Here is a 48,150-nt window from a genome sequence, read left to right as displayed (position 1 = left end):
AGCCCCCCTCAAGATGAGATTTCCCAATTAGTAAGACCCCTTGAAGACGACGAGGTAGATAGGTTGGAGGTGGAAGCACAGCAATGTGTGGAGCTGACCAATACTAATCGGTCGAGGGCTTGACCTATAGGTCTTTACGAGAGTAGAGGCCGTCATCGGAAGCATCGCTTAGGCGGGTGCACCACAAGATCTTTGGATGGATCTTTTACATCTTTCGCTGCTAGTTTTCAGGGTACAACCCTGATCGAAGTGGTATGTCCGCAAGGAGATGCTGCGATTTTCGAAGTCTCTAACACTTCGGAACATCCTGTTTGGTGACGATGGCGGAAGGGAACCACGCGTACCCATCCCGAACACGACCGTTAAGCCTTCCAGCGCCGATGGTACTTGGACCGCAGGGTCCTGGGAGAGTAGGACGTTGCCAAGCAAATCAAAGAACATTCCGTTACTAGCGGAATGTTCTTTTTTATCCATAAATGGATATTGGAATTGGGATTGTATTTCATCCTAGCGGGAAAATTAGCATACAGGACAATAATCCCATCCTACATCAAAAGCAGTGGCACAAAAAAATCGATTTGATTATTATAGAATGAACATATTTTAATGATTAATGAAATAAATTTCATTTAGTGCTAAACTAAATAGAGAAGTGATTCTTTCCTGGTCGCTCAATTTACTTACGCGAGGAGACACAACTAATGGAGAATACCAGCAAAGTCGCAATTGTTACAGGCGGGGGCAGCGGGATCGGTAGAGCCAGTTCCCTGAAGTTAGCGGAAGATGGAGCCAAAGTTGTTGTTGTTGATTTTAATCAGGCAACAGGCGAAGAAACAGTAGATCTGATTAAAGAACAAGGCGGAGAAGCCATTTTTGTACAAGCTAACGTAACGGATAGTAAAGATGTTCAAAACTATGTAAATAAAGCGGTTGAAACATATGGCAGAATTGATATCTTTTTTAACAATGCAGGCGTTATTCAGAAATTTGCCAAGCTTGCGGATGTACCGGAAGAAGAATTTGACCGTACGATGAACGTTAACGTGAAAGGTGTTTTTCTGGGTCTGAAATATGTTCTTCAAGTAATGGAGAAACAGGGCAGCGGCTCTATTATTAATACCGCTTCGACAGCCGGCATCAGAAGTGAGCACAGTGCAAGTGCCTATTCCGCAAGCAAGCATGCTGTAATTGGTCTGACTAAAGCAGCCGCACTCGAGTATGTCAGACAGGGGATCCGCGTTAATGCGATTTGTCCGGGCGGTGTTGAAACTGCACTGACAGCCGGAGTTACGGAGAGTTTTAAAGAAGGAGGCTATGTGCCTGAAGAGGTCTCGACTATGCGCATCGGCCGCTTCTCACAGCCTCAAGAAATTGCAGAAGCCGTGGTATTCTTAGCCTCCGATAAATCCAGTTATATGACAGGTTCGGTGATGGTGGTTGACGGAGGATTGACTCTGTAGATTCTACAAGAAACGCGGGCAAGCCCCGTGGTATTAATTAAAGGGAAGAACAGGAGATCTGTTCTTCCCTTTATTGTATATAGGGGTGGAATAAGTGACCCTGGATAGCCGCATCAACAGGACACTTCTGTCCTTCTCTCCTTCTGTTCGGTACGGTGAAGATTATCGGTCTGAAAGACAAAAAGGAACGAAATCAAATGAAGTAGAGGTAGCACCGGGTTCAGAAGATGAAATGAAACGTGGAAATGTGCTGGCAGCGGATAGTTTTCTGACGGGACGATTTATTTAACTAGATAGAACTGCAAGGTCCTGGGAGAGTAGGACGTTGCCAAGCGAGATAGCTTCATCGTGGTTTATCAGGGAGTTTCTCCCAATGTTTAACACCCTTCCAGGCCGGGTAATAATAAGTGTCCAATTGTTGATCAAAATTTGAATATTTTTTGAACAAAACTTTTGTTTTGTGCTATAATAGACACAAATAGCCCCTTACAAGCCTGAAAGGGAAGTGATTCCATTGACAACGAATTCCGTAACTGTAAAACAAACCGCTAACAAAGAAAAAGAAGTTCGCCGCTTATTTAATTTTATGAACATCATGGCGTGGAGCGCGCTCGTGATAGGTGTTGTATTGAGCCTGTGGAACGTCACCCACTTTAGTGACAAGAACTTAACACTTATGGTCGGCATTGGATTCTTGGTAGGCAGCGTCTTTATCTATACGATTGGCACCGCGATTCACCTGGTTCATAAGCGTAAGTATGAACAGCAGGAGAACGAAGAAAGAAACGCCTAGAATCCTGGTTTAATGTAAGGAAACTGCTCAAGCGAAACCTCTCTTTTACCTATTATAGGTGAAGAGAGGTTTTTTGCGTTTTCGTTTTTAAGAATCCCTTAGTTAGGGTAAGGAAGATTATGCCCTGGGAATTGACAAGATTAGACAGGTTTCACGCATGCGAGTATTGCTGATAACATTCCAAAAACATTCCAGAAACATGCAAAATGCAGATTATATCCGCGAAAATGCCTAATGGTTACAGAAAAGCGTCTAAACGTTGAACATTGTATTACGGAATTTCAACGGATCGTTGACACATTTGTTAACAGGGCAGATGTTCGATTACGTTTCTGTTATGTTTATCACATAAATGTATGAACGAACGATTTTCGCAGGTTTTATTTAGCGGGGTCGTCAGTCAGGAGATGAGGAGAATTGAAGAAGGCAAAGTTATTCCGGCGTTTCACAGCATCAGCTATGCTGGTCTTGATGGCGGTTCTTTCTGCCGGTTGTGACCTTATCGTGCTCGATCCGAAAGGGCCGATCGGTCAGCAGCAGTTAGATCTGATCATTATTTCCACCATTCTTTGCCTGGTCATTATTGCGCCAGTTCTGATTATTACTTTCGTAATCGTATGGCGTTATCGTGATAAGCCGGGACGTAAAGCGAAATACGAACCTAATTGGGAGCATAGCACTAAGCTCGAAACCATCTGGTGGGGTATTCCGATTATTATTATTTTGGCGCTAGCCGTGGTAACGGTAAAGTATACGTATGCGCTTGAGCCTTCTAAGCCGATTGAAGCAGAGGCTAAGCCGATCACGATTCAAGTGACATCGCTCGACTGGAAATGGCTCTTTAAGTATCCGGAGCAGGGCATTGCTACCGTGAACTACGTACAGTTTCCGGAAGACGTGCCGGTTCGCTTTGAACTGACCGCTGACTCTCCGATGAACTCATTCTGGATTCCTCAGCTTGGCGGGCAGGTATACACCATGTCAGGTATGGCGATGAAGCTGCATCTGATGGCCGATGAGCCGGGCGAATATATGGGATCCGGGGCTAACTTCACGGGCAGAGACTTTGGCAGCATGAGATTCGTAGCTAAAGCGACTTCCCAGCAAGAGTTTGACGAGTGGGTGAAGAAAACGAAAGCGGAATCGCCTGCCTTAACTATGGATGGCTATAAAGCTTTGGCCGTGCAAGGTGTATCTGAAGTGAAGTCGTACTCTTCGTTCCCTAACGGGTTGTTTGAGCAGATTGTAACGAAATACGGCGCTCACAATAATCATGGTGCAACAGGGGAGAACAGCAAGCCTGCTGAAGGCGCAGCTGATAAATCTTCTACCGATGGAAACACCAGCTCCGATGGAGCTGCCAAAAAAGATGAGCATTCCGGCCATAGCGGCCATTAATAGAGAGGAAGGGAGGGTCATCTATGTTGGAGAGTATAAAACAATTCGCTTCTGAATTTTTCGTTACTGGCGATCCGCTTATTTACGGCGCTGACGTCAGTATCGCTTTGGCTACCATTGCCATTATCTTCGTACTGACCTATTTTAAAAAGTGGCAGTGGCTGTGGCGTGAATGGCTGACAACCGTCGATCATAAAAAAGTCGGCATTATGTATATCATTGCTTCCATTCTGATGCTGTTCCGCGGGGGCGTGGATGCGCTCCTGATGCGTACGCAGCTGGCCATGCCGGGTATGGAGTTCCTGGAACCGGAACACTATAATCAGATTTTTACAACTCACGGCGTCATTATGATTTTGTTTATGGCGATGCCTCTGATGTTTGGTTTGTTCAACATTGCAGTACCGCTTCAGATCGGTGCGCGTGACGTCGCGTTCCCGTTCCTGAATGCACTGAGCTTCTGGCTCTTCTTCTTCGGTGCCATGCTGTTCAATATGTCCTTCGTTATCGGAGGTTCACCGGATGCAGGCTGGCTTGCGTATCCTCCTCTATCGGAGCTCTCGCATAGTCCGGGGGTCGGGCAGAACTTCTATATATGGGGGATTCAGATTTCAGGTATCGGTTCCTTGATGACAGGAATTAACTTCATCGTTACGATCCTGAAAATGCGTGCCCCGGGCATGAAACTGATGAAAATGCCTATGTTCAGCTGGTCCGTTCTTTCCAGTTGTATTACGATCATTTTCGCATTCCCGATTCTGACGGTTACACTCTTCCTGCTCTTCTTAGACCGTTTTGCAGGAGCGCATTTCTTTACCCTCGACGGCGGGGGCAACCCGATGATGTACATCAACTTGATCTGGATGTGGGGTCACCCTGAGGTATACATCGTAATTCTGCCGGCTTTCGGTATTTTCTCTGAGATTGTTTCAACCTTCTCGAAGAAAAAGATTTTCGGTTACAAATCCATGGTCTTCGCCATGATGATTATTAGCGTCCTGTCGTTCTTTACATGGGCGCATCACTTCTTCACGATGGGATCGGGGGCGAATGTCAATGCCTTCTTTGCCATAACGACCATGATCATTGCCATACCGACCGGTGTGAAAGTGTTTAACTGGCTCTTCACCATGTTCCGAGGGAAGATCAGGTTCGACACTCCGATGCTGTGGACGATCGGTTTCATACCGTGCTTTATTGTCGGTGGTATGACCGGGGTCTTGTTATCGGTAGCACCGGCTGACTTCCAGTTCCACAACAGTTATTTCCTGATCGCTCACTTTCACCAAGTTCTTATCGGCGGCGTAGCCTTCGGTTACTTCGCAGGTCTGTACTACTGGTGGCCTAAGATGTTCGGCTTCAAGCTGAATGAGAAACTCGGCAAATGGGCATTCTGGTTCTGGAATATCGGTTTCTATGTCTGCTTCATGCCGCAGTATCTGCTGGGTCTCGACGGAATGACTCGTCGTATCAGTACCTATGGCTGGGATACCGGATGGTATGCGCTCAACCTGACTTCTACGATCGGCGGATTCCTGATGGGTGTAGGTTTCCTTTTCCAGGTATGGCAGATCGCACACAGCATCAAATTTATGGAGAAAGACACAACTGGCGATCCTTGGGACGGACGTACTCTCGAATGGTCGATTCCTTCTCCGGCGCCACTGTATAACTTTGCAACTATTCCTTACGCTCCTGAACAGGATCCGTATTGGGAAGAGAAGCAGCGGATCGCTCAAGGGCAGAAGCCTGCGCCGAAACCGCCGCTTGAACCGATTCATATGCCGAAGAACTCGGCTATTCCATTCATTAAATCGGTTTGCTGGTTTATTGCCGGCTTCGGATTTGTCTTCAATTGGATGTTCTTCGCTATTCCGGGTCTCATTGGTGTAGCGGCCTGCATGATCTATCATTCCTTTAATTACGATACAGATTATTATATTCCGGTGGATGAAGTTAAACGCACGGAAGCCGCAGCAAGGGGGTCGGTCTAATTGGCACATGTTAAAAATCACGCGCACTCGCAAGCTCAAGGTCACGATGATCATCATGACGGCCATGTCGACCAGGAGTCGCTGCGGAGGTTTGGTTTCTGGATCTTCCTGATTACCGACGTTATTCTGTTTGCGACACTGTTCGCTACTTATATTGTTCTGAGAAATAACACCAATGGCGGCCCAACCGGTGCGGAATTGATCGAAATGCCCGGTATTATCGCCTCCACGTTTATCTTGCTGACATCCAGTTTTACAAGCGGTCTGGCTGTCTTGTCGATGAACAAAGGCAACCTCAAAGGCCTCATCGGCTGGCTGGCCGTAACCGTATTGCTCGGTGCCTCCTTTATCGCGCTGGAAGTGAACGAGTTTGTTCATCTGGTGCATGAAGGAGCTACAATCTCAACGAGTGCATTCTGGTCCGGGTTCTTCACACTTGTCGGTACGCACGGGCTTCACGTATCGATCGGTCTCGTGTGGATGATCGGGCTGATGATTCAGCTTAAGCGTCATGGCATCAACAACATTACGAAGCGTAAAGTGGATGTTATCAGCTTGTACTGGCACTTCCTGGATGTCGTTTGGATCTTCGTCTTTACGTTCGTTTATTTAATGGGGGTGATGTAAGATGGCACAACATACGTCCCATTCAAATGGAGCAGGCGGGAATCACGGGCATTCGGAGGAGTCGCACGGTCACGGTTCCCTGAAGTCTTACGTCATCGGTTTTGTTCTGTCGATCATCTTGACGATCATTCCTCTGGTTGTCATTATGAATGACATGCTGCAGGGTAAAGCGGCACTGATAGTCTTGCTGGGTACCGCCATTCTTCAGTTCCTGGTGCAGCTGCTGTTCTTCATGCACTTGAATGAAGAGAACAAACCGCGCTACAACCTGATGACGCTGCTTATGGGGATTCTGATCGCGGGAACGATTGTTGCCGGTTCGATCTGGATCATGACTTACAACGCAGTAGCAACCTAATTATTTATTAGGAACAAAGCCTTCCCGATTCCGGGAGGGCTTTTTTTACTTGACATCATTCTTGTCATCCTGTATAACTATTTTTAATATTCAGTTGATTGCGATAATTAAACATTGTTGAACGGGAAAGTATATTCAGCGCGGAGAGTCACAGCGAGCCGGAAGAGTGGGAACCGGTACAGATGCGTGAATAGAAACGGGCCCGGGAAATGGTCTTCTGAACCTCCAGTAAGAAGATCCGGCGAGTATGCCGTTATCCGTATGAGCGGCCGCTTCCGTTTAACTGAAGCCGGCACATAGAGTGGTACCGCGGGAAGCTATGAGCTCTCGTCTCTTATTAGAGACGAGGGCTCTTTTTGTTTGTATAGTTTCACACAGAAACCAGTCACTAAAGACTTCAGAGGAGGAAGAAAGATGATCCGTACACAGCTCCAGAAATCCATTGAAGAAGTAGTAAACGGTATGCTAGTTGAATCGGGAGCGGAATGGCCGCAGAATCTTCAGGTGAAAATTGAGCACCCTGCCCACCCGGAGCACGGAGACTACAGCACGAACATTGCCATGCTGCTCGCGAAGCAGTTGAGAAGATCACCTCTGCAAATCGCTGCCCTTCTGCAAGAAAGGCTGAAAACGCTAAAGATTGCCGGAGGGTTGTTTACTGAAATAAAGATCGCAGCGCCGGGCTTTTTGAACTTTTATATCGACTGGCAGGTGTGGGCGAATGAATATGCAGCAAGGGACAGGGATAGAAGCAGGATTAACAGGGAGTCGTCCAAAATCGTGATCGAACATACCTCGATAAATCCGAACAAATCCGCCCATATCGGCCATCTCAGAAATTCCTGTATCGGGGACACGCTGGCCAGAATGTTACAAGACGAAGGACATCAGGTGGAGGTTCATAATTATATTGATGATTTGGGCAATCAGCTTGCGGATACGGTAGCAGGTATTCTTCATTCCGAATCAAGCGGTGATTACAGCCGGTTCGGAGATTACTGCTGGGAAGTCTATGCGGAAGTAAACCGCTCTTATCGGAGGAATCCGGAGCTGCAGGAGAGAAGAACAGAGGTGCTTCACGCGCTGGAAGAAGGAAAGGGAAAGCTCGCCTGGCTCGGGAATCTCACTGCGGAGAAGATTGTCCGGGAACAGCTGGAGGAAATGAGGCTGTTCGACATCGGATACGATGTGCTGGTATGGGAAAGCGGTATAGTGAGAGAAGGATTCTGGGAAGAGGCTTTTACACTGCTGAAACAGACAGGAGCCTTCTATAAGGTCAGAGAGGGTAAGCTTGCAGGGTGCTGGGTGCTGAAGCATCGCGAGGAAGAGCAGGCGGATGCTGCAGGCGAAGCAGACGAAGAATATCAGAATGATAAGATTCTAGTCCGCTCAAACGGCATTCTGACTTATACGGCTAAGGACATCGCCTACCATTTGTGGAAGTTCGGACTGCTTGTCACTGACTTCCGCTATAAAGAATTTATGCCAGGCGTATGGACGACCCAACCCCAAGGTGAGGGCCGGCCCATAGGGCAGGCGGACACTGTGATTAATGTAATCGATCACAGACAGGAGTATCCGCAGGCTATGGTGAAACAGGCGCTGGAGGTGCTTGGCTATGAAGAGCAGGCGGCCCGGCTGAAGCATGTAAGCTACGGGGTCGTCTCTCTGAGCCCTGAGACCGCTGCGGGCCTCGGTGTGGATATATCTGAGGGCAGAAGCTCGTACCCCATGTCAGGCCGTCAAGGCGTCGGAATCAAGGTGGCAGAGCTGCTGGACCGCATGGAGCATGTGATTGACGAGAAGAGGTCCAGGACGGCCGGACTGTCCAGCCGGGACATTGCTGCGGCTTCCATCCGGTACTACCTGCTTAAATACCATCTGCAGACCGAGGTTGTCTTCGATTTACAGCAGGCTACGGAAGTATCCGGCAACTCAGGGGTCTATCTGCTGTACGCCCATGCAAGGGCGTGCAGTGTACTGCAGAAGGCCAAGGAAGAGAAGGGAGATGGGTTCCTCCTTCATGAGTCAGTAATCGTTGATGGAGAAGCGCTCCAGCCGCAAGAGCTGAGTCTGCTCCGTCATCTGGCTTATGGGCCCGAAATCAGGAGAGCCGCAGCCCGGCAGCAGGCGCCGAATATTCTATGCGGCTATGCGTATGAGCTTGCCCTGCTGTTCTCCAATTTCTACAGCGCTTGTCCGATTCTGAAGGGAGCGGAGCCGCGGCAGAGCTTTCGTCTGTGGCTGACGTCAGTCTTTAAAGATACGCTTAAAGAATCGTTAAACCTGCTGGGACTCCCTGCGCCAGAGAATATGTAGGCAGACGCTTGCAGGAGCAGCAGAACTTGCCGGGCCGCTCTTAGAGCACAGGCAGATGCTAAGCTTTAAAACCATAACGGAGAAGCTTCTGGGAATCCGTCCAGATACCCGAGCGCGTTGATTTAAGGACAACGGCGATCAGATTACGTCCATCACGGCTGGCGGAGGATACGAGACAATAGCCGGCTTCGTCCGTAAACCCGGTCTTTACTCCATTCACTCCCTGGAAATAGAACTCGCCGCCTTCCAGGAGCAGTTGATTCCGGTTCTCAAAGGAAAGGCCCTTTGCGGAGGAATCGGATGTATACCGCGGTTCATCGACAATATTGCGGAATGTTTCGTTCTTCATCGCGATCTGAGTGATTAGCGCGATATCGTGCGCAGTGCTGTAATGGTCATCATGATGCAGGCCGTGCGGATTCATGAAATGAGAATCCTTAGCGCCGATTTTGCGCGCTTTGGTATTCATCAGCGAGGCGAAGTAACGGATGCTCTGCTGAGTGGTTAGCTCCTGCCCGCTATCTTTGCGTGCGATGTAGCACGCTACAGTGCGGGCTGCATCATTGCCCGATGGCAGCATCATGGCGGCAATCAGGTCCTTCAGCGTCAAACGCTGGCCTTCCCTGAGTCCTGCGCTGCTTTCACCGGGATCAGACTCGCGGATTTCATCCCCTACGGTGATCTGCTCGTCGAGGTTTCCCTTCTCCAGCGCGATTAAGGTAGTCAGGATCTTAGTCGTGCTGGCCGGGTATAGTCTGAGGTTTTCGTTCTTGTCATACAGGACGGAGCCGTTATCTGCATCCAGCAGAAGGGCTGCTGCTCCGTCAAGATCACCAGGCAGGATAACATTGCCGATTACTTTCGTACGGAGTGAATTCCATGCAAAAGCCGCGTGCGGCTTAATCGTGTTCCAAGGTTCGGCAAGAAGAGAGACAAGGACAAGCACGGCAAGGGAACCGGTGAGAAATGCGGCGATTCGTAATTTCATCTGGGTCAATTCCTTTCGGATAATCTCCTTCTATTGTGAAGGACAAGAATAAACAATCCGATAAGAAAACCTAACGAAAAGATTAAGATTGCAGCGGGAGGCTGTATTTGCGAAAACGCTGTTCCGTCCGTAATAAAGAAGAGGCGCACCTGCCAGGGATGCACCTCTTCTTTATTTGACGGACAGCCTACTTAACCGCTCCAGACTCCAATGCTTTCAGCCGCACGGTAAATACCGTCTGTTCCGGATCGCTGTACGCTTCAATCGAGCCGCCGTGCAGGTCCATGATTTGTTTGGCGATGGCAAGGCCTATTCCGGAACCGCCGTAATGGGTAGCCCGTGATTTTTCAACCCGGAAAAACCGGTCGAAAATACGCGGCAAATCGGCCTCGGGAATCTCTTCCCCATAGTTAATGATTTGCAGAACGACTTCATCCCCGTCAAGACGCCCGTGGATGTCCAGATAAGTACCGTCGTGACCGTATTTGATGGCGTTGGTCATCAGGTTATCGAATACCCTGCGCAGCTTATTGCCGTCTGCCCGAACGTACAGGCGGGGCTGCTCGAATTCCATCCGGATCTCCATCTTGTTTTCCAACAATCGGAGCTGAAACTGCTCCGTGATCTGCCGGAACATTTCGACGATATCAATCTGGACCCGGTGGAGCTTCATTTCGTTGTTGCGAAGCCTCGTATACTCAAAGAGATCGTGCACGAGCTGATTCAGACGCAGAGATTCCTCATAAGCCATCCCGATGTAATGACGCAGCTCGACTTCATCCCGGTACTTATCCTGATCCACAAGCCCCAAATACCCCGTAATGGAGGTAAGAGGGGTTCTCAGGTCATGAGAAACGTTAGTGATCAGTTCATTCTTGGCCTGCTCCGCTTTGCGTTCTTCTTCGAGAGCTGTTCTCAGCTTCTGAACGAGCCGGTTGATGTTGTCCGTAAGCTGCGCCAACTCGTCCGAATCCGCCGTTTCCGGAATCTTGTGGTTGAAATCGCTGTCCATGATTTTCTGGACGTGCTGGTTGATCTGCTGAAGATGCGCCTGGTGGCGTCTGCGCTGTTCTCTTTTATAAAAAAATATAAAAAACAAAAGAAACAGCAGAGCGGCGGCAATGAAATAAGCGTCCGGATAGCCCACTTCATCGTTGATCCAGATCAGCAATTCAGGCAGATTGATCCGCCGCGAATAGCCGGAGTAGAACACGATCCGGAAGATCTGATAGATAAAGAAAAAGGCGAGTAACGACGAAGCGATACTCCAGAGCAGCGCAATTCCCCATTTAGATTTCAATCTTGTAGCCGACCCCCCATACGGTATGAATCAGTTTTTCTCCGTCCATTGCCTTCTCCAGCTTATCCCTCAGACGGCTCATATGAACCGTAACGGAATTCGTTGATTCGAAGTACTTTTCTTTCCAGATACGTTCGAAAATTTCTTCCGAGTTGAACACCCTGCCAGGGTGACTTGCGAGCAGGGAAAGGATGCCGAATTCCAGAGGCGTTAATTTGACCGGGGAAGAACCGGCCGTTACGGTATGAGTCTGTTTGTCGATCCGCAGAGATGCGATGGAGATGACATGCTTATCGGCCGTGTCCGCAGCGGGATCCGGCGGCGGAGCCTGGTAATATGCCCTTCTAAGCAGGGATTTGACGCGGGCGATAAGCTCCAGCGGGTTAAAAGGTTTCACCAGATAATCATCGGCTCCCGTCAGCAGCCCCGTGATTTTATCGACATCGCTGTCTTTGGCGCTGATCATCAGAATAGGCGTCATCCGTTGTTCGCGGATTTTCATGCAGACTTCCAGCCCGTCCATCCCCGGCATCATAATGTCAAGAATAACGAGATGAATCGTCTGGGCGGCTATGAGTTCGAGCGCTGCCTGTCCGTTCTCGGTTTTGTACACCGTGTAGCCTTCATTATGTAAATAAATTTCAATTAATCCTGCTATTTTACGATCATCGTCAACGATGAGAATGTTCTTGTTCATGGTGACACATCCTTCTTCCGCTTTGTGCGCTTGCAGCTTCTATTGTAGCATTCGCCCCTGCCGAACCTTTTACGAAAACATTAAGAATACCTTACAATTCCGTGTTCGGGCAAATATTCGCAAGACAGCGGCAGATGCAAGGAGGATTCCAGAGGAGTTATTAACGTAAGAAAAAAGACAGGGATCCTGAACCAGGATGAACCCTGTCTGCCTTATTCGGTGCTGTAGGTTTAAGAGGCTATTTCGTAAACAGCCTGGAATAATATTCGTATCCTTCCTCTTCCAGTTTATCTTTGGGGATGAACCGGAGTGCGGCGGAGTTGATGCAGTATCTCAGGCGGCTAGGTCCGGGGCCGTCTTCAAAAACATGCCCGAGGTGGGAATCCGCTTCGCTGCTGCGCACTTCCGTACGGATCATATTGTGCGTCATGTCCACATGTTCGGTCACTTGGCTTTCTTCGACGGGTTTCGTAAAGGAAGGCCAGCCGCAGGAAGAATCGAATTTGTCCAGGGAACTAAAGAGCGGCTCGCCGGAAACGATATCTACGTAGAGTCCCTCTTCTTTGTGATCCCAGAATTCATTGCGGAATGGGGGCTCCGTCCCGCTGTTTTGAGTCACTTCGTATTGGATAGGTGTCAGGCGCTTCTTCAGATCCTGGTCTTTGCCGTGGTCTTTCCACTGTTTTTTCAAAAAAGCCGCCCTCCCGGAACCGATGGAATACGCTTGATAGCGGATCGGATTTTTCTTGTAATAGCCTTGATGATAGTCTTCGGCCGGATAAAAAGGTTTCGCAGGCAAGATCTCCGTTACAAGGGGACGCTGGAATCTTCCGCTGGCGCCAAGCTCCTGCTTGGACCGCTCCGCAGCAAGCTTCTGCTCTTCGCTGTGATAGAAAATCGCCGTGCTGTAGGAGTGTCCGCGGTCTGCAAACTGTCCGCCCTCATCGGTCGGATCGATTTGCTGCCAGAACACCTGCAAAAGGCGCTCGTACGGGAATACGGCAGGATCAAAAGTGATCTGCACAGCCTCATAATGCCCGGTAGTGTCGGAGCATACTTGCTCGTAGGTCGGATTGGGCAGGTCACCGCCGGTATAGCCGGAGAGTACCTTCAGAATGCCGGGCTGCTCGTCAAATGGCTTGACCATACACCAGAAGCAGCCGCCCGCAAAAGTGGCCAGCTCGGTTTGTTGTGGGTTCTGATCCATCGTCTTCAACTCCTTCAAGAAAAGTATAGGTATCCGGATCATCCGCATGCCTGAGGAGAAGATCCGTTCTGTGTTAAGTTAGGCTGACACGGAAGCGGAACCCGGCATGACCCGTGAGTTTGTCCGTGATTTTCTTATTATACCATTTCTGTCCGTAAAAAAAGAGCGTACATCCGGATAAGAGGATTAAGCGTGCAGGATACTCCGCTGACGACTTGACCGCTCCTATCAAAAGCGTATAATGATCGCTGACATGAAAACAAGCTGCGGAAGCGGCAATCCATAAAGGAACAAGGTGAGGCAGTGGTGGGAGCAAATTATTGTATGTCGTGCGGAGAGGCACTGATCAGCCGCGATATCAACGGAACGGTGCGCAGGGCTTGTCCGTCCTGCAGTTTCGTTCACTGGGGAAGCTACAGCACCGGGGTGGGAGCGCTCGTTATACGCGAGGACAAGATCCTGCTGGTACGCAGAGCCCAGGAGCCGGGGAGAGGGCGGTGGACGAATCCGGGCGGTTTCATCGAGCAGCATGAGCTGATTCATGAGACGATCTGCCGGGAAGTTCTGGAAGAGACGGGAATAGAAGCGGCTGTGCACAGCGTTGTGGCGGTCCGGGACCAGCCTAGAGATATTCACAACCTCTATATAGCCTTTGCCATGGAGTATAGGGGAGGAGAACCGGTTCCCGACGGCATAGAGGTGGACGGAGCGGGTTTCTTCAGTCTCGGGGAAATGGAGAAGATGAACGTTGCACCGTTTACCCGCTGGCTGGTGGATGTTGCCTTGAACGGCAAAGGGGAGGGTCTGCTGCCAGACGAGAAGCCTGTTGTGCCTCTGGAAGGGTACGGATTGTTTCGCGTGTGAGGTTCTCATTATTTATACAAACAGACGGGTAATGTGGGATGCCTGTCTGTTTTTGGTTGCGGGGAAAAAAGAAAAGATGGAGATTGCAAATATTAAGTTTTTGTAAGCGCTTGCTAAAAAGGAAATCTCTATTCTATAATATTTATAAATCAAATTGATTTATTAAGTAAGCAATCATTTGATTCACGGAGGATCCCATGGGAGGTGACAAAAATCTTTGCCGAGTCCAACCAATAAGACGGGAGACGATGACAAATGAAACCCAGCACCAGCAAGCGGTTCCAGCTTCTATTGAAAATCGGCCTAGCCGCCGGTTTGTTAATGCCTGCGTATGGTTTGAATACATGGACGCCTGTGCAGGCGCAAACGGAAAGCATCCAGTGGCAGACCGTGGAGGAGAGGCAATTTACCGTATCACCGGGGGTTCAGCATACAAGCCGGACAATTACCGGGGGCGGACTGCGCGAGTCGGTACACATGCTGGAAGTAGATCCCGCTAACCCGTATGTAGGGATAGAGGCCGTATCTTCACGAGGGGAAGTATCGCGGCATGAGACGGTCGGGAACATGCTAAACGAACTGAAAGCCCAGGGCAAACGCCCGGTAGGCGGAGTAAACGGCGATTTCTTCTCTACGGTAGGTGTTCCCTCCGGTCTAATGGTCGCAAACGGAGAGCTGGTCAGTTCTCCTTCTTCAAGCAAAGTGGCCATGGCGATCCTGCCGGATAAAACGATTAAAATCGATGAGACCGTCGGTACTTCTATGAAAATCAGCACGGAACAGGGAGAGTCCCTGGTGCTGAGTATGATCAACAGAACTCGTGTAGCCTCACATACCAATCATGCCTTCGCTTATAACTGGAGATTCGGCAGTTCCACCCGGACGCCGGCTGGCGGTGTCGAAGTAGTGGTCAAAGCCGATGATCCGAATGTGTTGTTCAAAGCGGGCCAGCCGCTCCAAGGCCGCATCCAATCTATACAAGAAGCGTCGGACACACCGATCGGACCGGGTACCTACGTGTTGTCCGCAACAGGGTCCAAAGCGGATTGGATCCGCCAGAAGCTGTCCGCAGGAATGAACATCCGGCTCGACATTGCGATCAGCAAAGGGTTCCAGGATGCGGAGCAAGTGATTTCAGGAAACTCCACCCTGGGCTACGTGCTGCTCAAAGACGGGGTAGTTTCTCCGAAGCTGCTGGATCCAACAGATCCCAATACGAGCGCACGGCATCCGAGGACGATGATCGGGTCTAAAGAGGGCAAGCTGTACTTGGTCACAGTGGACGGCCGGCAGCCGGGTCATTCGGACGGTCTGACTATGGCGGAGGGAGCCTACTATCTGCAAAGTCTCGGCATGGTCAATGCCATTAATGTGGATGGCGGAGGCTCTACCACTTACTACACGCGCCAGCCCGGAGACGAGCAGCCTGCTCTGCTCAATAAGCCTTCGGACGGTTATGAGCGCGCAGTCGGCAACGGGCTTGCCGTGCTGACAACAGCGCCGGTATCTCCGCTGGACAAGCTGGTTGTAACGCCGGCTTCACCCGTTAAGCTGCTGTCGGGCAGCACGCTGTCCTTCGGGGTTAAAGGTCAAGATGCCTACCAGAATGGGATTGTTGTCGAGCCGGATGACCTCCAGTGGTCGGTAGAGGGCGGCATCGGCCAAGTGGATAATGCAGGGAAGCTGACTGCGTCCGCACAGGCTGCGGACGGGAAAGTGATCCTGCGCAGCGGCGCGGTTGCCGCGGAAGTGGAGGTGCAGGTTGTGGACCGTGTACACAAGCTGAGTCTGCGCCCGAACCCGGCGGTAATTGAACCGGGCAACCAGTTGAAATTCGAAGTGTCCGCGGAGGATGAATCGGGCCGCAGCATTGTGCTGTCACCGGACCGGCTGCAATGGTCGGTGAGCGGCGGCATCGGTACCGTTGCCTCAGATGGGACACTCCAGACTGTCACCGGGTCCGCTGAGGGCAAAGTGATCGCCCGAAGCGGCGACGCTGCAGCCGAAGCGGTGGTGCAGGTAGGCAAACCTCCCCTTGTGCTGGAAGAATTCGAAAGAACTGACGCGATGCAGATCAAGGAAACGAATGTGGTTCCGGGATCCGTCGGAATTACAGCCGTCGCGCGTCCTAACCCGGTCCGCTACGGGACCCATTCAGGGAAATTCACGTATAATTTCTCGGGAACCACGGGCGAATCCGGCGCTTACCTTAATCTGCTGAATGCGGCGGGCGAGATCGGGCGCGAGGTGGAGGGACAGCCTTACCGCTTCGGAATCTGGGTCTACGGAGATTCGGGTAAACACGATTTGCGGCTCGGAATCGCAGACGGTCTGGGCACGAACCGGATCTATAAGCTCACAGGCGAGGATGGGGTCAACTGGACAGGCTGGAAATACGTCACGGTGGACGTGCCTGTCAATGTGATTTATCCGCTCAAAGTCCGGTATGTAGGTCTGGTTGAAACGGATGATGCCGATAAAAACAGCGGAACCGTCTTCCTGGATCAGCTCAGGGCGGAATACGTGGACATCGGAGAAGACCTGGAAGGGCCTGTCTTTACGGCCCCTTCACCGGAGCCGGGTTCATTCGTCTCAGCCGCCCGTCCTGCGGTCGGGATACACGTATCCGATTCCGGCAGCGGTGTCGATCCTAGCTCGATTCATGTCACATTGGACGGCGCAGCGGTGCCCCATGCTTATGAAGAAAGCTCAGGAAGGATCGTGGCTGTGCCGGAGAATGATCTGGCCGCAGGCGAGCACGCCGTAAGAGTCGAAGCGGCCGACCGCAGCGGGAATGCGGCAATACCGGTTGCTGCATGGACATTCACCGTGCATACGGAGGACGGTGAATCTCCCCGCTGGGAGCAGAGCGGGGCACCCGAGGTAACCGGCATTACGGAGAGCACCGTGAAGCTGAGCTGGTCTGCGGCTGCCGATAATAGAGGCGTAGACGGCTACCGGATATACCGGGGCGGCGAGCGGGTCGCTAGCATTCCTGCCTCGGAAGCGGCCCGCTATGAATGGGACGGCACAGGCCTGCTGGGAGCGTCCTTCTACCGGTTTGAGGTAGAAGCGTTCGATGCAGCCGGGAATACGGTCCGGTCAGCTCCGCTGGATGTGACGACACTTCCCGATTCTACACCTCCGGGTGCTCCGGCGTCTGTATCGGTCCGGGCTCTGAACGGGCATGAGATTATGGCTGTGTTCACTCCTCCGGCTGATCTGGATTACGCAGGTACCGAGGTGCGTATAATCCGTCACGGACAAGGCGGAAATAAAGAGGAAGCGGAGCAAATTCTGCAGGCGGAGCACGGTCGTACGGAACTAAGGTCTGCCTGGTTAAAGCATGGGAAGTACAAGGTAATTGTGCAAGCCAGGGACACGAGCGGCAACCTGTCTGCTCCGGTCATGAGGGAAGTGAAACTCAACGAGGGCAAGGGAACAGGCGCCGATCGAGACGCAGAGCCCGACTATGGGGAACAGTAACATCAGATCTGCGGGTGGCTGGTATAGTCACCTGCTTTTTTTGAACGTGAAGCGCTCATTCGTTTGAAGAAAAAGTGAAAGGCAGGCAAGCCGCCAAACAGCCGATTTGTGATCGGCTGTTTTTTGTCGGTGCGTGGGATCCGGAGACGGGCTTTCAAGGCTGATTCCCTTAGAAGCAGCTGTGTTTATTGGTTCGAGGGTGTTTAATCATGCTATAATACGGACACCATTTATTTTTTGAATCATGGGAAAGGAGACGGGCGAATGTGAAGTCACGGTTGATTTTGATCCTTCTTTTTTTGCTTCTCTATCTGGGCCTGAACTTCTACATTGGCTTACACGGAATACTGCTGCTTGCGTACTGGCAGGTCGGGATTCCTCCTGTCCTGTATTGGACGCTGTTTACTCTGCTGGCTCTTGCTTACGTTCTCGGGCGGTCTCCTCTTGTTCCGGGAGCACCGGGAAGATTTCTCAAGGTGATCGGTTCCTATTATTTCGCTGTATTTGAATTTGCCGTGATCCTAATTCCGCTCGGAGATCTGTCCATATGGCTGATGAAGACCGCCGGAGTTTCTCCCGATGTATACATACCTGCCGTAAGCACAGCGGTTTTGGCGGTTCTAGTCTTTCTGCTGGCCAAAGGCTACTGGAATGCCTGGACTCCTATTGTCCGGACTTACCGGATCCGGGTAAATAAGAAGGCAGGGGATCTCGGACAGATGCGGGTGGCCGTCGCTTCTGATATCCATATGGGGAACATCGTGGGCAAACGGCACCTCCGGCGTCTGGTGACCCGTGTGAATGCCATGAAGCCGGATCTTATCCTGCTGCCGGGTGACCTCATTGACGATGACATTGAGCCGTATATACGCAATGGCATGTCCGAGGTGCTGGAGCAGCTGCAATCGCGGCTGGGCATTTATGCTGTTCTCGGCAACCATGAATACTACGGCGGTCACGTGGAAGAGCATGTGAAACAGATGGAGCGCATCGGAATCCGGGTGCTCAGAGACGAGGTCGTTCCAATCGGGGAGATGTTCTACGTCGCAGGGCGCAAAGATAAGACCGCCGAAACCTTCGAACCGGCCGGACGGCTCGCTGTAGATGCCCTGCTGTCTGACCTCGATAAGAATAAACCTATTCTGCTCATGGATCACCAGCCCTATCATTTCAGCAAAGCTGCTGCGGCAGGGGCGGATGTACTTTTGTGCGGCCATACCCACAGGGGGCAGTTCGCTCCTAACCACTGGATTACAGGCAGGCTGTTTGAGCTCGATTGGGGCTATCTGCTTAAAGATAACTTGCATGTGGTCGTTTCCTCGGGCTATGGAACATGGGGACCTGGTATCCGGATCGCAAGCCGTTCTGAAATTATCGAGCTCGTCATCGATTTTGTGGAATACGAACAGGTCAAGTGAAGTGAATGTCTGGATAAGTGACAATAGGGCCAGAAAATTAATCCATTTGAAGGAGCGGGAAAAGCAATGACGGGAAACAATAACGCACACAGCGCTTATGAAGGCGATTATCAGGGAATGAAGGCAGTTTGGCTCAAATGGGGCCGCTACGAAGCCGCAATGCTGCCCGAATATGGAGGCAATTTGATTGCTTTCCGGGATACCGAGAATGCTTATCAATTTCTTCACGAACCTAAAGAGGATGAGCTTGAATCGTTCAAAAAAAGTCCGGGTATCCATGGTATTCCCGTGCTTTATCCGCCGAATCGTTATGAAGACGGGAAAATCCCTTGGAACGGCAAGGAATTCCAGCTTCCGGTCAACGAGCCAGGCTCCGGCAACCACCTCCATGGTTACCTTCATACATCCGCCTGGAAAGTAGAGGACTACGGCCAGACCGGCTGCGAAAGCTATGTCGTCGTATCCAGCACGGTGGATGAACAGCATGCCATGTACCAGTATTTGCCTTTCCGGTTTACGGTAAGACTGCGATATGCCCTTGGCGAAGATGGGCTGTCCCAGCAGCTCTTCTTCCGTAATGACGGCAGTGAAGCTATCCCGTGTCTGCTGGCTTTCCACACGGCAATTAACGCCCCGTTTGCTCCGGATTCATCCGCAGATGATTACCGGGTGAAGCTAACCATCGGTGAGCGCTGGGAGATGAACGACCGCTTGCTGCCGACCGGTAAGTTCCAGCCGCTGACGCAGGAAGAAATTCAGCTGCGCGATGAAGGGATCAGCCCTTATTTCGCTGATCTCAACAACCATTACACCGCCCTGGCGCAGAACGGACGGAACCGTATGGAGCTGACGGATACGAGAAGCGGTGTAACCTTGGTGTACGATGTGGGTACGTCCTACAAGCAGTGGATGATCTGGAATAACTTCGGAACGGAAGGTTTTTTCTGTCCGGAGCCGCAAATAAATCTGGTGAACGCTCCGAAGAGTCCTCTTCCGGCAGAAAGTATCGGTTTATTTGCTCTTGAGCCTGGAGAGATATGGGAAGCGACGGCTCGCTTTTATGTGAAAAGGTAGGTCCGCCGGAGAATTAAAACGATCTGAAAACCTTTACATGAGAGAAAGCTTCCCGTAAAATGACCTCAAGTAAGCAGTTCTGGAACCAAGCACTAAGCTTCCCCAATATCTGCGTAACATGATAAGATGGAAAGCAAGGAGGAGTAAACATGTCGACACCTAATGAAGCCGGCGAACAGCCGATTAAAGATGCAGCCCAGGAGCAGCCTGAGAATCAGGATTCTCTTAACGCGGAATCCGGACAAGCTGTCTCTGGTCAAGAAGAGCAGCCAACCGAGGAACAACTCCGTCAGCAGAATGAAGCTATTTTTGCATGGTACAACCATGTGGAAGCGGTTCTGAAAGAGCAGTTTGCCGATTATGAAGTGGAGGGCCAGGTGGGCCAGCATCCCGGTTTTGGCCCTTTGTTTGCCTATACGCTACGCCTTGATGGAAACAGCTGGTCATGCGGCTTTTTCCTGAATGAACTGGTTCATACGTTCCAGAACAAAGAAAATCCAGTCCAGTGGCTGTCTTCCTTCTTCGTGGATCTAATCCGCAGTCCGGAGAGCCGTCCGCTGCCAGCCGTTCCTCAAACTGAGGAAGACGCTAAGAATTTGATCGACCAGTACATCGTGCCTTATTGCGCCGATACCGTCAGAAGCGAGTTTCCAGAGGAGCAGGTTTATGTGGATCTGGAGCTTCATCCCGAGGCGGGCCCTGTGCTGGAAGTCGGTTTTCCGGCGATTAAGGAAGGCAACAATACCTTTGCGCTTCCGCTGCAATTCCTGCTGACCCTTCACTTGTTGAATCGTGACCCAGCCGACCCTCTGGTTCAGGCTCTGTTCCGTATTCATGAGGAACATAAGCAGCAAGTATAGCATCCGGAGATTGTGTGAAGGACAGAGTCTGACTGAAATCAATTCAAATAAGACTGGCAAGGGCTGACGCGATATCGCGCCAGCCCTTATTTGCATCCAAGGCGTCTGCTGTAACACTCGTACTTAGCATGTGGATGTTCTTCATTCCGCCTAATTGAAGTCCCTAAGGGACCTTTATGCAGGGTCCGAAGCCTTAAACTCCATGATACAAGTCGTTCCTTTGTAAGGCCGGCTTTCATACCGGATCGTGCCGTTCATCATTTTAAGCAGACTGATGACGACCATGATCCCGAGTCCGGTCCCTTTTTGTTTGGTCGTATAGAAAGGTTCACCCAGAGATTTCAACTGTTCGGCTGACATTCCTTCACCTGTATCCTGGATCATGACCAGGATTTGATCTTTGATCCGGTCCGTCGTAATCGTGAGCGTCCCGCCATCAGGCATAGATTCAAGCGAATTTTTGAGAATATTGTGCATACACTGCCTGAATTTCTTCGATTCTCCCCATATGTAGAGGGGCTCTTTGCTGTGATGTTTAACAATAGTTTCAATGCCGGAATGACTAGACAGCATCGTGATCAGAGTAATAATTTCCGACAGAAGATTTTTGATTTCCAGCCGCTCCGGCTTATCCGCACTTGGCTTGGCGTAATTGAGGTAATCCGAAATAATCGTGTCTGCCTGATCGACTTCCGAGATCGCCAAATCCACATAGCGCAGCTCAGCCTCGGAGTGCGGGTTGCGCTTAATCAACTGAAGAACACCCCGGATCGTCGTTAACGGATTACGTATCTCATGCGATATGGATGCGGCCATCTGCCCCACAAGCTGAAACTTTTCTGCAGCGATCAGTTTTTCACGCATCATTTCCTGAGTCTTCACCCAGTCATACATATAATTGATGAACCAGACCGAAATCAGGGTGCCGGCGACCGTTAGGAGCATAAAGGAAGCATTCTGCTGCAACCGGCTATCCAGTATGAGCAGTAGAAGCAAATAAACCAAAGTGAGCCACGTTGCAGTCACATTTTTAAATAGGATGGAATGATGCCTCACTCTGCGGGCCGCAAAAAAACCAAGCAAACTAATCGCAGCTGTTGCGGTAAACACAGGCCAGAACGGATTATGGAGGATAAAGTAGCTTCCGATGTTAAAGGCGGCCACAGTAGCCCCGATAAGGAGAGGCCCTTCGAAGAACAGAACCAGCATCAGGGCAACCGGGATGAAGTGAAGGATATAGATCAAGGGATCTTTGGGCTCGAAGGTCAGGTAAAAGAAGGAGGAAACTCCTAAAATAATTAGAAAAATCCATTCTTTCTTGATCTTTGAATTTTTCTGAAGAGCGAGAATCAAATAAATCATCGCAGCGCTCAGCGTATAAACAACACTGCGTACTTCGTATGTAAGAATCGTGTTAAGCAAGGCAATAGTCCTTTCCAAACGCGCGCGTTATGATTTTATCATAAAGGCTTGTCAGCATAGGGGCAATGTAAATCATTATAAATAGACAAATACGGGAAAGGTTTGCTTGAATATCCTGAAAATGGACGTATTGGAAGGATTAAATACCGAAAAACCGGACATGAGTCCGGCTAAGCGGTGTATAGAAGCCTGCATTCAGCCAATTGCCGCAATGCCTTGTGAATGCCGGTATAATTCTTCATAATAGCCCCGTTTGCCAAGCAGCTGATGATGCGTGCCCTGCTCCACGATCCGGCCCTGTTTCATGACGATGATCCGATCCGCATGCATGATCGTGGACAGCCTGTGCGCAATGACGAGCGTGGTTCGTCCCTCAGACACAACGGCGAGCGCTTGCTGCACCAACTGCTCGGTATGGGAATCCAGATTGGCGGTAGCTTCATCGAGGATAAGGATTCTCGGGCGGAAGACGAGAATCCGTGCAAAGGAAATCAGCTGTCTTTCACCTGCTGATAATCCGCTTCCGCGTTCGGACAACCGTGTATCGTAGCCGTCCTTGAGCCGCTGAATGAGCGGATGTGCCCCAACCGCTTGGCATGCCCGGATTACTTCCTCGCGGCTGAACTCTTCACGGAACAACCGGACGTTGTCCAGAATTGTGCCGGAATAGAGATAAGGTTCCTGCTGAACGAGTCCGATCATACGATGCAGAGTATCCTGCTCTATGCGGCGGATATCTGTGCCATCGATGCAGACGCTGCCTGCGTCCACATCATAGAAGCGGGTCAACAGGGAGATAAGGGAGCTTTTCCCGGCTCCGGTTGTCCCGACGATGCCGACCGTCTCACCCGGCAGGATATGCAGATCCAGCTTTCTCAGTACGCGGCTTCCTTCCACATAGGAGAAGTCCACGTTGTTATAGTCGATCCGGCCAGCCGTACGTTTCCAGTCGACTTCGGCCTTGTCCTTCGGGGAAGGATCTTTGATCTCAGGCTCAGTCGATAAAATTTTCCACAAGCGGTCCATAGAAATAGAAGTGGATTGCAAAGTGTTCCACTGCTGCGTAATCTGGTTGATGGGCTGGAAAAACTGACGGATATAGGTGATGAAAGCATAGAGAACACCGACTTCAACCGTACCTTTAAAAACAGTAACGCCGCCCAGCCAAGCGAGGAAAGCGACCGATACATTGCCGAAAATATCAAACGAACGGTTGAACAAGACGTTGGTCTTGATTTCTTTTAGATTGGCTTTGAGATACTGTTCATTGCGGCCGCTGAAGCGCTCAAACTGTTCGTCCTGCTGATTATAAGCCTGAATAAGACTCATCCCTGCCAAATTCTCCGCCAAGTAGGCGATCAGCCGGGATAGCTGGGTGCGCGTCTGCTGGTACGCTTTGCGTAGTACGCTCCGGAACAGAATGGCGATGAGCGCAATAACAGGCAGTAGAAGCATGCTGTACCAAGCGAGCGTAGCATCGATCTGGAACATGAAGAAAATAATGAGAATGAGTGTCATTCTATCCCGGACCAGACTCAGGAATACCTGCGTGAAAAATTGGCTGATGGTCTCTGTATCACTGGATTCCAGAGTGACGAGACTGCCGATGGGATAGCGGTCAAAAAAGGACATGGACAGTCTGGAAATGTGACGGAACAGTCTTTTACGGATGCTGGCAACGATGCTCTGCCCGGCGAATTGAAGCAGATTGTTCTGAATGTAGGTGAAGATGAGATTGACGGCAGACAAGGCCAGATAAACAAGGCCGATAACGATCAGCGGCCGCATAGCCCCGTCTCCGCCGATCAGATGGTCATCGATTGCGATTTTAACCAGGTAAGGCTGGAACAGCTCCGCAAGAATGGCGAGCAGCGCACATCCGAAGATGCCCAGGAAGGTTAGCCGGTGAGGCTTTGCATAGGATAACAGCGCTTGGAGGGCCGCAGTTTTGGCCGGTTCTTTGCGGTCTTTCTCCGCTGTCTCCGTCTCGTCCGTCCCGCCGCCGGAAGCGGCAGAAGCGTGTGATCCGGCTTCCTTGGCGGAAGACGGATTCCCGCGTCCAGATTCATCTTTAGGCATGCCGGGTTCCCTCCTCCTGTATGGAATAAAGTGACGCGTAGAGTCCCTTCTGCGCGAGCAGCTCCTGATGGGTTCCGCGTCCTACGATGTGCCCTTCATCCAATACGATGATTTCGTCCGCATGTTTAACCGCGCTGATACGGTGCGCAATGATTAAGGTGGTTTTATCCTTGTGCGAAGCCCGGATTTGTCTGACGATGCTGGTTTCGGTAACCGCATCCACCGCGCTGACACTGTCGTCCAGAATCAGAATGGGGGCATGCTTCATGAAGCCCCGTGCCAGACTGGCCCGCTGGCGCTGGCCGCCTGACAGCGTGATCCCGCGTTCCCCGAGCTTCGTATCGAACCCTTGGGGGAGCTCGGTAATGCTGCTGTAGATTTGAGCATCACGCGCCGCCTGCTTCATCTCGTCTTCCATGGCTTCCCGGTTAGAAAAGGCGATATTATCACGGATCGTTGTACTGAACAGGAAGCCGTCCTGGGGAATATAGGCGATCTGGGATCGCAGGCTGCTAAGCGTGACATCGCGTATATCTCTTCCTCCGATTAGAATGGTATGGGCGGGAGGATCATAGACCCGCAGCAGAAGTTTAACCAGTGTGGTCTTGCCGCTGCCGGTCCTGCCTACAATGCCCAGCGTTCTTCCCGGCTTGATGCTCAGGTTGATGTCTTCCAGTGCGCAGCGGTCCGAACCGGGGTAGCAGAAAGACAAATTCCTGATTTGGATATCCGTCCCTCCCGGACCCAGCTCTGCCGCATCAGGCCGTTCACGGATGTCCGGCGCAGCAGCCAGCAGATTGTTCAGCCGCTCGAGCGAGGCACGGGAACGCTGCATCATATTGATCACATTGCCGATTTGCTGCAAAGGTGTCATCATCATACGCAGATAAAAAGTAAGCGATACGAAGCTTCCGAGTGAAATCTGTTTCGTTAGCGTCATATAGCCGCCTATAAGAACGGCAAGAACCATGGAGAGAGAACCCATAAAGGGAAGCAGGGTCTGGAAGAGGGAAGAAATTCTTACCAGAGCGAGCTGATTCTGCCGGATTCGGTCCACACTCGCTCCAAAACGTGCAGAAGCCATTTCTTCGGCTGCAAAAGTCTTGGTTACCCGGATCCCGCCAAACTGTTCTTCGGCGGATTCGGTCATAGAGGCGAGCGATTCCTGGACTTCAAGTGAGCGCTTACGTATGCGTGGCCCCAGAAATACGACGATGACGGGAATGGTTGCCATGGGAAGGAGCGTGCCCGCGATCAGACTAAAAGGAATGGAACTAAGTGACATCATGACAAAGGCGGATAAAATAAAGAAGATGGCGTTAGTAGTCTGATTCACGCCGTTGGAAATCGATTCCCTTACGGCTGTTACGTCATTCATGACATAGCTAAGCAGCCTTCCGACGCCGTGTCTCGAGAAGTAATACTCACTCAAGGAAGCAAAGTGACGGAACAGCTTCTGGCGCGTGACATATTCGAATTTTCTTCCCAGCCTTGCATTGGTATACTGGCCGATACCGAACAGCACGCCATAAGTGACGCCAATCCCAAGCAGGGTAAGGCTGTAGCGGGCAATGGATTCCAGGGTCGCGGTCTTTTGCTGAAGGTCATCGGTAAGATGGCCCAGCACCAGCGGAAAAAAAGATTGGGTAACATTGGATAGAATAATGAAGAAAACACCTGTGGCATACATGCCTAAATTAGCTTTTACATAATCACGCAGTAGTCTTGTACTGCCCAAGTCACAGCACCTCCCGGCTCATTTACTCATCCTTCCATTTTAAAGGGCTGCAGAAGAGAGCGGCAAGGAACGTTTGTGCACCTGTAGGGTGATATCGGGGCATACGGAGCCCACAGTTATATGAAAGCGGTTTTTTTCCAAGGAATTCAAAATATTTGGAGTTTTTATCCTATCGGAACTACTCAAGCCATATTTATGTCAGGGGGAGCAGAATGGAAGAGACGGTCTACAGGGAGCAATTAATCGAGTGGTTTTTGCATAATGAGGAGAGAATGGAGGCTTTGAGGGTCCTGCGGAATCAACGGCTGCCAGAAGCTGTTATCGCGGCCGGATTCGTACGCAATTATGTGTGGGATCAGCTTCATGGCTATAGGACCGCAACTCCGCTCAATGATACGGACGTTGTCTACCTGGATCTTCTGGATGTATCGGAGCAAAGAGACCGGGCAGCCGAGAAAGATTTACAAGAACAATGTCCCAAATGGAACTGGTCTGTCAAAAATCAGGCACGCATGCATCTGCGAAACCAAGTGGAGCCTTATACTTCGCTGGAAGATGCGCTGAGCCGATGGCCGGAAACGGCGACTGCCGTGGGGATCAGATGGACGGAAGAGGACCGGCTCGAAATTGTTGCGCCTCACGGGCTCTCGGATCTGTTTCAACTCCGGGTGAAGAGATGCCCTTCTTTTGAAACGGTTCCTATTACCGCCAAAGAGTGGAGCAAAAGGGCTGGCTGAGTCGATGGCCCAGGCTGCATATGGAAGACTGAATCACAGCGCGGATCTGCCATCTGTCCTTTAACCTTGACCCTGTCAAAAAAGCAGCCTCAAAAAAGATAATCATGGACGATGTTTCCAGGTTAGGATTATAATGCTGACAGAACTGAGCTTAAATAATCCATCTTAATTGCTCGGAGCCAAAGCCGGAAGGGTGAGCCAGGTGTCATCGAATATCCGTAAAATGCTGATGATGAACTTTGTTTCGTCAATCATTTTTATTTACATCGGGATTTTTATTAATTTGTATATTTGGCAGGTTAACAACAGCATTTTTGAAGTTTCCTGGTTTAATTTGGTTATGTTTATAGGCTGGGGCATCTCCTTCATACTGGGGGCGAGGATGCTGTACAGGCAGACAATCCGCCTGCTGCTGGCTTTATCCGCTGTCAGCGGTGCTGCTGCCTTCCTGCTGCTGACTTTCCTTACTCTGGATAACCGGAATTTGTGGATCGCGATTATTGGTTTGCCGGTGGGGCTGATGTGGGGATTCTATACGGTTGCCCAGAATTTAAGCGTGTCTTTCTCTGGAAAAGGCAGCGAAGTCGCTTCTTTTTTTGCCGCTAACAATCTCATCGGGCAGGTCTTATCCATGGTTATTCCGATCGTATCGGCCCAGTTTATCGGATGGTTCGGCTATGAAAGTTCGTTTATTCTCATGTTTGTCTTTGTTATTGTCATGCTCTTGTTCTCTTACACGATGCCTAAAATATCGATGCCGCTTTCCGAAGGGCCTCAGCTGGGGTTCTGGAAAGAACTTGCCGTCAAAAAGGTATTCGGCAGCCGCCAATCGATCTGGCTCGTCTTGTCCATTCTTGCAGGCGGCGTATTCATGCAGTTTCAGAATTTGTTTACACTGGTGTTCACTTTTACCGTTACCCAGGATAAGCTGCTCATTGCCCTGCTGAATGTGCTTTATACGGGCTCCGCTTTTCTGGGTCTGGCGCTGTACCGCAAATTCAAATGGAACGATAATCTCTGCCTGTGGCTGGGAGTTACTCTATTGTCGGCGGGGTTTGTTGTTGCACTTTTCCCGCTGCATCCGCTGCTCATTTTGTCCAACGTGCTGACGGCTTTCGGGATGTTCTTCTTCGCCATGATCTGGAACGCACAGCAGTTCCAATGCATCGAGAATTACCCGCCTGCCCGCAAGGCCGCTTTTCTGATCTGGCGTGAAGGGCTCTTAATCGGCATGCGAATCATTCTGCTTGTCTTTATCATGCAGCTTCAAAGTCTGGACGGCTGGTTGTATGTGGCCCTCATCGGTACTACGCTGATCAGTTTGATTTTAATTCCTGTTTTTCAGGCAAAAGCAGTTAAAGTGATGGTGACGGGCAGGGCGCCTTCTTCCCCGGGAGCTTCTATTTCAGAAGGAACGTGAGGGATATCGAAGATTCGGAAGCAGGACTTTCCTCAGGTGCAGCACTTCCATCAGGTGCAGGACCGGGCTAAACCGGACTTAGGACTAATTTCCTGAGTCCGGTTTCTTTTTGCACCATGAATAGTGCAAAAGGTTTGATCTTCTCAGTTGGAAGCGGTTGCGATATGGTGGATACATCGGGAGCAGTCCCGTGAAGGTCAAGTTTCAGGCACGAAATCGGGAGGAGTCATACAAATGCAGAAAGAATTTTCCGTGCAGAATCCGCTAGGGATCCACTCACGCCCTGCCGGGGCTTTGATGAAGAAAGCAAAGTTATTTCCATGTGATATTACCGTTACCAAAGGGGACAAAACCGTAAACGGCAAAAGCATCGTCGGCTTGCTGTCGCTCGAAATGCGTTACGGAGATAAAGTAACCGTTAACACGTCCGGTGAGCAGGAAGAGGAAGCGCTGAACGAGCTCGGGCAAATGCTCGAATCCGTTCTTGAATAGGTGATAGCATGAATAGACAGGATCAACATGTTAAAATAAAAGGAATTGCAGCGGCTCCAGGCTATGCGATGGGCAGAGCGCAAATCTGGCAGGAAGTGCCTGTCGAGGTCGGCAGACGGATTCTGGCCGAGGAAGAAGTGGCAGCTGAAGTGGTGAGGCTCCAGCTGAAAACCAAGCAAGCGCTTGCAGAACTCCAGTCTCTTAAAGAAGAGACGGCGCAGAAAATGGGAGAGGCTCACGCCGAAATCTTCGAGACCCACATGCTGCTTCTTGAAGATGATGATTTCGTAGGCGCTGCGGCCGCCAGCATCCGCTGTGAGCATATGAACGCGGAGGCAGCGGTGGAAGAGGCTGCACAGGCACTCGTCGCCGTATTCGAGAACATGAATGACGCCTACATGCGCGAACGCGCATCCGACATCCGCGACGTCGCCAACCGTCTGCAGCGTCTGCTGCGCGGTGAAGAAGCCGATGTGCGGGTTGCTGGCGACGAACCGGTCGTTCTGTTCGCCCACGACCTGACGCCATCGGACACGGCCCGGCTGGACCGCAGCCGCGTTACCGGCTTCGCAACCGCAATCGGCGGCCGGACCTCGCATTCCGCGATCATGGCAAGGTCGCTGGAGATTCCCGCGATTGTCGGCATGGGCGATGCCCTCAAGCAGGTGCAAGCCGGCGACTATGTGATCGTCGACGGCAGCGAAGGCGCGGTGTACATCAATCCAGATGCGGAGCTGATCGAGCAGTACCGCTCCAAACAGAGCCGCTATGAAGAACGCCGCAGCCGGCTGCAGACCTATGTCAGCCGCGCTTCGGAGACAGCCGACGGCAAGCACGTCGAGCTGGCGGCGAACATCGGCGGCCCGCAGGATGCCCAGGCGGCCCGCACGGGCGGTGCCGAAGGAATCGGCTTGTACCGCACGGAGTTCCTGTACATGGGCCGCGACACGATGCCGACGGAGGAGGAGCAGTTCCTCGCGTACAAAATCGTCGCCGAAATGTTCCCTTCCCAGCCGGTGGTTATCCGGACTCTCGATATCGGCGGAGACAAGGAACTGCCGTATCTGAGCCTGCCGAAGGAAGCGAATCCGTTCCTGGGCTACCGCGCCATCCGGCTTTGCCTGGACCGCAAGGACCTGTTCCTCACGCAGCTTCGCGCTATCCTTCGCGCCAGTGCCTTCGGCAATGTCAAGATCATGTATCCGATGATCTCGAATATCGAAGAGCTGCGTCAAGCGAATGCCGTTCTCGCGGAAGCCAAAGCAGAGCTCGATGCCGAGGGGATTGCCTACGGTCCTGACGTAGAAGTCGGCATCATGATCGAAGTGCCGGCAGCCGGTATGGCGGCCGATCAACTCGCTTCCGAAGCTGATTTCTTCAGCATCGGGACGAACGATCTCGTGCAGTATATGATGGCTGCTGACCGGATGAACGAAACGATCGCTCATCTCAGCGAACCGTTCAATCCGGGCGTCCTCCGCCTGATCCGGCACGTCATCCAGTCGGCGCATGCCAAAGGCCGCTGGGTCGGCATGTGCGGGGAGATGGCCGGCAATGTGACGGCTATTCCGCTGCTGCTGGGAATGGGCCTGGATGAGTTCAGCATGGGAGCGGGCTCTATCGCCGCTGCCCGGGGGCTTCTGCATAAGCTGGACAGCGAAGAGATGAAGCAGCTGGCCAGTGAAGCGCTCGAGCTGTACACGGCAGAAGAAATCAAGCAGTACGTGATCAGCCGCGTTCCAGCCGTATCGGAATGGCTGTAAGCCTGTAGCGGCCGCTCTTGCCGAATCACGATGAATTCCTTCCATGGAAGAGGATATGAAGTGGTACAATAGACGACAAGGTTGTACTTGCAGGAGGGATTACTGATGACGTTAACTACACGATCTCGTGCATTGCTCAAAAAAATCGTCTATTCACGGAGTCCTCTGAGGATCAAGGAATGTGCGGAAGAATTCCAAGTCAGTGAGCGGACCGTCAAATATGATCTGGAGGCCATAAGAATCTGGCTTCAGCAGGAGAGCATCGAACTTCAGTCCAGACCAAACAAAGGGATCTGGATTGAGTGCGGGGATGCGGAGAGGATTCATCTCCTGGAACGGCTGGATGCGGTAAGCGAGCATGTTTTTCTTAATCAGCAGGACCGCATGAGGTATATGCTCATTGAGCTTTTGCTAAGCGATGGCTATGTGACGATCGGCGAGCTGATGAGCAAACATGAGGTAAGCCGGAATACGGTGCAGGCCGATCTTGCCATTGCGCAGCAGCTGCTCCTCCATTCGAACCTGGAGCTGGTCCGCAGCAGGCACGGAATCAAGGTGGGCGGCCCCCGGATTCGAAAACGCGCAGTACTGGAGAATATTATCCAGGATCTGCTAGACGGTAACGACATGTTCCAGATCGTGCAGGGAGTTGTCCGGGAAAGAAAGCCTAAGCTCCACTTCAGCAAGCTGCTGGAATGGTTCCTGGTGCCGGTCGGGGATCTCGACCGTATTTTCCAACTGGTCGGAAGTCTAGTGAGAAAGACGCGCGAGAGGACGCACATCCTGCTGACGGATAATGCGATCATTGGCGTGTTTATCCGGCTCTGTATCGTCATCCGCGGGAATTTTACAGTAGAAGGTGAGAATGAAGCCGGTCTGATTCAGCAGACGCCGCTCTCACCGCCCCGCGCACTGACCCGGCATCATACGTGCATCACGGAACTGTTCCGTGACCAGCTGACCGGACTATCCGCTGTGCTTGAGCGGGATTTTACCGACGAAAGCATCCGTTACGTCAGTTTGCCTGCAATCGGCATGATACCTCAGATGCTGAAGGATAAAGATGAGACGGGGCAGCTGCTGCCTGACGCTTATCTGGTCACGAAGACGCTTATCGATCTGGTCAGCGAAGCCGTACGCGTCCGGTTCCGGCAGGATCCCGATCTCATGCAGTATCTGCACGCTCACGTCGCCGACAAACTCAACAAATACAGCTACGGAATCGCCGATCCCAATCCCTTGCTGCATGAAATTATGCGTTCTTACCGCCAGATGTTCGATCCTGTCCGGCAAGCCTGCCAGGAAGTATTCGCTCCTTACGGCATAACGCTCTCTGATTCCGACGTAGCCTATATAGTTCTTCACTTCCAGGCTGCTTTTGAACGGCGTCAGGAAACTCAGGTCTATAAAGCGCTGGTTGTATGCGGTACCGGACGGGGAACATCGAAGCTTTTGAAAACGGTTATCGAGAATGAGATCAAAACGCTCCATGTTGCGGCTTTTTGTTCGGTGATGGAGTTTGAGAAACAGATTGTCACCGATTTTGATCTGGTTATCAGTATTTTTCCGATCGAATCGCCTGTGCCTGTCGTTGTGGTCAATCCGATCCCGGATAAGAATGATTTCAAATCGATACGTTTGAGGCTGGATCATCTGGAAGAGACGCGGGCCCCCCATGATCCGCTGGCGCGGGTGAACGATAGTTTGCAAAGGCCCGAGCTGTCTTATTTAGAACAGAAGTTTCAAGATATTATCTGGAAAGGCTTCGAGCTTAGCCGGGCTATCCGGACCCGTTTCGCAGACTACCTGAGCGAAGACAGAATGGAAGGCTTAACGCTTCATTTGCTTTTTATGATGAACCGCATTGCATTTGATACGGCTTATGTTCAGACCGGCATTTCAGCCGTTCCTGAAGGTATCGGAGGGGAAGCGGTGCAGCACTTGAAGGAGCTGCTTTCCGAACATCGGATTCATGCGACAGAAGGCGAAATCATGGCCATTTTAAGGTATTTTGAAAGGAGTTCGTAAAGATGAAAGCGGAATTGCTAATAGTTGGCGGGACGATCGTTGATCCTTCTACGGGTAGATCCGGCGCGGGGGATGTCCTCGTCAGCCAAGGGCGTATTGTTGGAGTAGTGGAGCCGGGAACGGCTGTTGAGGCAGAGAGAACGTTGGATGCTGCCGGTTGTTACGTATCACCGGGCTTTATTGATATTCATACCCACATCTATGAGGGTGTGCAGGAGATGGGCGTTGCTCCGGACCGTGTCGGAATCGACCAGGGCGTTACGACAGTCGTAGATGCAGGCAGCTCCGGCTTTGCGAATTATGAGGATTTTGTTAAAAGAAGCATCGAGCCGAGCAAGAGCCGGGTACTGGCCTGGCTGAATATCTCTGCACCCGGACTTGCCGAGGGTCGCTCTGAGCTGGCTGATCTAGCGAAGCTTGATCCCAAAGCGACGCTTGAGGTCATTGAGCGCCACCGCGACAGTATTATCGGAATCAAGGCTAGAATGAGCGGCTCGGTTGTGAAAACCAGCGGTATCCGCCCGCTTGAGATCGCGAAGGATACGGCGAGAGAAGCAGGCCTGCCGGTGATGGTTCATGTAGGCAATGCGCCGCCGGCACTCGGTGATGTGCTGGATCTGCTTGAAGCGGGAGATGTTGTTACCCACGCTTTCCATGGTAAAGCAGGCGGCATCCTGGACGCGGACGGTTCCTTGATTCCGCAGGCAGCCGCTGCGCTTGAGCGCGGTGTTCTGTTCGACGTCGGACACGGCAGCTCAAGCTTCAGTTTCGATACGATGATCAAAGCCAAAGAGCTGGGAATTCATCCGTACTCGATCTCTACCGATCTTTATCTTGTTAATTTAGTTGAAGGGCCTGTGTACAGCCAGGCGATTACCATGACCAAACTGCTGGCGCTCGGTTACACCCTGGAAGAGGTTATTGCGTGGGCGACTTCCGCGCCCGCCAAAGTACTTGGACTGGAAACAGAAATCGGGACCTTGAAAGAAGGTTCAGAAGCCGACATTACCATCTTCCGGATCGAAGAGGAGCCTGTTCTGCTTAAGGATGCGGAGGGCAAAACCATAGCGTACAACCAGCAGCTTATTCCACAATATACCATAAGAGCTGGAGAGATATACTCATGTTCAACCTAAATGAAGTCATGGAAGAAATTCCGCAGAAAACGGAAGCTTCCGCAGAGAAATTAGAGATTGTTCAAACCCTTCTTACGGATCTTCGGCTCATGTCTGAAGATATTAGTCTAAGCATCCCGCACACGAAAGCCGTTATTATAGGCATACATCTTCTTGCTTTTCTGAGAAGAGTGGACCTGGATGAATATTTGCCGGAAATTGAGCCGGAGATGTTCGAAGAGCTGAGTACGGAGTCTATCGAACTGAGTAAACGTCTGTTCAGCAGCTATCAGTTCCCTCCTACAAGGAAGCTGGATGATGCGGAAGTCTTTTTCCTGGCAGTTCATTTTGAAGCTGCCAAATCTAACTAACAGGAGTGAAAATCCATGGAAAACAAAGTGAAAGTAGTTATTGGCGATCGTTTAGGTAAAGGGCAGAATGTTGCTAAAGGTGTCGAGGCGGCAGGCGGAATCGCGATTGTGATTCCTGGTGTCGGCGCAGACATGAAACTCGGGGACGTTATGAACAAAGAAAACGCGGATTTCGGCATCTCGTTCTGTGGCAGCGGCGGTGCGGGTGCCGTTACAGCTAACACCAAATATAAATATCCGATGGAATTCGGAATGCGTTCGATTGATGCCGGAGTTACAGCCATTCGTGAAGGTAAAAAAGTGCTTGGTTTCGGTTTTATGGACGTCGAAGAGCTTGGACGCCGTTTGACCGATGAATATAAAAAAGTAAACGGGAGGTAAGGCAAACTATGTTTCAGCAAAAACCGTTAACGCTCGTTGTCAGTGGGTCCTCGGAAACGAAGCAGGGCGCATTTCAGCAGGCCCTTACCCGTATGAAAGGTCAAATTTCAAGGGAAACAACCGATGTGCTCATGCAAATTGAGCCGCAGGAAGTGGAGATCGTTTCGGCCAACGTGACACAGTACCGCGAGAAGTTTCTCGGACTGTTCTTTCCGCGAAATCGGACCCGTTATGATGTAACGCTGCGGATAACGGTGAAGCTGAAATATGTGAACCTTGACGAGCTTGAGTTTACTGAAAACGCCGAGAATCTCAGTAAATACCAGCGCATTCTCAAAATGCGTTAAAAGACAGGGCTGAGATGACTAGAGAGATAGAGAGTGGATTTAGGAAGCTGCCTGTATTCTGAAGTTTTGGGGGATTCATATGAGTATTACATTGGCCATCATTTTTAAGTCCATCATTATCGGACTGCTTGTCGGCTTTGGTGTTGGAGCCGGCGCGGCGCGTATGTTCCATGCGCCGAACGTGCAAGGGATGGGCGCTTTCCGCACATTCGGAGAACTGAATGCCTGTGAAGGCGACGCGGTAGCACACTTTTCATTTGGCCTTGGCTTTCTGTTCAATGCCTGGGCATCTGTAGTCGGTGCCGGTGCACTTACACAGGACGTCGATCACCGGATTATTCCGCACTGGTCGGCGGCTGCCCTGTTATCCCGGAACAAGAAGCTCGAAGAGACGCTTCATGATCCGCGCAAAATGGCTTGGGCAGGCGCAATTATCGGTGCGATCGTTGTCGCTCTGCTTAACTCAACTGCGGCAGCTATCCCGGCTTCGCTGCAATCGGTTGCGACCAAGGTCCTGGTGCCCGCCGCTAACTGGCTGATTAACCCGATCATGCCGATCGTATTCTGGACTGCGGCAATGGATGCAGGCAAGCGGACTGGTGTGTGGGCGACTCTGCTCGGCGGCTTCTCTCATCTCGTGATGGGCAACGCAGTTCCGGGTATCGTGCTTGGTATTCTAATCGGCAAGGGCGTTGATGACGGCGGCTGGAACCGCATCACCAAAACGATGCTGGTTGCCATTATTCTGTTGTTCGTATTCAGCGGTTTCTTCCGGGCCTTCGATGTGGCTCTTCTGAAGAGCATGAGCATCGCAATCCCGCAGTGGCTGATTGACCTGCACGCATTCTTTGGATCGGTGGTGAAATAACCATGGAAAACAACTTGCAAAAAGGCTTCTGGTATTCCGAATGGGCATTTGTTTTATTCGTCGCTTGTCTTTCCTCTGGGATTTTTGCCGGAACTCACTTATACTATGTATATCATGTAGGTGCTTTCAACGATATTGCTATCGTAGCTATGCTTGAAGCAGGTATCAAAGGTGGTGCCTACGGCGCCGCAGCGGCATTCGGAGCGAGCTTCTTGTTTGCCCGTATTCTGGAAGCTCCGCTAGTCGGTATTCTGGATATCGGCGGTTCCCTGCAGACGGGTATCGGTATCGGTGTTCCTGCCCTGATGCTTGGAGCAGGCATGACGGCTCCGCTGACCAACTTCCCGCTTTCTTTGCTTACTGGAGCCGTTCTTGGTGTAGCCGTAGGCGGAGTTATCATTCTGATCCGTAAATATACGATCAATGCGTCCAATTCAACCTTTGGTGCCGATGTCATGATGGGAGCGGGTAATGCCTCTGGCCGTTATCTGGGCCCGCTGATTGTAATCTCTGCGGTTATGGCTTCGATTCCCGTCGGAATCGGTGCGACGATCGGTGCAGCTATTTTCTACTACTATAAAAAACCGATTGCCGGTGGCGCGATTATCGGAGCTATGATTCTGGGTGCAATCTTCCCGATCGTGACGAAATAACCTACACGGAATACGGATACAAAATCAGCAGCAAGATGTTCATACCATGGATTCAAATCAAGGATAGAGGAGAGAGACCATGAGTATCTTTGAGCAGTACGGATGCAGACAAGTAATTAATGCAAGCGGTAAAATGACCGCACTCGGCGCCAGTGCCGTCCACGAAGACGTGGCGGCGGCTGTTGCGGAGGCGGCGAAGGATTATGTGGATATCAGTGAACTGATGGTACAGGCCGGCAAAGTGATTGCCGAGGTGACGGGCGCCGAAGACGGCTGTCCGACAACCGGAGCAGCCGGGGGCATCGCGATCTCGGTCGCAGCCGTTATTGCGGGCAAGAGCCTCAGTCTGATTGAACGCATTCCGCTCACGGATGGCCTCCGTAACGAGATCATCATCCAAAAGGGACACTCGGTTCACTTTGGAGCCTCTATTCCACAGATGATCGCAATCGGTGGGGGCAAGGTCATTGAAGTGGGCCAAGCCAACCATGTCGAGAAGGATCATATTGCAGAAGCGGTTACGGATAGAACCGCTGCTCTGCTCTACGTGAAATCTCACCATGCGGTGCAGAAGGGAATGCAGTCCATTGAGACGATGGCTGCCATTGCCAAAGAGAAGGGGATTCCTCTGATCGTAGACGCTGCAGCCGAGGAAGATTTCCGCAAATATGTTGCCATGGGTGTGGAAATCGTGGTATATAGTGGCGGTAAAGCACTGGAAGGCCCGACATCCGGCTTCATTTGCGGACGTGCGGATCTGATGGAAGCGTGCCGCGCCCAGTACAAGGGAGTCGGACGCCCGATGAAGATCGGCAAAGAGGGCATCGTCGGATTGCTGACGGCGCTTCGCCGTTATGACAACCGTCCGGATGAGTCCGAGCAGCAGCGTGAGCGTATGGAGTGGCTGATCGCCGAGCTGCAGAGTGTTCCTGGTGTCAGAGGAGCTATCCTGCAGGATGAAGCGGGACGCGCTATCTATCGTGCGCAGTTGACGATTGATCCCAAGGCAGCAGGCAAGACGGCTTATGAACTGATTAAAGAGCTCGAAGCCGGTAATCCTGCCGTGTATACCCGCAATCATTATGCGAACCTGGGCATGATCAGCATTGACCCGCGTCCGCTTCTGGTTGGACAGGAGAAGATCATTGCGGAGAGAATCAAAGCGATTCTGCAAGCTTAATCCGTTAAAGAAAAGGGAGATGGAGAGAACGATATGTCACAACAACCTACGATCAAATTAAATGTTCTTGCAAAAACTGCTGAAAACGCGAAGCAAATTGTGGATGCAGCGGAAGGCCGCGTTTACGTGGGACTGATGGTTAAAAACTTCGCTTCCGTAGATGAAGCCGTCCAGACAGTGGACGAGTTTCAACAAGCGGGCGTGCCTGTCTCGGTAGGTCTGGGTGCAGGAGATCCGGCTATGTGGAGCAAAGTCGTAGATGTTTCGATCCGCACCAAACCGGCTCACGTGAATCAAGTATTCCCAGCAGCAGGCTATACACTGGGTGCTATGCGCGCAGCGGGTAGCCCGGATACACTGGTCAACGCTCTGATCACCCCGAGCGGAACTGCCGGCCAGGTTAGAATCGCAACCGGCCCGACAAGTGCCCAGTTCGAGAACGACACGGTTTCTTGTGAAGCTGCTGCAGCTATGCTCGCTGAAATCGGCATCCACTCCGTGAAATTCTACCCGATCGGCGGCGTAGATCACCTGGACGAGCTTGCGGCTATGGTAAAAGCATCCGTTGCCCAAGGCATTAAAATCTTCGAACCGACTGGCGGAATCGACATCGATACGATCGGCCGTGTTGTAGAAGTATGTGCAGAGAATGGCGCTGAGATCATAATTCCGCACGTATACACGTCGATTATCGACAAGGCGACAGGTTTAACCCGCATTGAAGATGTAAAAGAATTAATGCGTGCGATTTCGTAAGAGATTGTCGTAAAGCTGCTGCTCAGCTGAACTTTAAGGAGTGTAAGCCTAGCAAGCGCTGCCAATATACAAGGAATGGCCTCATGCCGCCTATCCGGCTACATGAGGTTTTTTCTTTGGCTGGTCATCAGAAATGTATCGAACTGTACCCAAAGTAGACAATTGTACCCTATATGCTTTGAATTTATCCCTTTTGAGACCTATTGATTTATGGTGTAATAAAGACACGGGTCAGCTTCAATTTCACACTCCACACGTTCTGGTACTCTCGCATTCTGGGGAGTACACTTTTTTTTGTCCGGATGGATTTGATTTACAGCTATTATTACAGGACCCGGGTAACTCTAAGAGCTGAATTAGTGTCCGTTTAACGTTTTCCGGTAAGTCAGAAACTTGTAAATTAGTATTTTTTATCCCTATATGAATTGAATATACCCCTGTTGGTACAGGAGGAAATATGGTGTAATGAATGTAGCCGACCGCTGCTTGGGTATCCGAGAGAGTCGGCTTTTTCCATGCGAAGGCTCATAAAGGTTTGTTTCGCACCTTGACCCTAAGGGTAATTAAGAGTTGTAGAGATACAGGAACAATTAACCCCATAAGGAGATGAGATACCATGGACAACAATGTATTTAAAGGTAAATGGAAGCAGCTCAAAGGGGAAGCGCAAAAACAATGGGGCAAGCTGACAGATGATGATATGGACGTCATTAACGGCGAGAAAGAAAAGCTGGTCGGCAAGCTGCAGGAGCGTTACGGTCATACGAAGGACGCAGCGGAGGATGAATATCAGCGCTGGTCCAGCACTTATCGTGGTGATGAACCCGTAGATGCCGACCGTCGTATCTGATGCCATCAGGTTTATATATAGAAGGCCGAATCCGAAAGGATTCGGTTTTTGGTTGTTTGTACACCTGTTACTGCATCGGTCTTGACCGTTGAAGCAATTTATAATAAGTGGGAATAAAAAGGTGCACTCCTATTAAATAGGAGTGCACCTTTTTGCTTGTTCTTTACCGGAAGACAATGGGTCGATACTCGATACTCGATACTCGATACTCGATACTCGATACTCGGTACTCGGTACTTGATATTCGATATCCGATATCCGATATCCGGTAGCTAGTATCTTGTAGCCTGTATCCCGTATCTATAATCGGGTATATGGTATCCAGTAGCTAGTAACTGCTATCTAAGTATCGGGAGAAGCAGTGTGTTCTGCCAGCTGACGCTTGCTGTCCACTCCACTCTGCAAATTAACGCGCTGCGGCTACATTACCGCCTAACCGGCTCCCCGCATTGGCGAGTTTAGGGGCCATAGGTGTCGAATAGTCAATATAGTCGGAATAAAATCCGTGTACACCAATTTGCTGCAGGCGTTTGACTTGATAGGGATCGTTCACGGTATGAACGTAAGTCGGTACACCCAGTTTGTTCAGCCCGCTAATCATGGAAGCGGTAGCTCTTTCAACCGGCATCGCAACCGCTTTGATATTATGCTTCTTGACTAGAGCAATCGTTTCTTTCTCGGTATAGCCGGTCATATAGATAGAAAACAGGTAGTTAGGGAAATCGTGAATTTGCTTCACGTCTTTGATCATGTCGATTTCAAACAATTCGGGTACGATACGATCCAAGAGGGCCGGATCGATCGCTTTTGCTTTTTTGACAATAAGCTCAAATTGTTTTTTATATACGGCAGGATCTTCACTTTTCGTATCGGTTACAAAATAAACATCCGGATATTCTACAAGAATTTCCAATATTCCATCCAGATCCAAAGGCTTATAGGCTTTCAAAATTTTATGTTTTTTAAATTCAGCCAGCGTAATCGGGCCATTCTTCAAATGTTCGGGCAGTGTCGGCTGCAATCTTTCGGACAAGTATGGGTACCAATCATGACGGGCCGCAAGCTCATTATCGGCTGTCAGAATCAGATCCGCCTCAAATACGCGGTACCCCTTGTTGTAATTGACGAGAAATGCTTCGTATGAATTCGTTAGCGTCTGTCCATATATGCTGCCTAGACCGTGCGCGATAAGGGTCTCATTCGTCCAAGGTTGCTTAGCCTCTTCAGCTGAAGCTTGTACCGGCAACAGTGACAACATGATCGCAACGGACAGAACTCCTGTTAATAGCTTCTTCACTTAATCAACCTCCTTGATGGTAGTGGGCCGGAATTTCCCGGGGAATAACCGGCTTGGATTAGTAGTCAGTTTGGCCTGCTGAAACATCTTTTATTTACCCGGCTGACTTGGCATGAAACAAACAACTTGGAAATTTGGGTGTGTTTTTGTCGAAAAAAAGGTAAAAATCCTATTATTTCACCCGGAAATAAACGCTGTTTTAAAATTGATGAAATTTCAAAAACGGCCCAACTTTTTATCGTTTTATTAATTAAGTCTATCTAATCGAAAACATATTTAAAAATTCAAGCTCACATAACGAAAAATGTACGAGTGTTTATTCCAAAATGAAATAAAGTGGTTTACACTAAGACTAGCACAGATATCAGACACGAAAGTAGTTGAGGCGTATGTTACAATTTGTTCCACGATTGAGGCTATGGATCTCCCTATTCGGTTCTTTTGCACGTATTGCGCCTGTATCTTTTGGGGGCGGGTTTGCCATGCTCCCCGTTCTTCAGCGTGAAATCGTGCACCGGCGTAACTGGCTGTCGGAAGAAGAGTTTGCGGAAGTGATTTCCGTCTCCGGCGCAGCGCCGGGAGGGGTCGGAGTAAATGCTTCCGCGTTTATCGGCTATAAACTGGGCGGAACAGGCGGAGCTTGCGCTGCTGTATGCGGAATGATTCTGCCTGCCTTTGTCCTGGTAATGATTCTTACTATTGGCTTTTCATCGTTCAAGCATTATCCTAAAGTTAATGCGGCTTTGGAAGGCATTCAGATGGCCGTGCTGGCACTCATCGCGTTTGCGGGTATACGGCTTATCCGCTCCTCTGTGTTCGACGGTGCAACATGGTCGGTATTCGCCGCTGCGGCGGCAGCTCTGCTGTTTACCGGGATTCATCCTCTGCTGATTATTCTGCTGGCTGTTGCTGGAGGTCTTGTACTTGTAGCCGTGAAGAACCGGCTGCACATGGCGGTCCGCTATGAACCGAAGACCCGCCCGCTGCCGGAGAATTCGACTGCATCTTCACCTAAGCGTTATCCGGAATTCGAAGGCTACTTCGGCGAAGGAATATAGGGGGAAGATGGGATGCTGATTCTATTATTCTGGACCTTTCTTAAAATAGGCATTCTTTCGTTCGGCGGCGGCTACGCGATGATCCCGGCCATTGAGCACGAAGTGGAGAGCCAAGGCTGGATGACAGCAGAACAGTTCGCCGACGCTGTTACTCTATCGGGCATGGCACCGGGGCCTCTTGCTACCAATTGCGCCATTTATATCGGCGATTGGATGCTTGGGCTTCCCGGGGCAGCGGCAGCACTTCTGGGCATGGTCATGCCATCTTCCGTGCTGATCGTGGCGGTGGCACGATTCTTTTTCCGGATCCGTACGCATCGTACCGTGAAGTCTGTTTTCTACGGACTGCGTCCTGTTGTGGCGGCCATGGTCGTCGTAGCTGCCCTGCGGCAGGGCTTCACTTATTTCCAGCAGGACTGGTTGACCTGGAAAACAGCCGTATCGGCTGGTATCTTCGGCTTTGCTCTGCTTGGCCTGACACGGTATCGAATGCATCCTTTGTCCGTAATTCTGCTTTGTGCGCTAGTAGGTGTGGCGATTTATGGCTAATAAGCCGATTACCGAACGTATCGGAAACCGTAAAGAAAAAGAAATTTTCGAGCTGATCCGTCAGGGAGGAACCGTGTCCAAGATCGAACTTCTTGAGAAAAGCGGTCTGACGGTCAGCACGCTAACGCGCTTACTTGATGAGCTTTGTGAACAGGAGCTGATCGCCGAATCGGGATACGGCCCTTCAACCGGCGGCAGACGGCCTGTCCTCTACCAGGTAAGGGCAGATTACGGCTGTGCGCTGGGAGTTGATATTTCGCGCACACTGACCCGGCTTGTGTTGACCGATATGCATTTGAACGTCCTTGACTCCAGGACGTGGGAAATGACCGGCCGGATGACCCCGGATGTCCTACTGGAGGAGATCGCGGCTGAAGCGGAAGCTATGCTCAGCCGCTGCGAAATACCGGCAGATCGAGTGCTGGGTATGGGCATAGGAGCGGTAGGGCCGGTTGACCGGCGTGAAGGTGTCATCCTGAACCCTCGTTATTTCCCGGCTCCGGGCTGGCAGGAAGTGCCTGTCCGTGCCCTGCTGGAGCGGCGTCTGGACCTTCCTGTTCTCCTTGATAACGGAGCCAATACGGCGCTCCTCGCGGAATCCTGGTCCAGGCAGAAGCGTTCTTTCCGCCATATGCTGTATGTGCATATCGGGGTAGGTCTGCGCTCATCCATGTTAAGCGAGGGTGAGCTTATCTACGGCGCTGTCGATATGGAGGGCTCTATCGGCCAGATGATTATTCAGACGGACGGGATTTCGCCCCGCTCACAGGAGGGCAACTTCGGGGCCTTGGAGTCCTATGCTTCAATCTATGCGATTGAGCGCGAAACACGGGCCCGGCTCAAGCAGGGACGGCACAGTACGCTGTCGGGTATCGGTGATCCGGATGCGGTCACCTTCCGCGAAATTGTCCAAGCGCTGGCTGCCGGCGATCCTCTGGTAGTCGAGGTCATCACCCAGGCGGCCGTGTATTTCGGTATCGGGCTCGCGAATCTGCTGAATATGATGCACCCCGAGAGAGTCGTGCTGGGCGGCCCTCTGATTGCGGCAAGCGATTTGTTCTTCTACACCGCAACGCAGACGGCTATCAAGAAGACGTATTATTACCCGACTTATCAAGTTCTATTCAGCAAAGGAAGCTTTGGTGAAGAGGCGCTGGCGATAGGCGCAGCGGGCCTCGTCATACGCCAGCTCTCTTTTCACTAGCAAAAAGGCTGTGCCACTACAATAAAAACCGCTGCCGCAGTTTTGCCGGTCAAAAAGAGCAGCAGACGGTGCGGGAATACGAAGGAGAGCGAGCGATATGGAGAATAAGGAACAATTGTTCACAAGCCGTGTTTTGACCGAGCCGCAAGGGTTTACTTCAGGAATTGAAGGGCCTGGCTGCGACGCGCAAGGTATCTTGTATGCCGTTAATTATGCAGAGCAAGGTACGATCGGCAGAGTCACGCCTAAGGGGGATTGCAGTGTATTCCTCAACATGCCGGGAACAAGCATCGGCAATGGGATCCGTTTTACCAGAGCCGGCGAAATGCTGATTGCGGATTATGTGAACCATAACGTCTGGAAGGTTGATATGGCGACTAAAGCGATGACCGTTCTCGGGCACAGTCCGGATATGAATCAGCCCAATGATATTGCGATTACGGCAACCGATATCGTACTGGCGAGTGATCCGAACTGGGGCAATAATACGGGCAATATCTGGAGAATCACACCGGACGGAACAGTTACCTTGCTGGAGAGTAACATGGGGACCACGAATGGGATTGAAGTCTCAGCAGACGAGAAGACACTCTATGTGAACGAATCTGTACAGCGCCGTATTTGGGCGTATGACCTGTCTGCGGATGGCTCGGTCAGCAACAAACGCCTTTTCATCGAATTCCCGGATTTCGGATTGGATGGAATGCGCTGTGATGCCCAAGGGAATGTATACTGCACGCGCTTTGGCAAAGGAACTATCGTTAAAATTTCTCCGGCAGGTAAGATTCTCAAAGAAATTCAGCTGCATGGGAAGAACTGTACGAATCTTACATTCGGAGGTCGCGACGGCCGGACGGTGTATGTCACGGTAGCCGACAACGGAAATATAGAGACATTCCGCGTGGATATTCCGGGCCGTGACCGTGTGCTGTGCGGAGCGGTAACCTTATAGCCTGCAGACTCTGAAGTTCGTTCTTTTCAAATCGGAAATTGGAATGATTCTTAACAACAAAAGACTTGGCGCCTTGCTTCAAAGAAGCAGGCGCCAAGTCTTTTGTCAATCCATCTCGTCCCTCATAAGGACCGTGGTAGGAGAATAATTATTTCAGAGATTCCAGCTGCTTAACCGGTGTGGATTGGATCGGCAGGTTCTTCGAATCGATGACTTTTACTACAAAGTGATAAGGCTTCTCCGAATCCGATGCCAAGTCTTTAGGGATAACGGCGCTGAGGGTTTGCCGGTTCTCATAGGTTGTTTTGAGTGCTTTGTCGTTGAGATAAACAACACTGCTCGGTGCAAAGTTCTTGCCTGTGAGCTGCACGCTCGAATCCTCTCCGCTTCCACCCGCCGTATTCTGGTGTAGAGGCGACACAGAATCGATAACCATCTCGCCGTATCCCAGCGTGAATTTTGGATTGATGATTTTGTCCCGGAATCCGCCGAATGCGTATTGTTCTCCGAACAGGATATCATACTGGAGCATCTGGTATTCCTTGACATCCGCATCGTTAATGTTGAGCCGTTCATAATGATTGCGGGGCGGAATCACCGGGAGCTTCTTGGACAACGAGAAGAGGTAATCCGTATAAGGTGTCCCTTCACGTTTGGCCAGATCCAGAATATAGGGCCCCAGGAATGCAGAACTGATATTAAGTTTATCCTGGTGAGCAGGCAAGTAATTGTTCCATACAACGACCGGCAGTGAGTACATTTTGTTCAGTACGGTTGCGGAGTCATCGCTGTCGCTTAAATATCCGGTATCTTTGTAGGCTTTAAAATTGTTGCCCATCGAAGGCAGATGGTCCCCGAAGAGGACAACGATCGTAGGCTCGCCCTTCTTCTCATAGTGCTCGACCAGCATCTTGAGCGCTTCATCGGTATTACGGACTCCCTGAGCCAGAGATTCCAGCATTCCCTTGGTGTCTTCCGGGAAATCGCCGCTCACTTTGATCGAATTCTTAGCAAACTTGTCGGGTGTAAACGGCGCATGGTTCTCCATCGTATTGGCGAAGACGAAATCAGGTCCGGCCGAAGTATCGGTCTGCTCGATGATTTTCTTCATGACGGCCTTATCCTGAAGGTAGGGACCGTTATACTCCGCCTCGAAATATTCACTGGAGATAAATTTCGAGAATCCGAAATTCTGATACACGTTCCGGCTGTTAAAGAACCAGTTGTGGAACGGGTTAACCGAGGCCGTCTGATAGCCTTGACGGGCAAGTATGCTCGCCAGAGAATCTACGCGGCGGTTCATGTACTGGTTGTAAGCAATCGCGCCTTCCGGAAGGAAGCGGACTGTATTGCCTGATAAGACCTCGAACTCTACGTTCGCCGTACCGCCGCCGAACTGTGGCGACATCATATCCCCGCTTGAGTAATTCTTCTGCAAATGGTGGATGAAAGGAACCGGATCTTCACTGAAAGTTACGTTCTTCATCCGTGTAGGATCCCAGAAAGCTTCACCCAGAATGACAATAATATTCGGTTTGACGTTCGGATCGATATTCGTGCGGCGTTCGACACGCTTCATGAAATTCTCCATGTTAGCCTGACTGTAGCCTTGGGGAGCGTCGATAATAATCTGCTCGATGTTGAGAACGGTGGATAGCATGAAACCGTTCAATTTGTAGTTATCCGCCTGATTCCAGGGAATCGTCGAGATATTCAGGGCTGATTTAACCGGGAACGGTTTATCCAAATACATGCCCGCGCCGATAAGTACGGCAAGGATCCCGAGCACAATGTTCTCTTTCCAGCGGAAGCGGGCATGGGTCCAAGGAACAAAATAGAGCAGGCCTACACTTGCTGCAAAGAATAGGACAATGCCGACGACTGTTTTAAGATCAAACAAGCCATTTAAATATTGAACGATATCGGTCGTTTCGCTGCTGAGGAATAAATCCCATGGAAGCAGGGGAACACCGAGTATTTTAAATTTCACGCCGCTGATAAGACCGGCGACCAGGACGAACACGGACATAATCCAGAAGGAAATCCGGCTGCGGCCTGTCAGAGCGGTGAAAAACAGGAAAAGGCAGAAGATCACTACATAATTCAGCACCATTTCGCCTGGATTGCGTATGATCCATCCCAGAGTCGAAGTTAAACTCCCCCGGTTTAAAAATTCAATAAAAATAACGAGTAGCACGGGCCAGACGAATAAGTGCAACCGACGGCTGATGATACGTACACCTTTCTGCATTACCAATCTCCTGTTCATGTAATTTACAAACATTTTACAACTGAATAACTATGCCATTATACCATGTAGGTCCCGGCCCTGAAAGAGATTTCCATGTAACAAAATCGTTACAATTTCATCATTCATTTGTGATTTTAATCACATGAGACCCCCATGCTCCAAGAGTAAGATAAAGCCAGTAAATACCTTTGTTTGGAAAAGGGGGATGTAGGATGGCTGAGCTCATGCCTGCAAAGGGGAAACAGAAACCAGAAGCCCGTGTGAAAGAGGGGGAGACCGGTAAGGAGCCCGAACTGAAGGGTGCTTTTGCATCCGTAATGATTGTAGGTTTTTTCATTCTGATTACTTGGTTTGGCGTGTTTGCGCTGTTTCTGGCCCGCAATTAAGAAGCCCGCATAGGGGCTGACTATTAAATGAGCGTTCACATTATTGTTGAAAAGAGGGAAGTCGCATGCACATTCATCGTCTCGAGAAAATATGGATCGGATTCGGGGTCGCGATGCTGGTCGTCTTTTTATCCGTTATCGGGATTTCGGCGTTTGCAATGGGGATGGACCCTCCAACGGGTCATTCACACGGCATGGATCCCGCTAAAGTAGATTCGACAGCTCCATTCGACAAACCTGGATTGAAGCAGGTCGGCGAGAATGAATACGAGGCCGTCATGACGGCATTCGCTTTCGGTTATGCACCGGATAATATGGAGATCCCGGCCGGGGCGACGGTTCATTTTACAATCACCAGTAAAGATGTCATTCACGGGTTCCAGATTCCGGGCACGAATGTCAACATGATGGTGCTTCCGGGAGAAATCAATCATCTGACGCATACATTCGACAAGCCGGGAACTTATCTCGTGCTCTGTAACGAATACTGCGGCGGAGCCCATGAGTGGATGAAAACAACCATTATCGTGAAATAAAGGCTAGGCAGTCATGTCCGGTTGAAAGGATGATAGAGAAATGTCAACTACACAAACGGCCGCTTCGCCGGCCCCGATCTATAGTCCCAAGGATGCCAAGCTGGTGCTGGCTCATATCCTGTTCGCATTCGCTGCCCTGCTGCTCGGGGGGATCGCAGGTGTGCTTCAGGGCCTCGTACGCGGAGGGATGATTAAGCTTCCTGCCGGAATCGGATATTACCAGCTGCTGACCGCGCACGGTGTGCTGATGGCTTTGATATTTACGACTTTCTTCATTATAGGCTTCCTCTATTCGGGTATGTCAAAGACGCTGGGGGGAGAACTGCTGGCGCTGCCCCGCCGTCTGGGATGGCTCGGATTCGTGCTGATGGCCTCGGGTACGGTTATCGGAACTATTTTTATTCTGCTGAATAAAGCCACAGTCTTGTATACGTTCTACGCGCCGCTCAAAGCCTCGCCGTATTTCTATATAGCCTTGACACTGATCGTAATCGGCAGCTGGATGAGCGGGCTGGGCATGTTTATGAACTACAGGTATTGGAAAAAAACTCACAAAGGCCAGATGTCCCCGCTGTTTTCCTTTATGGCCGTTATTGTGATGCTCCTGTGGCAGGTAGCCACAATAGGCGTAGCAGCCGAGGTGCTGCTGCAGCTCATACCTTGGTCGTTCGGATGGGTAGAAACCGTCAATGTGCTGCTCAGCCGTACACTGTTCTGGTATTTCGGCCATCCGCTCGTATATTTCTGGCTGCTTCCCGCGTATATTTGCTGGTATGTCATTATTCCTAAAATCATCGGCGGCAAAATGTTCAGTGATGCGCTTGCCCGGTTGTCCTTTATCCTGTTCCTGCTGTTCTCGATTCCCGTCGGATTC

General features: G+C 50.8%; 43 protein-coding genes, 2 rRNA genes and 1 other annotated feature (1 of these 46 only partly in view). Of the genes, 36 read left to right on the top strand and 9 right to left on the bottom strand.

Features of this window, described 5'->3' with window-relative positions; genetic code table 11:
- The 10 genes from EDM21_RS12045 to EDM21_RS12000 all read left to right on the top strand — a co-directional run.
- Positions 1-127: ribosomal RNA gene (locus EDM21_RS12045) — 23S ribosomal RNA — on the top strand; the annotation flags it as partial.
- A 183-nt stretch (positions 128-310) separates the two neighbouring features.
- Positions 311-427: ribosomal RNA gene (gene rrf, locus EDM21_RS12040) — 5S ribosomal RNA — on the top strand.
- Positions 428-701: 274 nt separating this feature from the next.
- Complete coding sequence (locus EDM21_RS12035) at positions 702-1,460, top strand: SDR family NAD(P)-dependent oxidoreductase (RefSeq protein ID WP_157335724.1); 759 nt, start codon at positions 702-704, stop codon at positions 1,458-1,460.
- Positions 1,461-1,554: 94 nt separating this feature from the next.
- Positions 1,555-1,749 (top strand): hypothetical protein, encoded by a 195-nt coding sequence (locus tag EDM21_RS12030; protein ID WP_157335722.1) that lies wholly within the window; start codon positions 1,555-1,557, stop codon positions 1,747-1,749.
- A 225-nt stretch (positions 1,750-1,974) separates the two neighbouring features.
- Positions 1,975-2,253, top strand: coding sequence for a hypothetical protein (locus tag EDM21_RS12025; RefSeq protein WP_157335720.1), 279 nt, complete (start codon positions 1,975-1,977; stop codon positions 2,251-2,253).
- A gap of 417 nt (positions 2,254-2,670) precedes the next feature.
- Complete coding sequence (gene cyoA / locus EDM21_RS12020; protein ID WP_157335718.1) at positions 2,671-3,651, top strand: ubiquinol oxidase subunit II; 981 nt, start codon at positions 2,671-2,673, stop codon at positions 3,649-3,651.
- A gap of 23 nt (positions 3,652-3,674) precedes the next feature.
- Positions 3,675-5,645, top strand: a complete 1,971-nt coding sequence (locus EDM21_RS12015; protein ID WP_157335716.1) for a cbb3-type cytochrome c oxidase subunit I — start codon at positions 3,675-3,677, stop codon at positions 5,643-5,645.
- Positions 5,646-6,272 carry a cytochrome o ubiquinol oxidase subunit III gene (gene cyoC / locus EDM21_RS12010; protein WP_068775209.1) on the top strand — a complete coding sequence of 209 codons (627 nt, stop codon included), beginning with the start codon at positions 5,646-5,648 and terminating at the stop codon, positions 6,270-6,272.
- Between the two features lies 1 nt (position 6,273).
- On the top strand, positions 6,274-6,630 hold the full coding sequence (gene cyoD, locus EDM21_RS12005; protein ID WP_157335714.1) for a cytochrome o ubiquinol oxidase subunit IV: 357 nt from the start codon (positions 6,274-6,276) through the stop codon (positions 6,628-6,630).
- A gap of 108 nt (positions 6,631-6,738) precedes the next feature.
- Positions 6,739-6,968, top strand: a binding site (T-box leader).
- A 76-nt stretch (positions 6,969-7,044) separates the two neighbouring features.
- A complete protein-coding gene (locus EDM21_RS12000; RefSeq protein ID WP_157335712.1) occupies positions 7,045-8,949 on the top strand; it encodes an arginine--tRNA ligase in 1,905 nt (634 codons plus the stop codon).
- A 58-nt stretch (positions 8,950-9,007) separates the two neighbouring features.
- Here the strand turns inward: EDM21_RS12000 and EDM21_RS11995 are convergent, their stop codons facing one another.
- The 4 genes from EDM21_RS11995 to msrA form a co-directional block, all read right to left on the bottom strand.
- Positions 9,008-9,937: a D-alanyl-D-alanine carboxypeptidase family protein gene (locus EDM21_RS11995; RefSeq protein ID WP_157335710.1), complete on the bottom strand. Its 930-nt coding sequence runs from the start codon at positions 9,935-9,937 to the stop codon at positions 9,008-9,010.
- Between the two features lie 187 nt (positions 9,938-10,124).
- Positions 10,125-11,237: a sensor histidine kinase gene (locus EDM21_RS11990; RefSeq protein ID WP_157335708.1), complete on the bottom strand. Its 1,113-nt coding sequence runs from the start codon at positions 11,235-11,237 to the stop codon at positions 10,125-10,127.
- On the bottom strand, positions 11,227-11,934 hold the full coding sequence (locus EDM21_RS11985) for a response regulator transcription factor (RefSeq protein ID WP_157335706.1): 708 nt from the start codon (positions 11,932-11,934) through the stop codon (positions 11,227-11,229). The genes EDM21_RS11990 and EDM21_RS11985 overlap by 11 nt, the downstream gene beginning before the upstream one ends.
- Before the next feature lie 238 nt (positions 11,935-12,172).
- Entirely contained in the window at positions 12,173-13,141 is a 969-nt protein-coding gene (gene msrA, locus EDM21_RS11980) for a peptide-methionine (S)-S-oxide reductase MsrA (RefSeq protein ID WP_157335704.1), read from the bottom strand.
- Between the two features lie 324 nt (positions 13,142-13,465).
- On the opposite strand from msrA, the gene EDM21_RS11975 reads away from it, so the two are divergent.
- From EDM21_RS11975 to EDM21_RS11955, 5 genes are all read left to right on the top strand, one after another.
- Positions 13,466-14,005 carry an NUDIX domain-containing protein gene (locus tag EDM21_RS11975; RefSeq protein ID WP_157335702.1) on the top strand — a complete coding sequence of 180 codons (540 nt, stop codon included), beginning with the start codon at positions 13,466-13,468 and terminating at the stop codon, positions 14,003-14,005.
- Positions 14,006-14,260: 255 nt separating this feature from the next.
- On the top strand, positions 14,261-17,491 hold the full coding sequence (locus tag EDM21_RS11970) for a phosphodiester glycosidase family protein (RefSeq protein ID WP_157335700.1): 3,231 nt from the start codon (positions 14,261-14,263) through the stop codon (positions 17,489-17,491).
- Positions 17,492-17,757: 266 nt separating this feature from the next.
- Entirely contained in the window at positions 17,758-18,909 is a 1,152-nt protein-coding gene (locus EDM21_RS11965; RefSeq protein ID WP_166541966.1) for a metallophosphoesterase, read from the top strand.
- A gap of 66 nt (positions 18,910-18,975) precedes the next feature.
- Positions 18,976-19,983 (top strand): aldose 1-epimerase, encoded by a 1,008-nt coding sequence (locus EDM21_RS11960; protein WP_157335698.1) that lies wholly within the window; start codon positions 18,976-18,978, stop codon positions 19,981-19,983.
- A 149-nt stretch (positions 19,984-20,132) separates the two neighbouring features.
- Complete coding sequence (locus tag EDM21_RS11955; protein ID WP_157335696.1) at positions 20,133-20,843, top strand: hypothetical protein; 711 nt, start codon at positions 20,133-20,135, stop codon at positions 20,841-20,843.
- A 174-nt stretch (positions 20,844-21,017) separates the two neighbouring features.
- Here EDM21_RS11955 and EDM21_RS11950 read toward each other — a convergent pair whose 3' ends face one another.
- From EDM21_RS11950 to EDM21_RS11940, 3 genes are all read right to left on the bottom strand, one after another.
- Positions 21,018-22,265 carry an ATP-binding protein gene (locus EDM21_RS11950; protein WP_157335694.1) on the bottom strand — a complete coding sequence of 416 codons (1,248 nt, stop codon included), beginning with the start codon at positions 22,263-22,265 and terminating at the stop codon, positions 21,018-21,020.
- A 195-nt stretch (positions 22,266-22,460) separates the two neighbouring features.
- Positions 22,461-24,344: an ABC transporter ATP-binding protein gene (locus EDM21_RS11945; RefSeq protein WP_157335692.1), complete on the bottom strand. Its 1,884-nt coding sequence runs from the start codon at positions 24,342-24,344 to the stop codon at positions 22,461-22,463.
- The gene (locus tag EDM21_RS11940; RefSeq protein ID WP_157335690.1) at positions 24,337-26,082 is read right to left on the bottom strand and encodes an ABC transporter ATP-binding protein; all 1,746 of its coding nucleotides are present in this window, start codon (positions 26,080-26,082) and stop codon (positions 24,337-24,339) included. The genes EDM21_RS11945 and EDM21_RS11940 overlap by 8 nt, the downstream gene beginning before the upstream one ends.
- A gap of 212 nt (positions 26,083-26,294) precedes the next feature.
- Here EDM21_RS11940 and EDM21_RS11935 point away from each other — a divergent pair, with 212 nt between their 5' ends.
- The 14 genes from EDM21_RS11935 to EDM21_RS11870 all read left to right on the top strand — a co-directional run bounded on the left by EDM21_RS11935 (position 26,295) and on the right by EDM21_RS11870 (position 39,043).
- Complete coding sequence (locus EDM21_RS11935) at positions 26,295-26,819, top strand: nucleotidyltransferase family protein (RefSeq protein ID WP_338043974.1); 525 nt, start codon at positions 26,295-26,297, stop codon at positions 26,817-26,819.
- A gap of 202 nt (positions 26,820-27,021) precedes the next feature.
- Positions 27,022-28,239 carry an MFS transporter gene (locus tag EDM21_RS11930; protein WP_338043973.1) on the top strand — a complete coding sequence of 406 codons (1,218 nt, stop codon included), beginning with the start codon at positions 27,022-27,024 and terminating at the stop codon, positions 28,237-28,239.
- 234 nt (positions 28,240-28,473) lie between these two features.
- On the top strand, positions 28,474-28,731 hold the full coding sequence (locus EDM21_RS11925) for an HPr family phosphocarrier protein (protein WP_157335688.1): 258 nt from the start codon (positions 28,474-28,476) through the stop codon (positions 28,729-28,731).
- Between the two features lie 8 nt (positions 28,732-28,739).
- Positions 28,740-30,494 carry a phosphoenolpyruvate--protein phosphotransferase gene (gene ptsP, locus EDM21_RS11920; RefSeq protein ID WP_157335686.1) on the top strand — a complete coding sequence of 585 codons (1,755 nt, stop codon included), beginning with the start codon at positions 28,740-28,742 and terminating at the stop codon, positions 30,492-30,494.
- 105 nt (positions 30,495-30,599) lie between these two features.
- A complete protein-coding gene (locus tag EDM21_RS11915) occupies positions 30,600-32,522 on the top strand; it encodes a BglG family transcription antiterminator (RefSeq protein ID WP_157335684.1) in 1,923 nt (640 codons plus the stop codon).
- A 2-nt stretch (positions 32,523-32,524) separates the two neighbouring features.
- Complete coding sequence (locus EDM21_RS11910) at positions 32,525-33,658, top strand: amidohydrolase/deacetylase family metallohydrolase (RefSeq protein ID WP_157335682.1); 1,134 nt, start codon at positions 32,525-32,527, stop codon at positions 33,656-33,658.
- Positions 33,646-34,008 (top strand): hypothetical protein, encoded by a 363-nt coding sequence (locus EDM21_RS11905; protein WP_068775228.1) that lies wholly within the window; start codon positions 33,646-33,648, stop codon positions 34,006-34,008. The genes EDM21_RS11910 and EDM21_RS11905 overlap by 13 nt, the downstream gene beginning before the upstream one ends.
- Positions 34,009-34,023: 15 nt before the next feature.
- Positions 34,024-34,389 (top strand): glycine-rich SFCGS family protein, encoded by a 366-nt coding sequence (locus tag EDM21_RS11900; protein WP_157335680.1) that lies wholly within the window; start codon positions 34,024-34,026, stop codon positions 34,387-34,389.
- A gap of 8 nt (positions 34,390-34,397) precedes the next feature.
- Positions 34,398-34,736 (top strand): DUF4312 family protein, encoded by a 339-nt coding sequence (locus tag EDM21_RS11895; RefSeq protein ID WP_068775230.1) that lies wholly within the window; start codon positions 34,398-34,400, stop codon positions 34,734-34,736.
- 79 nt (positions 34,737-34,815) lie between these two features.
- Entirely contained in the window at positions 34,816-35,604 is a 789-nt protein-coding gene (locus EDM21_RS11890; RefSeq protein ID WP_157335678.1) for a DUF4311 domain-containing protein, read from the top strand.
- A 2-nt stretch (positions 35,605-35,606) separates the two neighbouring features.
- Positions 35,607-36,257, top strand: coding sequence for a DUF4310 family protein (locus tag EDM21_RS11885; RefSeq protein WP_157335676.1), 651 nt, complete (start codon positions 35,607-35,609; stop codon positions 36,255-36,257).
- A gap of 79 nt (positions 36,258-36,336) precedes the next feature.
- Entirely contained in the window at positions 36,337-37,437 is a 1,101-nt protein-coding gene (locus EDM21_RS11880; protein ID WP_157335674.1) for a DgaE family pyridoxal phosphate-dependent ammonia lyase, read from the top strand.
- A 33-nt stretch (positions 37,438-37,470) separates the two neighbouring features.
- Positions 37,471-38,193, top strand: a complete 723-nt coding sequence (locus EDM21_RS11875; protein ID WP_157335673.1) for a KDGP aldolase — start codon at positions 37,471-37,473, stop codon at positions 38,191-38,193.
- 616 nt (positions 38,194-38,809) lie between these two features.
- Positions 38,810-39,043 carry a CsbD family protein gene (locus EDM21_RS11870; protein ID WP_157335672.1) on the top strand — a complete coding sequence of 78 codons (234 nt, stop codon included), beginning with the start codon at positions 38,810-38,812 and terminating at the stop codon, positions 39,041-39,043.
- Positions 39,044-39,449: 406 nt separating this feature from the next.
- Here the strand turns inward: EDM21_RS11870 and EDM21_RS11865 are convergent, their stop codons facing one another.
- Complete coding sequence (locus EDM21_RS11865; RefSeq protein ID WP_166541965.1) at positions 39,450-40,340, bottom strand: glycerophosphodiester phosphodiesterase family protein; 891 nt, start codon at positions 40,338-40,340, stop codon at positions 39,450-39,452.
- Positions 40,341-40,729: 389 nt separating this feature from the next.
- Here EDM21_RS11865 and EDM21_RS11860 point away from each other — a divergent pair, with 389 nt between their 5' ends.
- The 4 genes from EDM21_RS11860 to EDM21_RS11845 all read left to right on the top strand — a co-directional run bounded on the left by EDM21_RS11860 (position 40,730) and on the right by EDM21_RS11845 (position 44,103).
- Positions 40,730-41,398 carry a chromate transporter gene (locus tag EDM21_RS11860; protein ID WP_157335671.1) on the top strand — a complete coding sequence of 223 codons (669 nt, stop codon included), beginning with the start codon at positions 40,730-40,732 and terminating at the stop codon, positions 41,396-41,398.
- Positions 41,399-41,410: 12 nt separating this feature from the next.
- The gene (locus EDM21_RS11855; RefSeq protein WP_157335670.1) at positions 41,411-41,947 is read left to right on the top strand and encodes a chromate transporter; all 537 of its coding nucleotides are present in this window, start codon (positions 41,411-41,413) and stop codon (positions 41,945-41,947) included.
- Positions 41,940-43,151 carry an ROK family transcriptional regulator gene (locus EDM21_RS11850; RefSeq protein WP_157335669.1) on the top strand — a complete coding sequence of 404 codons (1,212 nt, stop codon included), beginning with the start codon at positions 41,940-41,942 and terminating at the stop codon, positions 43,149-43,151. Before EDM21_RS11855 ends, EDM21_RS11850 begins: the two co-directional genes overlap by 8 nt.
- 97 nt (positions 43,152-43,248) lie before the next feature.
- On the top strand, positions 43,249-44,103 hold the full coding sequence (locus tag EDM21_RS11845; RefSeq protein WP_157335668.1) for an SMP-30/gluconolactonase/LRE family protein: 855 nt from the start codon (positions 43,249-43,251) through the stop codon (positions 44,101-44,103).
- Between the two features lie 148 nt (positions 44,104-44,251).
- On the opposite strand, the gene EDM21_RS11840 is transcribed toward EDM21_RS11845, so the two are convergent.
- Positions 44,252-46,354 (bottom strand): sulfatase-like hydrolase/transferase, encoded by a 2,103-nt coding sequence (locus EDM21_RS11840; protein ID WP_157335666.1) that lies wholly within the window; start codon positions 46,352-46,354, stop codon positions 44,252-44,254.
- Positions 46,355-46,566: 212 nt separating this feature from the next.
- Between EDM21_RS11840 and EDM21_RS11835 the strand changes: the two genes are divergently transcribed.
- The 3 genes from EDM21_RS11835 to EDM21_RS11825 all read left to right on the top strand — a co-directional run.
- A complete protein-coding gene (locus EDM21_RS11835) occupies positions 46,567-46,740 on the top strand; it encodes a cytochrome c oxidase subunit 2A (RefSeq protein WP_157335664.1) in 174 nt (57 codons plus the stop codon).
- Positions 46,741-46,805: 65 nt separating this feature from the next.
- Positions 46,806-47,276: a cytochrome c oxidase subunit II gene (locus tag EDM21_RS11830; RefSeq protein WP_157335662.1), complete on the top strand. Its 471-nt coding sequence runs from the start codon at positions 46,806-46,808 to the stop codon at positions 47,274-47,276.
- Positions 47,277-47,316: 40 nt separating this feature from the next.
- Positions 47,317-48,150: the beginning of a b(o/a)3-type cytochrome-c oxidase subunit 1 gene (locus tag EDM21_RS11825; RefSeq protein WP_157335660.1), read on the top strand. It continues 834 nt past the right edge of the window; 834 of the gene's 1,668 nt are visible here — the first part of the coding sequence; its start codon is at positions 47,317-47,319; the stop codon falls past the right edge of the window.

This window comes from Paenibacillus lutrae, assembly GCF_009757775.1.
GTDB lineage: Bacteria > Bacillota > Bacilli > Paenibacillales > NBRC-103111 > Paenibacillus_F > Paenibacillus_F lutrae.
This window is presented reverse-complemented; position numbering and strand designations above follow the sequence as displayed.

What these genes read in the sequence shown, in the direction of transcription:
- EDM21_RS11885 (WP_157335676.1), top strand. Translation starts at nt 35,607, where the DNA reads ATGGAAAACAACTTGCAAAAAGGCTTCTGGTATTCCGAATGGGCATTT.
- EDM21_RS11925 (WP_157335688.1), top strand. Translation starts at nt 28,474, where the DNA reads ATGCAGAAAGAATTTTCCGTGCAGAATCCGCTAGGGATCCACTCACGC.
- EDM21_RS11875 (WP_157335673.1), top strand. Translation starts at nt 37,471, where the DNA reads ATGTCACAACAACCTACGATCAAATTAAATGTTCTTGCAAAAACTGCT.
- EDM21_RS11985 (WP_157335706.1), bottom strand. Translation starts at nt 11,934, where the DNA reads ATGAACAAGAACATTCTCATCGTTGACGATGATCGTAAAATAGCAGGA.
- EDM21_RS11915 (WP_157335684.1), top strand. Translation starts at nt 30,600, where the DNA reads ATGACGTTAACTACACGATCTCGTGCATTGCTCAAAAAAATCGTCTAT.
- EDM21_RS11880 (WP_157335674.1), top strand. Translation starts at nt 36,337, where the DNA reads ATGAGTATCTTTGAGCAGTACGGATGCAGACAAGTAATTAATGCAAGC.
- EDM21_RS11870 (WP_157335672.1), top strand. Translation starts at nt 38,810, where the DNA reads ATGGACAACAATGTATTTAAAGGTAAATGGAAGCAGCTCAAAGGGGAA.
- EDM21_RS11970 (WP_157335700.1), top strand. Translation starts at nt 14,261, where the DNA reads ATGAAACCCAGCACCAGCAAGCGGTTCCAGCTTCTATTGAAAATCGGC.
- EDM21_RS11895 (WP_068775230.1), top strand. Translation starts at nt 34,398, where the DNA reads ATGTTTCAGCAAAAACCGTTAACGCTCGTTGTCAGTGGGTCCTCGGAA.
- EDM21_RS11830 (WP_157335662.1), top strand. Translation starts at nt 46,806, where the DNA reads ATGCACATTCATCGTCTCGAGAAAATATGGATCGGATTCGGGGTCGCG.
- EDM21_RS11835 (WP_157335664.1), top strand. Translation starts at nt 46,567, where the DNA reads ATGGCTGAGCTCATGCCTGCAAAGGGGAAACAGAAACCAGAAGCCCGT.
- EDM21_RS11910 (WP_157335682.1), top strand. Translation starts at nt 32,525, where the DNA reads ATGAAAGCGGAATTGCTAATAGTTGGCGGGACGATCGTTGATCCTTCT.
- EDM21_RS11995 (WP_157335710.1), bottom strand. Translation starts at nt 9,937, where the DNA reads ATGAAATTACGAATCGCCGCATTTCTCACCGGTTCCCTTGCCGTGCTT.
- EDM21_RS11850 (WP_157335669.1), top strand. Translation starts at nt 41,940, where the DNA reads ATGGCTAATAAGCCGATTACCGAACGTATCGGAAACCGTAAAGAAAAA.
- cyoD (WP_157335714.1), top strand. Translation starts at nt 6,274, where the DNA reads ATGGCACAACATACGTCCCATTCAAATGGAGCAGGCGGGAATCACGGG.
- EDM21_RS11890 (WP_157335678.1), top strand. Translation starts at nt 34,816, where the DNA reads ATGAGTATTACATTGGCCATCATTTTTAAGTCCATCATTATCGGACTG.
- EDM21_RS12035 (WP_157335724.1), top strand. Translation starts at nt 702, where the DNA reads ATGGAGAATACCAGCAAAGTCGCAATTGTTACAGGCGGGGGCAGCGGG.
- EDM21_RS11975 (WP_157335702.1), top strand. Translation starts at nt 13,466, where the DNA reads ATGTCGTGCGGAGAGGCACTGATCAGCCGCGATATCAACGGAACGGTG.
- EDM21_RS11955 (WP_157335696.1), top strand. Translation starts at nt 20,133, where the DNA reads ATGTCGACACCTAATGAAGCCGGCGAACAGCCGATTAAAGATGCAGCC.
- EDM21_RS11935 (WP_338043974.1), top strand. Translation starts at nt 26,295, where the DNA reads ATGGAAGAGACGGTCTACAGGGAGCAATTAATCGAGTGGTTTTTGCAT.
- EDM21_RS11960 (WP_157335698.1), top strand. Translation starts at nt 18,976, where the DNA reads ATGACGGGAAACAATAACGCACACAGCGCTTATGAAGGCGATTATCAG.
- EDM21_RS11845 (WP_157335668.1), top strand. Translation starts at nt 43,249, where the DNA reads ATGGAGAATAAGGAACAATTGTTCACAAGCCGTGTTTTGACCGAGCCG.
- msrA (WP_157335704.1), bottom strand. Translation starts at nt 13,141, where the DNA reads ATGGATCAGAACCCACAACAAACCGAGCTGGCCACTTTTGCGGGCGGC.
- EDM21_RS11900 (WP_157335680.1), top strand. Translation starts at nt 34,024, where the DNA reads ATGGAAAACAAAGTGAAAGTAGTTATTGGCGATCGTTTAGGTAAAGGG.
- ptsP (WP_157335686.1), top strand. Translation starts at nt 28,740, where the DNA reads ATGAATAGACAGGATCAACATGTTAAAATAAAAGGAATTGCAGCGGCT.
- EDM21_RS11840 (WP_157335666.1), bottom strand. Translation starts at nt 46,354, where the DNA reads ATGCAGAAAGGTGTACGTATCATCAGCCGTCGGTTGCACTTATTCGTC.
- EDM21_RS11860 (WP_157335671.1), top strand. Translation starts at nt 40,730, where the DNA reads ATGTTACAATTTGTTCCACGATTGAGGCTATGGATCTCCCTATTCGGT.
- EDM21_RS12000 (WP_157335712.1), top strand. Translation starts at nt 7,045, where the DNA reads ATGATCCGTACACAGCTCCAGAAATCCATTGAAGAAGTAGTAAACGGT.
- EDM21_RS11855 (WP_157335670.1), top strand. Translation starts at nt 41,411, where the DNA reads ATGCTGATTCTATTATTCTGGACCTTTCTTAAAATAGGCATTCTTTCG.
- EDM21_RS11945 (WP_157335692.1), bottom strand. Translation starts at nt 24,344, where the DNA reads ATGCCTAAAGATGAATCTGGACGCGGGAATCCGTCTTCCGCCAAGGAA.
- EDM21_RS12015 (WP_157335716.1), top strand. Translation starts at nt 3,675, where the DNA reads ATGTTGGAGAGTATAAAACAATTCGCTTCTGAATTTTTCGTTACTGGC.
- EDM21_RS11905 (WP_068775228.1), top strand. Translation starts at nt 33,646, where the DNA reads ATGTTCAACCTAAATGAAGTCATGGAAGAAATTCCGCAGAAAACGGAA.